This window comes from Enterobacter sp. Ag1, assembly GCA_000277545.1.
In the GTDB taxonomy this organism is placed as follows: domain Bacteria; phylum Pseudomonadota; class Gammaproteobacteria; order Enterobacterales; family Enterobacteriaceae; genus Cedecea.
The window spans coordinates 1-57,671 of record AKXM01000016.1 but is presented as its reverse complement, the minus strand read 5'-3'; the positions used below and the strand labels follow the sequence as shown (position 1 = coordinate 57,671).

Sequence of the window (57,671 nt, the reverse complement as noted above, 5' to 3'; positions counted from 1 at the left end):
TCGACGAATCGGCGGGCGGCGACAACGGGCTATCTATAGGGTTATTACGGGTTAATGAAGGTCTGCTTCACTCGCTTCGAACGCTTCAAATAAGGCACCAGTAATGCCGCTGCAAGCAGAGAAGGCAGCAGCAGTTGAACCGCGACCTTGTCGCTGACCGGCGAAAATGCGAAGGATTTAATCGCCAGCAGCACGGTGAGCAGCAGCCACAAAATATAATGACGGACCACATTCTGGCGGCGTTTAAAGAACGCGATAGTCAGCCAGAGGGTATAGGCCCACATTGCCATCGCACAGGCGACGGACAGGCTGAACAACAGCGTTGTTTTTGCGTCTGCGCTGCCCAGCGCCTCGCGGGCTGCCGGGGACAGAATCATCATCAGGAAACTTAACAGCGCCACCGAGCTGCTAAGCAACGACATCAGCAGCCAGGCCAAAGGGGCAAGGAGCCAGCCGGCAATGCGCGGGGGTTGGGGCGTCGTCATGTGTCCTCCCGATTTTAAATAAGGTGAATAAAGCGGGGGGATTATAAGGGATTTTGCCGCTAATGCTACCGGCAGCGGCTATACAACGTAACGCCAGACCGTTTTCGGCACACATCCAAGGTCAAAAAGACGTCCGCCGGAGGCCAGTTCGGCCCTGCGGTGATCGGCCGCGCGGTACATATTCATGATTTCCTGGCTGTCGGTCAGGGTGTAATTCAAGTGATCAAAAAGCTTTTCCAGATTTTCCTGCGAGCTTATTTTGCGGAATTTCATCAGGTAGTCCAGGGCACTGAGAGGTGTTGCATTTTCCATGGCGGGTATCAATTAATCACGGTCGGCGGATTGAGAGGCGATGATAATCGCAAACTCGGTCGCGACTTAGCGCTATTATTACTCAACGGAACAATTAGGAGTTTTCTTTGCAAGATCCAGGAATATCGCGTCCTGGACTACATAAAAATCTTCTTAATTTTAATTTACCCTGGCCGTTCGGGCTAAATGAAGACAGTTATTTAAAGCCATAATAACTGTCTGGATGATTAGCAATAATGGCGGTCTTATGCCTGAGCAATGCGCAATCCAGAAACTTGCTGTTGTCGTCCACCGGGGGATAAGGTGAAATGCCGGAGTTCATTAAAGAGAGGAAAACACATGAGTGATACCATCCGCGTCGGGCTTATCGGTTACGGTTATGCCAGCAAGACTTTTCATGCACCGCTGATTTCCGGTACGCCAGGAATGATCCTCGCCGCAGTTTCCAGTAGCGATGCTGAAAAAGTGCACGCTGACTGGCCGGGGATGACGGTCGTGTCCGATCCTCAGCACCTGTTTAAAGATCCCGCCATCGATCTGATTGTCATTCCTACCCCGAATGACACCCACTTCCCGCTGGCTAAAGCTGCGCTGGAAGCCGGAAAACATGTCGTCGTTGATAAGCCTTTCACCGTCACGCTATCCCAGGCGCGGGAGCTGGATGCGCTGGCTAAAAAGCTCGGCCTGCTGCTGTCCGTGTTCCACAACCGCCGTTGGGATAGCGACTTCCTGACGGTGAAAAATTTGCTGGCGGAAGGGACGCTCGGCGAAGTGGCCTATTTTGAATCCCACTTTGACCGCTACCGCCCGCAGGTACGTAACCGCTGGCGTGAACAGGCGGGCGTCGGCAGCGGTATTTGGTACGATCTTGGGCCGCATCTGCTTGATCAGGCCATCACTCTGTTTGGGCTGCCAGTCAGCCTGACCGTGGACCTCGCGCAGCTTCGCGCCGGGGCGCAGGCGACCGACTACTTCCACGCCGTGCTGGCTTATCCGCAGCGTCGTGTCGTGCTGCATGGCACGCTGCTGGCGGCGGCGGAAACGGCGCGTTACATCGTGCACGGCACGCGTGGGAGCTACATTAAATACGGCCTTGATCCGCAGGAAGATCGCCTGAAAGCGGGCGAACGACTGCCACAGGAAGACTGGGGTTACGACATGCGCGACGGCGTGCTGACCCTGGCACAGGGCGAGATAATGGACGAGCAGACGCTACTGACCGTGCCGGGTAACTATCCGGCTTATTATGCGGGAGTGCGTGATGCTCTGGCCGGTAAAGGTGAGAACCCTGTCCCGGCAGCCCAGGCGATTCAGGTCATGGAACTGATTGAGCTGGGCATCGAGTCCGCGAAAAAGCGCGCGACGCTGAACCTTGTCTGAGAATGCCCCTCACCGCGCCCGGTGAGGGTTAACCGTTAATGCAGATTGTTAAAGTTGTAGGTGAAGGTCAGGCTGAAGCGGACATCGCGGCGGCTGCTGTCGCTGGGTAAATCAGCCAGTGGCCTCGCCGCCTCAACGGAGACAGTATAGTGGCGGCTGTCGCCCACCGTTACCCCGGTTGCAATCGAGGCCAGACGCTGATGACGGAAGCCCGGCTGATTGAACCAGGTCTGGGCAGTATCTGCCACGACATAGGGCTGCACCGTGTTAATCCACACGCCCTGATCGAGACTATGGAGATAGCGCATTTCAACCTGCCCGCCGTAGCCGTAATCTCCGCTGGCCTCGCCGTCAGGATATCCTCGGCCAAAACGCTGCGCCCCGAAGCTTACGCGCTCAGCTTCGGGCAAATTATTGTTTGACCAGTCCCCCTCCAGCGACGTACTCAATCGCCATTTAGGCGCGACCAGCCAGGCGGCATCGACGTTGCCCTTCCAGCGCGTAAAGTTGAGATTAGTGTTTAATCCCGGCGTGACGCTGGCCCCAAAGGCATCAATACCCTTGCGCAGGGTCAGGCGTGCGCTCCAGTTGGCGGTGTCGTACTCGCGGTAGCCCCAGGCCGAAAACTCTGCCGCCGGGTAGCGAGCGCGCTGGCTGACGCCGGGCAAATCAATGGTATTGCCGAAGCCGCTGGCGCGCAGCGCATAATCGTCGCGCTTATCGACATAATCCAGCCCGCCGCTGACCGAAAACTGCTTCTTGCGCTCAAGCAGCAGCGGGTAGCTGAAGGCTATTCCCCCGGTGTACTGGGTGGTTTTTTCCTTTGCGTCGATAGAAATGTTCTGCGGCAAATAAAGCAGCGGCGTGTAGTCGCTGGGGTTTTCACGATAGAAGCTGCCTTTCAACTGCATCAGCAGGCCGTTATCGGTGAGGTATTGCTGATAGTTGGCCCCAAAGTAGGTTTTTTTCGTGCTGCTATCCAGCGGCACCAGCGTGGCAAGCCCCAGCTGATCGCCGTGGCTGGTGAGGTTGCTGAGCGTGCCGTTAATCAGCGCCAAGTTTGAGCCTTTGCGCGTGTCTATCGTGGAGGAAATATCCCAGATATGCGGCTGCGTGGCGTCGACTTTCATATCCGCCGCGCCATAAATGTTGTTAGGTAGCGCGGCATTGGCCTCCACTTTTGTCGCCGGCGTGCGCTGCATCAGCAGGCTGTAGCGGTCAAATGTGGCCTGACTGAGGGGTTTTTCATTCATCATTAGCGCCGACAAACGGCTTAAGCGTTCGCCCGTATTAGCGTTATCGCTTTTGATGTTGCTGTGCGCAATATAGCCTTCAACCAGCACAATACGCACCGTGCCATCATGGAAATTGTCGCTCGGCAGGTAAGCGTAGGACAGCGGCAGGCCATCCTGCTGATAGCGCTGGGTAATGTTATTGGTCAACGTTATCAACTGGGCCAGCGGGACTGTTTTGCCGACCAGCGGCATAAACGGCTGAACCAGCGAGTCGAGTTTATAGCGCGTGCCGCCAATAAACTGCAGATGTTTCACCGTAATCGGCGTCTGCGGGGTTAACTTCGGAACCGGCAGCGAGGTTTTTACTTCTGGCTGTTTTTGCGGGGCAGCAGGTATGGCAAGAGAACGAGCAGCTTTTGCGGGGTTATTAGGGTCGATAAGCGTGGGGGACATATCGGCATAGCTGATACTCAGCGTAGCGCCATAAAGCAACACGATACCCAGACGAGTGTCCATAGTGATCTCCCTTAACTGCGCAGCGAAAAAGATGCTGTGAAAAAAGTGCTCCCGCCGTTACCACGGGAGCACATGTGCCATAGTGAGCACTATTTGGTTTTCAAAAGACCGCTGACCGCGCCGGTAAGCCCGACTTGCTGGCCTGAACTTGTGCTACTGCCTGTCGCACTGGCGTTGACATTGGTGGTTAGCGAAGAGGTCAGGCCGCTCACTGTGGTGCCAAGGCCGGTCACCAGGCCATTGCCCCCCACGCCGAGCGAGCCAGAAGCCCCCGCTGAAACGGAGCCTGAGCTGCTGCCGGTTTGCACTGGTTTCACCAGCGCTCCGCTGTCAGTCACCACCTGCCCGGTATTCTGGACAACCTGCCCCACGCCGCTGAGAGAAGGGTTGCTGCCGCTTATATTGGTCCCCAGACCGCTGACGGCTCCCCCTGTGGTGGTCAGCAGGTTACTGACTGGCGTACCCAGCCCGGTAGCCCCGCCCACGGCCTGAGTGGCTTTCTGCGTATCTGAAAGGGTGGTGTTAACCAGCCCCGTAGCGCCAGTTGTCAGGTTGGACACGCCAGGGCTTTGTACAGTTTGAGTCAGGGCATTCCCTGTACCGGTCACGACTTGCCCCGCAGTATTGACCAGTCCACCTGCGGCACCAGTTACCCCGCCGACTGGCGTATTGGCTGTGGAGCTTGCGAGATTAGTCCCGAGTGCTGAAACGGTTGTCCCAAGGCCAGACACGGCATTGGTCGCACCGGTCACGGTGGTGCCCACCCCGTTAGGATTGTTAGCATTGCCAAGGCCATTCACTACGCCGTTGCCGACGGTTGAAATGGCGCTGCCGGTGCCGTCCACGGCCACGGCAACCGTGGAGGTGACAGGATTATTCACCGGTAACTGAGAACCTACGCCGCTGACGGTACTGCCAACGCCGCTTACGACGCCGCCGGCATCGCCGATAATGTTATTACCTGCACTATTAGCGACGGTTGTTCCGCCTCCTGTGCCTCCACCAGTACCGCCACCGGTTCCACCTCCGCCCGAACCGCCACCTGTTCCAGTACCTGTACCAGTACCAGTACCTGTTCCAGTACCTGTACCAGTACCAGTACCAGTACCTGTTCCAGTACCTGCACCTGTTCCAGTACTGCCATCCGAACCGGTTCCTCCACCGGAACCGCTACTCCCCGAGCCGCTACCGCCATTGCTTGCGGTGTCTGTGCCCGTGGTGCCGGCAGACCCGGCTGTTTTCGCCGTATTGTGCGAACTCCCGCCGCCGCCGCTACAGGCCGACAGGGAGAAGGCAAGAAGTACCGCCATCGCAATAGCGCTGAGGCGGCCAAAGTTATTTGAGCGCATAGCAATACTCCACTATTAGCACGCCGGACGGCGTATTAATAAGTGTATGGCGTATTTGAATCACTGCCACATCACGGCTCATATAATATGAATTTAAATTTCCAAATGAGATTTTTGTCGTATTTCTGCATTTTGAAATTGAATGGTTCTGATATTAAATTTTTAATTATCATTAGGTTATATTTTTACCAAAAGGTAAAAAAAATTTTATGACAATTGCCTTGATTTACGATGAAATGTCTTCTTTAAATAGCTATAAAATTAAGCCGTGCTGTATTCATATTTTAGTTTCAGTTTCGCTTAATCGATGACGTTTCGCTTTAAGATAAAGCGACATGAACCCACTGTGCATTTTTTGGAAGTTTGCAGAATTGTTAACTCGCCAGCGCGGCCGATTTGTTGCAAAGTAACAGCCAAAATGATGTCTGGCAGGTAGAGGAACAGGATGGGTTGGCTACAAAAACTAAAAATTGATAATTTTTTACTGATAATGATTGGCGTGGTGATCGTGGCATCGCTGTTCCCGTGCGAGGGGATAGTGAAAACCGGGTTTGAATACCTGACGACGTTTGCCATCGCGCTGCTCTTCTTTATGCATGGAGCAAAACTCTCCCGCGATGCCATTGTGGCGGGCATGGGGCACTGGAAACTTCATTTAGTGGTGTTTCTCAGTACCTTTGCGCTGTTCCCGCTGCTGGGGCTGGCGATGGGCTTTCTCTCTCCGGCTATTCTGAGTCAGCCGCTGTATATGGGCTTCCTCTATCTTTGTGCGCTGCCCGCCACGGTGCAGTCAGCCATCGCCTTTACTTCGGTTGCCGGGGGTAACGTGGCGGCGGCGGTGTGTAGCGCTTCTGCATCCAGCATCCTGGGGATCTTCCTCTCGCCCGTTCTGGTCGGGGCGCTGATGCAGACTCAGGAAGGGGCAACCGACACGCTGCATGCCATTGGCAAAATCATTATGCAGCTGATGGTGCCGTTTGTTATCGGGCATCTTTCCCGGCCGCTGATTGGCAAATGGGTGGATCGTCATAAAAAGCTGATTGGCCTGACCGACCGATCGTCCATTTTGCTGGTCGTCTATGTGGCGTTTAGCGAAGCGGTAGTCGAAGGCATTTGGCATCAGGTCAACGGTTTCTCGCTGCTGATGGTGCTGGCCTGCTCGCTGGTGCTGCTGGCGATTGTGCTGGTGGTGAATACGCTGGCGGCGCGCCTGCTGGGCTTTAATACGGCTGACGAGATTACTATCGTGTTTTGCGGGTCGAAGAAAAGTCTGGCCAACGGCGTGCCGATGGCCAATGTGCTGTTCCCGGCAAGTGCGGTGGGGATGATGGTGCTGCCGCTGATGATTTTCCACCAAATCCAACTGATGGTTTGCGCCGTTCTGGCTCAGCGCTATGCCCGCAAAACGGCCGAACAAAAACGGCAGCTGGAATCCGCGTCCTGACGCCAGCCGCCGGTATTTTTACGCCGCCTTAACCTTAGCGATAAGCGCCTGTTTTTCGGCTTCGCTCAGGAACGCAATCTTCAGTCCATTCTCCTGCGCGGTGCGAATGTGCGCCGCGCTGAGGCCGGCCTGAGGTGCCGCGACGTTATACTCATGAATAATATCGATGCCCTGAACCGCCGGGTCATCGGTATTGATCGTGGCCAAAACGCCGCGATCGAGGAAGGCGATCAGCGGGTGTTTGTCCAGGGCCGCAACGGTGCTGGTCTGAATATTCGACGTCAGGCAGGACTCAATCCCGATTTTATGTTCCGCCAGGAAATCCATCAGCGCCGGATCTTCAACTGCTTTTACGCCGTGGCCAATACGCTCCGCGCCCAGCTCTCGGATAGCCTGCCAGATGCTCTCCGGCCCGGCAGCTTCGCCGGCATGCACGGTGATCCGCCAGCCAGCATCCCGCGCACGATTAAAGTGATTCAGGAACAGGCTGCCCGGGAAGCCAAGTTCGTCTCCGGCTAAGTCCAGCGCGGTAATGCTGTCGCGGTGGGCGAGCAGGGCGTTCAGTTCCGCTTCACAGGCGGCTTCACCAAAGGTTCGGCTCATAATGCCGATCAGGCGGGCTTCAACGCCAAAGTCGCGGCAACCCTGGCGTACACCTTCAATTACGGCTTCAACCACGCCGGCCACCGGCAGGTTATGGCTCATCGCCATATAGCCTGGGGAGAAACGCAGCTCCACGTAGTGCAGGCCGTTGCGAGCGGCATCTTCAATATTTTCCCAGGCGACGCGGCGGCAGGCCTCGAGATCGCCCAGCACTTTCACGCCCCAGTCCAGTTTCTGCAGGAAACTGACCAGGTCCGGTGCAGTCTCAACGACCTGAACGTGTGGACGCAGGGTTTCGAGGGTGTTGGCAGGCAAAGATAAATTAAACTGGCGGCCGAGATCGAGGATCGTTTGCGCACGAATATTGCCATCAAGGTGGCGGTGCAAATCGGTTAACGGCAGGGTGGTATCAATCATGGTCGCACTCTTTTTTTGATTAAAGTGCGGCGTATTATAAAAAGAAATGGGGGGAAATTGCTACGGCTGTCAGCATTTTGTTGCGCAAACGTCCCTGTCGCGCTTTTGCCGAGAAAAATTATTGCAGCGTTAGCTTGTAGCCAAGATGGCTGGCCTCAAAACCAAGGTTGTCATAAAAGCGGTGCGCATCCGTCCGTGTTTTGTCCGTAGTGAGCTGTACGAGGTGACAGCCTCTTTCTTTGCACTGCTGGACGGCCCAATCCACCATCTGTTTGCCAAACCCCGTCCCTCTCTGTGAACGCGCAATGCGTACCGCTTCAATCTGGCCGCGCCACGCGCCTTTGCGCGCTAAGCCCTGAATAAAGGTCAGCTGTAACGTCCCGATGACCTCATCTCCGGATACGGCTACGGCAAGTAGCTGGTTTGGGTCGGCATCGATGGTATGAAAAGCCTCAATGTAGCGCTGATCTAAGGGAAGGCTGGGATCTTCTCTCAGGCGGCCCAGAATGTCGTCGGCTAACAGCGTGATAATGGCGGGAACATCGGCAAGCTGTGCTTTACGAAAAAGTATCTCGTTCATTGGCTGGTTTCCATCAGGGGAAAGAAGGCTTGTGCCGGCAAATGTTAGCACAGCCAGCTTTAGGGGCTGGCTGTTTTTGGGTTTTATAAAAAGTTGTTTGTAAGCATATTTAAATAAAAAAGATCTTTTTATTCGCCTGTTTCACTGACGGCTGCCAACCCATATTTAATCGCGCAGGTAGCTATAAACGTCGGCATAAACTGGTCAATCAAGAAACGCGGGTTGGGCTGCTTATCTTCATAAAAACCGGCCAGTGCGAAACCCGCCTCAAGCTGTCCGCCGATCTGCTCTTCCAGTGAATGGCCGAAGACGAACGCTTCTCCCCGAGCCTGTTTCGCGGCCAGCTCGTCGGCCGTAAGATCATTGACGTCAGAATAGGGCAGGCTGAATCTTGGACGGATAACGCCTTGTTCGGCATAGTTGGCTGCACGATCGCCGATGAAAACAACCGGATTAAAAAAGCTGGATAACAGCTTTCCGCCGCTCGCTAAAATCCGGTAACAGCCGTGCCAGATGGGGCGAATATCCGGCACGTACTGGTTAGATATCGGGTGGATAATGTAGTCAAAGCTTTTATCCGCGAAACGGGACAGATCGCGCATATCGCCCTGGACAAATGTCAGCTTCAGATTGTCCCGTTGCGCAACAAAGCGGTCTTTATTGAGCTGCTCCTGCGATAAATCATATACGGTGACTTCCGCCCCGGCGGCGGCGAGCACCGGTGCCTGCTGCCCCCCGGCAGACGCCAGGCAGAGAATGCGTTTTCCCTGCACGTTCGGTAGCCAGCTGGCAGGGAGCTTGCCTGGCGTTAAATGAATCTGCCACTCGCCGCGGCGGGCTTGTGCAATGATGTCGGCACCGACAGGCCGGGACCATTCGCACTGCTGGAGGGCAAGGGCATCCCATGCGGCGCGGTTGTGCTCGAGTAAGTCGGAAGAGTGGGTAAATGTATCAGGCATCTTATTTTCCTCTGGGGAGTGAAAAGCAGAGCCAGGGAATAGCGGCGAGATGTGCGGCATAAGCCGCAGCCGAAACTGCAATAATAAACAGCAATGCGTATTCACACTGGCATAAGTCAGGCGGAGCGCATTAGTTGTTCATTTCGTTGCAAACCTCGGGGAGAAAGAGTGGGCGATTAACTTTAGTTCCTGCCGGGAAGGGCGTCAACCGCCATATAAGGTAGTACAAAAAGCGCGGGTTCCCCCGCGCCCTGTGACTCAGGCCTGAGCCGTGTTTTTTTGCTCGATCAGGCGGCGCAGCAGCGGAATCAGCAGCAGTAAAATAACGGCGGTAGCAACGGAGCCCCAGCCCAGCTGGCTAAAGACTTTGCTGTAGCCCGGGTCGGTCAGTATCGGCGTGCTGCCGCTGTTTTGCGGCATGCGGCCGGAAACATAGCCCGCCAGCACGGAGGCCACGCCCGTGACCATCATCCAGCAGCCCATCATCAGGCCCTGCAGGTTGGCCGGGGCCAGTTTGCCGATCATCGAGTAGCCCACCGGAGAAATCAGCAGTTCGCCGATGCTTTGCAGAATGTAGCTCAGCACAATCCATTTCAGCGCCACCATGCCGTCCGCACCTGCCATGGCGATACCCAGCGGCAGCACCAGCATGCCAATGCCCATACAGAACAATGAAGAGGCAAACTGGGCGGGAATGTCGATGCGCACGCCGCGATCGCGCAGACGTTTGAACAGCCAGGCCATCAGCGGGCCGCCGATCACGATGACGACAGTGTTGATGTTTTGCAGCCACTGCGGAGAGACTTCCCAGCCAAAAGCGTTCAGGGTGACGTTATGCTCGGCGAACAGCGTCAGCCCCATGGGTGCCAGCTGGTACAGCGACCAAAACACCAGCGAACCGGCGGCCAGCAGCAGGTAAGCTGCCATGCGGCGACGCTCGTGCTTGCGAGGGTGGCGGGCGGTCATGACGCACAGTGCCAGGAAGACCAGCGCCCCCAGCACGATAACAAACGTGCTGCTGAATTCGGTATGGCCGAGCAGTAGGCGCAGGACAGGGACCAGAAGAATCAGGATCAGCAGCCCAAAAGCCATGCGCAGATAAAACCCTTTCCCCTTGATGTGCTGCAGCGGCGTGCTGATATCTGCCAGCACCGGCCAGCGGAGCAGGGTAATGACTACGGCGGCGACGTTTCCGAGGGTGGCAAACAGGAACAGCGCCCGGTAGCTTTCGGTCAACTGGTAGTAGCCCGCCACGGTAAAACCGATAAAGAAGCCCAGGTTCATCCCGGCGTAGTTCCACAGGAAGGCGGCTTCACGGCGATCGTCGTCCGGCGCAAAACGCTGGGTCAGCATCATGTTCAGGCAGGTGACGTTCAGCCCGCTGCCGCTCAGGAACATCGCCAGCCCCCACCACAGGCCCGTCAGGCCCGCGTCGGCAATCAGATAACAGCCCGCGACCTGCAGCAGCATCCCCAGCACAAACAGGTTCCGGTTGCTCAGATAGCGGCCCCCGAGGCAGCCGCCAAACAGGTGCAGCCCGTAGTTGAATGCCCCGAAGATCCCCATCATGGCATCGGCCTGGCCTTCGCTAAAGCCCAGTCGCTTGGTGACGTACAGCACCAGCGTGGAGTAAAGCACCGCAAAGCCCAGCGTGGCGAACATCTGAATAAAGAACAACGCGCCCGAGCCGGGAGGAATGGCCTGATGCGAGGCGTGGCCGGAAGATAAACTCATATTGTCTCTCTCAACAACAAAAAGACCCGGGAAGCGCGGCGTCACCGGGTCTTAACTTCTATGACTATGATGAGGGAGCATTTTCGTCGCTTTTAGCGGTTTTATGCAAAGCAGAACGACTAAATATTCACATTAAATAATTTCAAAATTTTACAAACCAAAAAGATAACCAGACGAAAGTGCTTAAAAATCACTCCGAATCGGTGCTGCGGGGAAATTCAAGGTGGCCGGTCACCTCGCCCCAGGTGGCGCCGACAGGCGAGAGAAACAGCGGATGCTGAGCGCAGTAAACCGGGTTGATCATGCCCTCCAGCGTGCCGTCCTCACGGCGGATATCCCAGCGAATCCACGCATGTTTTTTCATATCTGCGTGAATGTCTTGTGGCGTGTTTTCCAGGGGATATTCAGCCAGAATACCCGCTTCCGACACGACCTGGAGCGTGTAGCGCCGTTCGCTATCTTTTACCGCTACAGTCAATACGATCTGTTTGCCGTCAGCAGCGTCGCCCGGCAGCAGCGCGCCGTCATTCAGGCTGAACGTCAGGCCGCAGCGGCGCTCAAAGTAACAATGCCCGCTTTTGATGGCGGCAAGAATGGCCTCTCCGCTGAGCGCCTCGGCATAAACCCAGGTTGCCGGGTCGCCGTAAATAGACGGCTCTGTCGCCTGCGGATAGCGCTCGTGGGGCTGCATATGGCAGTCGCTGCCGCCGACGGCATAAATCCGGTGCCCCGCGTTCCACAGCGTGGTGAAGATCTCGACCACCTGCTCGTTCGCGGTGGTGGCGTTTTTCCAGGTTGGGTCGTTGAGCACTTCCAGTACGTCGATATCCGCCATCGGCATGTCGTTATAGAGCCAGCTCCACGGGTGCAGCATGGCGTGGTTTACGCTCAGTACGCTTTCTGGCCGCTTGAGCGCAATACCCTGAGTGAGCAGACCGCGGCTGCTGTAATCCGCATGGAACATATTCAGCGTGCCGGCGGGGCCGTGCACGTTCAGGTGGCCTTTGTCGGCGGTGACTTCAATGCTCGGCAGCAACAAAACGCTGTCGTGGCGTGGGAGACAGGCGTGGGACAAGTTGTGCTCGGTCAGGAAGAAGAAATCCAGCCCCTGCGAAGCCATGATATCCAGCGCTTCAGGCAGCGTGTTGTTGCCGTCGGACAGCGTGGTATGGCCGTGCAGGTCGCCGCGATACCAGCCGGGACGATCGCTGAGCATGCGCTGGTAGTCAAAAATGACCTGGTGATCCGGGCGTAAAACGTCTTGTTTTTCAAAATCAACGGAGGCGGCCAGTGCGTCGAAAGTCACATCCAGCCGATAGCTCATGGGCTGCGGCGAACGGCTTTCACCGATGACGTTATAGATATGCAATTGCCATTCTCCGGCGGGGAGTTCGCCGGGGAGAGCACCGATGGAAGCCCAGTCCGCGCAGACTGTCAGCACCTTTTCCGGTTTTTGCAGCATCACCGAGGCTCTTAGCTGCCGGCGGCTGTCGTAAAGGTAGCAGTAGAGGTGTCCGGTACGCAGCGTCGTGCCGGTCAGGCTAATCGCCGGGGCATTGTCTGCTACAGAGAAGGTGTGGACGGCATGACCGAAGGGAATTTCACCGGTAAAAACGTGCATGATTTGCTCCTGTTCTTAATTGTCACGAGCTTAAGGGGAGCGAGTGAAGATTGTGTGTCGATTGGGTGTCGGAAACATGACGAAGTGATGAATGCCGCAGGAGAGGAAGGGGAGCTGGCTCCCCTTTACGGGCTATAACAGCGAATGGATCCCGGCAATAAGCCGCTCAACGCCAGCCTCAAGTTTGACGCGCGGGCACCCGGCGTTCAGGCGCACAAAACCGTTGCCTTCAGGGCCGTAGGTGTAGCCCGGCATGATGGCGACTTTCTGCTCTTCAATAAGCACTTGCTGCAGCGCTCTGTCGTCCAGCCCCAGCGGGCGTAAATCAATCCATGCCAGGTAAGTGGACTGCGGTGGCTGCCAGTTAAGTTCAGGAAACGCCTGGTTCAGCCTGTCGGCCACGAACTGTAAATTGCCTTGCAGGTAGTCCCGCAGCGCGTCAAGCCAGGGTTGGCCCTCGCGGTAGGCGGCAATATGAGCCACAATCGCCAGCACGGCCGGAGAGGAGAGGCCATCCTGCCCTTTGAGCACGTTCAGGTATTTTTGGCGGTCGTCCGCATGATTAATCAGCCCGTAAGCGCCGGTAAGTGCCGGGATGTTGAAGCTTTTCGAGCCGGATGTGAGCAGCGCCCAGCCGCCGAGGCCAACTTCGCACCACGGAATGTGACGGTTATTGCCCCACACCATATCCATATGAATCTCATCGCTGATAACCTGCACGCCGTGGCGTGCGCAGAGTTCAGCCATGGTGGTCAGCTCTTCCCGTGTCCAGACTTTGCCCGTTGGGTTATGCGGGCTGCAGAGCAGCATGATTTTACATTCAGGCCGGGCGAGCAGGGTTTCCAGCTCCGTCATATCACAGTGCCAGCCTTCCGCTGTTTTATGCAGCGGCGCGCTCAGAACCTGACGCTGGTTGCCTTCAATTGCTTTGTAGAACGCATCGTACGCGGGGGTATGAATCAGCACGCCGTCGCCCGGCTGCGACCACTGGCGTACAAGCTGCGAAACCATGTAAATCACCGAAGGGCCGTAGACTACGCTCTCCGGGTCGATGCTGCTGCCGAAACGCTGCAGGTACCAGTGGGCGATGGCGGAGAGAAAATCGTCGTTCTTCCAGCGGCTGTAGCCGAGTACGCCGTGGGCCAATCTTTTTTGCAGGGCAGCAAGAATGCAGGGCGCGGTAGGGAAGTCCATATCGGAAATGGTGAAGGGCAGCAGGTCAGCGGCACCGAAGCGGTCGGCCACATAATCCCACTGGGTGCACCAGGTGCCGTGGCGGTCTACCGGAACAGAAAAATCAAACATAAAACCTCACAGCTTTTAACCACAAAGAGGGAAAACCGCGCTTTCCCTCTTTGCATGATAATGAAGAGCGCCGAAGCGCTCCTGAGTGAATTAAGCCTCGACGGTACGCATCAGGCCGACCATCTCATCTTTTACCGACTGAACCTGTGGCCCGATAACCACCTGCAGGTTGTGCTCGTTGAGCTTCACTACGCCGATGGCGCGGTTGGCCTTCAGCGCCGCGGTATCCACCAGCGACATATCTTTAACCGACAGGCGTAGGCGGGTGATGCAGTTATCCAGCGTCGAAATGTTATCGCTGCCGCCCAGCGCCGCCAGAATCGCTGGCACGTTGTAGCCAGATTTGCCCGTGTGGCCGCCAACCGGTTTTTCTGCAGTGGTGGTTTCAATATCACGCCCTGGGGTTTTGATATTGAAGCGGGTAATGGCGAAGCGGAAGATGGCATAGTAGCCAGCAAACCATACCGCGGCCACAACCGGGACCATATACCATTTGGTGGACAGGCCGTGCAGCACGCCGAAGACGAAGAAGTCGATAATGTTGCCGTCGGTGTTGCCGATAGTCACGCCCAGCACGGACATCATGGTGAAGCCAATCCCGGTCAGCACGGCGTGAATCAGGTACAGCACCGGCGCGACGAACAGAAACAGGAACTCGATAGGTTCGGTGGTGCCGCCCACGACGCAGGCAATCACGCCGGAGATCAACAGCCCTTTAATTTTATGGCGGTTTTCCGGGCGAGCACAGTGGTACATCGCCAGCGCTGCACCTGGCAGGCCGCCGAGGAACGCCGGCATTTTACCCTGAGACAGGAACTGCGTTGCGCTTTCAGAGAAGCCGTGGGTGGTCGGGCAGCTCAGCTGCGCCTGGAAGATAGTCAGGGCGCCGCTGACGGTATGACCGCACACGTCCATGGTGCCGCCCGCTTCGGTGAAGCGAATCAGGGCCACCAGAATATGCTGCAGGCCGAACGGCAGCAGCAGACGTTCCCCGGTACCGAAGATCATTGGCCCAAAGATACCTGCGCTGTGGATCATGTAGCCCAGGGCGTTGATCCCGGCGGCAAAAATTGGCCAGATCAGCGGGATAACCAGGCCAACCAGGCCCATCACCAGGGTGGTAATAATGGGCACAAAGCGGGTGCCGCCGAAGAACGCTAATGCGTCCGGCAGGCGGATATTGTGAAAACGCTCGTGCAGCAGATAAACGATAATCCCGGCAATGACCGCGCCGAGAATACCGGTATCAATTGACTGCACGCCGAGCACGCTTTGAATGTTATTGGCTTTGAGGATTGCCGCATCGGTCGTTGGCAGGATGCCTTTGGCGGTCAGCCAGAAGTTAACCGCGAGGTTCATCACCATATAGCCGACAAAGCCGGCGAAGGCGGCCACGCCTTTATTTTCACGCGCCAGGCCCAGCGGGATGGCGATACAGAACATCACTGGCAGGAAGCTGAACGCGAATGAGCCCATTTTGCTCATCCAGGTAAAGATCAGCTGTAAGACTGGGTTGCCCAGCCACGGGATCTCGGTAACAACGTCATGGCTGCTCAGCGAACTGCCAATCCCCAGCATGATGCCGCAGAACGACAGCAGCGCCACCGGCAACATAAAAGTTTTGCCGAGGTTCTGGAAAAACTCCCAAAGCGATTTTTTTTGTGGTGTATTAGCCGCCATCACGACTCCTTGACCCGGTTAAAATGAAGTGTTGTGTAAGTAAAGTTTGAAAATGATAAAACGTTTTACCCAATTTTATCGTGAGGACGATCGCAGAATTACCGCGCATAATGACGTTGAATATGCCAGCATAAGTAAAACGTTTTATCTTTATATTTATCGATTCACGGAGGATCTGACTTAACGATGTCGACGCTGACCAAAAGAATCACTATCAACGAGGTTGCCGAGGCTGCAGGTGTCTCGGTGACCACGGTATCGCTGGTGCTTAGCGGTAAGGGGAGGATCTCCACCGCCACCGGTCAGCGGGTGAATGAGGCTATCGAAAAGTTAGGCTTTGTGCGTAATCGCCAGGCCGCTTCGCTGCGCGGTGGCCAGAGCGGGGTGATTGGCCTGATTGTCCGCGACCTCTGTAATCCTTTTTATGCGGAGTTAACCGCCGGGTTAACGGAAGCGCTGGAGCAACAGGGCCAGCTTCTGTTTCTCACCCAGAGCGGTAGCCAGGGGCAGCATATGCAGCGCTGTTTCGACACGCTGGTGGCCCAGGGCGTGGACGGCATTATTATTGCCGGTGCGGCAGGTCAGGGCGCGGATCTGCGGGATATGGCAGTACAGAATAAGGTGCCGCTGGTGTTTGCCTCACGAGCAAGTTATCTGGACGAGGTTGATATCATCCGTCCGGATAATATGCAGGCGGCGCAACTGGTGACCGAGCATCTGATTAAGCGCGGGCACCAGCGTATTGCGTGGCTGGGCGGGCGTAGCTCGTCGTTAACACGCGCGGAGCGGCTGGGCGGCTTTTGCGCCACCCTGATGCAGCATGGGCTGCCTTTCCACAGCGACTGGATCCTTGAGTGCGAGCCGAGCCAGAAGCAGGCGGCGGATGCCATCACCGAACTGCTGCACAACTTCCCGACCATCAGCGCCGTGGTTTGCCACAACAGCACCGTGGCGATGGGGGCGTGGTTCGGCCTGACCCGCGCGGGTTGGCAGATGGGCGGCGGCAGCGTGGACAGTTATTACGACCGGCACATCGCGCTGGCAGGCTTTGCCGAAGTCACAGAAGATGATCTGGACGACGTGCCAATGACGTGGGTGACGACGCCTGCGAGAGAAATTGGCCGCAGCGCGGCACAGCGTATTCTCCAGCGAGCCCAGGAAAGCGACGTCGTGTTCAGCAATCAGATTATGCCCGCCCGGTTAATCACCATTAAAAACTAACTTTTTCAGGAATTACATGAGCGATTTTCCTACACTTACCGGCCAGCGTATCAAGCTCAGGCCCCTGGCGCTGAGCGATGCCCCGTTGCTGGTTGAGGCCGCCTCGGACGGTGAGCTGTGGAATTTGCCGTTTACCGTTGTGCCGTCCGCGCAGACGGTAAACGACTACATCCAGCATGCGCTCAATGGGCGGCAGGCAGGAACTATTTTGCCGTTCGTGACGACGGATATTGAGTCTGGACACGTGATTGGCTGCACGCGGTTTTGGAAAATAGATATGAAAAACCGCAAGCTTGAAATCGGCAGTACGTGGCTTGCCGCCCGCTGGCAGCGAACCTGGGCCAATACCGAAGCCAAATTTCTAATGCTGCAATATGCGTTTGAGACACTGGATTGTGTTCGGGTGCAGTTCACCACGGATGTGATTAACGAAAAGTCTCGCCGGGCTATTCTAAGATTAGGCGCGAAGCAGGAAGGGATAGTCAGGCACGAGCGAATCATGCCGGATGGCCGCAAGCGTGATTCGGTAAGATTTAGCATTATTGACGATGAATGGCCGGAGATTCGGGATTCACTTGCGGCGCTGCTGGCCGACAGAAACTAAAAAACCCGCCATCTGGCGGGTTTTTGTATGGCTTACTGCTGAGGTGCCGGGGCGGCGTCCGGAGATGCATCATCCCCCGGTGCTTCGTCCTGCGGCTGCGGCACGGCATCGCTGTCGTTATCCTGCAGCGCCGGGCCACCCATGCCTGCCGGCAGGGCGAACATGCTGAACAGCTCGCCCAGCGACATCTGCTCGCCGTTCAGGGAGGCTTTGCCATTGCCGTATTGCAGGCTGGTGGTGATGTTATCGCCGTCAACTTTGGTGACGCGGAACATCTGGCCCATGGCAGCGAGGCCCTTGATCTGCTGGCTGGCGAGTTTGTCTGACTCTTCCGGACTATAGCCTTCCAGCTGCGCCACCTGGGACATCAGCCCCGTAGCCATTGGCATAGGGATAACCAACTTCGCGTCGAGAGATTTCACGTAGCGATCCAGCTGTTCTTCCGCCGAATTGGCCGGGCCGGTTTCGCCCTGCGGATCCTTCATAAACAAGGACAGGTTAAAGGTCGATTCGCCTTTCGCGTTCTTCCAGCTCAGCGGGGCGACGGTAATGATTGGGTTGCCCTTCAGCAGCAGTGGCAGGCTAGCGCTAATCAGCTCCACGGATTTTTGCTGATAGAGCTCAGGGTTTTGCTGCAGCGCTGGATCGGCCATCAGCTGCTGTACGCCCGCGTTATATTTCTGGGTAAACTCGCGCAGCGCGGCGGCATCAATATTGCCGAGCTTGAGCGTCAGCTTGCCGCTGCCCATGTTCTGGTTCTGGACTTTCAGCGCATTAAGGCTGTAGTCGAACTGGCCGGTGAAGTGTTTTTTGTCGTCCTGCACGTCAGATTTTGCGTTCAGGTTAAAGCCTTCCACGACGGCAATCTCTTTGCCATCCACAACCATAGACAGCTTATCGATGGTCGCTTTCTGAGAGCCTACGCGCTGGTCAAACAGGCTGCGTTTGCTGTCGCCGTCGGTTTTGATCCCGTTGAAAGAGAGCTGCACGCGCTGGCCGTATTCGTTGACGGTGTTGACAAGGCCGCTGTCGGCCGAGCCGGACAGGGCGATTTCATTGCCCGCGCCATCAACGTCGGCGGTAAATTTGCCGCCGCTGAAGCTGAACTTGTCTTCACCCTCGGTGGCATCAATGGCCGCCAGGGCGATATCCGAAGACGTTGCCCCGCTGTAGCCCACGCGGGTTTCCACGCCGATAAGCGGCTTATCTTTGGTCAGCGTGAAGAGGTGTTTGGTGGTGTCGTTATTCACCAGTTCGGTGTGGATCGACGCCATGCTCGGGATCAGGTTGAATTTCTTCAGCTGTGCGAACGGGAAAGGACCATGGTCGATGGTTTCGTTGAATAACACGCTTTGGTCTGGCGTGAGCAGGGCGTTTTTCGTCCCGGCAGCCTGTTTAACCACCAGCTGTACCGAACTGTGGAAAAGCCCACGCTTGTAGTCCTGATAGCTGAGGACCAGCCCTGATTCCGGTGCTGAATTTTTGATTTCAGCATTGGCGTTATCAATCATTTCGGCCATACGGCCTTCGAGCTGTTTACCCGTAAACCAGGCCCCACCGGTCCATACCACGCCTAGCGCAACAATTACCCCAACCGCAACCAGAGATTTTTTCATCGTGTCATTATCCATGTCATGTATAGAAGCCGGCAGCCGTCCCCCACCGGGCGAAAGAAAAACGCCTGTTATCAGGCGTTTTCGTCAACATGCTTACTAGCTTAGCAATACGCGCTAAAAAGATCAGTAAGTTAAAGTTTATTAAACACTCGTGCTACCCGGCCAACGCCGCTGACGGCAATCGGGGATTCTGCGGCGCTAATAAAGGCTGACTCGCCCGGCTTCAGCACCAGGCGCTGGGCGTCTTTGGTTAGCACGGCTTCACCTTCAACGCAGAACACAATGGCAGCGCTTTGTTGTGCCAGCGCGGCTTCCTGCGTGCTCAGGTCGTGCAGGGAGAAGGCAAAGTCATCCACTGGAATAGGGAAGTCCAGTTCGCTGCCGTTTTTCTGCGGCTCGGTCAGCAGTTGATTGGCCGGTTTTGGCTCAAATTTGACGTTGGCCACCAGTTCAGGGATGTCGATGTACTTCGGCGTCAGCCCGGCACGCAGCACGTTGTCAGAGTTAGCCATCACTTCCAGCGCGACGCCGTTCAGATAGGCGTGTGGGGTTTCGGCGAACAGGAACATCGCTTCGCCCGGCTCAAGCTTAACCACGTTCAGCAGCAGCGGGGAGAAGAGGCCGCTGTCGTCCGGGTAGAACTCGGAAATCAGGCGAATGGTTTCCCACGGCTCGCCCTGCTGATTATTCAAGGCAGCTTTTAGTACGCCAAGGGCCAGGGCTTTTTCTTCGCCCTGCATATTTAGCAGACCGGCAAACAGCTGCGCCAGGGTTTCGGCCCCAGGCTGCTGGAGGAAATGCGCAATCAGCGGATGTGCGCCAGAAACCGGCTGCAGCAGCGACACAATGTCGGAGAATTCGCGGAAAGCGTTCATCGCGAGGAACGGCGTCAGGGCAAAAACCAGTTCAGGTTTGTGGTTAGGATCTTTGTAGTTACGCTCTGCGGCATCAAGCTGAATACCCGCTGCATTTTCTTTCGCAAAGCCGATTTCAGAGGCTTTTTTGTTCGGATGAACCTGAATGGAGAGAGGCTGGGCGGCGCAAAGGACTTTGAACAGGAAAGGCAGCTCGCCAAAACGCTCGGCAACGGCTTTCCCCAACAGCGCTTGCTTATCGGCGTCAATCACATCGCGCAATGCGTGCGGTTGCCCGTTGGCATCGAGCACTTTTGAACTACTCTTTGGGTGAGCGCCCATCCACAGTTCGGCCATGGGCTTATGCTGCGGGTTGGCGATGCCGTACAGTTCCGTTAGCGCCGTTTCACTTCCCCAGGCATAATTTTGTACCGCATTGATCAATTTTTGCATCTCAGGTCCCTGTCATCATTGAATCGAAGTTTCAGTTATTAAACCAATTATCCGCGGGGAAGTAACCAGGGCAACAAAAAGTCGTATTAGTCTCAGTTTCTGTTAAAAAATTGTGTAGCATGTTATGACTTGTTTTTGGAACGCAGCGTAAGATCCTGCGCTGAAATATAAAAATTAACGTTACTGTTGTCGCAAGTGAGAGAAATATGTCGAATAAACCCTTCCATTACCAGGAGCCTTTTCCGCTCCAGAAAGACCCGACCGAATATTACCTCCTGAGCTCCGACTATGTTTCCGTCGCCGAGTTTGACGGCCAGCAAATCCTCAAGGTTGATCCTCAGGCCCTGACGCTGCTGGCTCAGCATGCCTTCCACGACGCTTCGTTTATGCTGCGCCCGGCGCATCAGCAGCAGGTAGCGGACATTCTGAGCGACCCGGAAGCCAGCGAGAACGATAAGTACGTCGCGCTGCAGTTCCTGCGTAACTCAGACATTGCCGCCAAGGGCATTCTGCCGACCTGCCAGGACACAGGCACCGCTATCATCATGGGTAAAAAAGGCCAGCGCGTCTGGACCGGCGGTGGCGACGAAGAAGCGCTGTCTCGCGGCGTCTACAACACCTTTATTGAAGATAACCTGCGCTACTCTCAGAACGCCGCGCTGGATATGTACAAAGAGGTGAACACCGGCACCAACCTGCCAGCGCAGATCGATCTCTACAGCGTGGACGGCGACGAGTACAAATTCCTGTGCATCGCCAAAGGCGGCGGTTCGGCTAACAAAACCTATCTCTATCAGGAAACCAAAGCGCTGATCACCCCGGCGAAGCTGAAAGATTACCTGGTGGAGAAAATGCGCACCCTGGGCACCGCGGCCTGCCCGCCGTATCACGTGGCGTTTGTTATCGGCGGAACCTCTGCCGAAGCGACGCTGAAAACCGTGAAGCTGGCGTCAACCAAGTACTACGACGGCCTGCCAACCGAAGGCAACGAATACGGCCAGGCATTCCGCGACGTGCAGCTGGAAGAAGAGTTGCTGAAAGAAGCGCAGAATCTTGGCCTGGGCGCGCAGTTCGGCGGCAAATACTTTGCCCACGATATCCGCGTTGTTCGTCTGCCTCGCCACGGCGCATCCTGCCCGGTTGGCATGGGCGTGTCCTGCTCAGCCGACCGCAATATAAAAGCCAAAATTAACAAAGACGGCATCTGGCTTGAGAAGCTGGAGCACAATCCGGGCAAGTACATCCCGGAAGAGCTGCGTCAGGCGGGCGAGGGGGAAGCCGTTAAGGTCAACCTGAACCGTCCGATGAAAGAGATCCTCGCCCAGCTGTCCGACTTCCCGGTGTCCACCCGTCTGTCGTTAACCGGCACCATTATTGTGGCGCGTGACATCGCTCACGCTAAACTGAAAGAACGTCTCGATAACGGGGAAGATCTGCCGCAGTACGTGAAAGATCACCCGATTTATTACGCAGGCCCGGCCAAAACGCCGGACGGCTACGCATCCGGCTCCTTAGGGCCGACAACTGCGGGCCGTATGGACTCCTACGTGGATCAGCTGCAGGCCAACGGCGGCAGCATGATCATGCTGGCCAAAGGCAACCGCAGCCAGCAGGTGACCGACGCCTGTCACAAACACGGCGGATTCTACCTCGGCAGCATCGGTGGCCCGGCGGCGGTGCTGGCGCAAAATAGCATCAAGAGCCTGGAGTGTGTGGAGTACCCGGAACTGGGTATGGAAGCTATCTGGAAAATCGAAGTGGAAGACTTCCCGGCGTTCATCCTGGTGGATGACAAAGGCAACGACTTCTTCCAGAAAATTCAGGCCTCACAGTGCTCTCGATGCGTTAAGTAATACTCAAGCCGCCGCCTATAGTGGCGGCTTTTTTTATCGCAAAGGAGAAAGGCATGACATCCAGTCGCAGTGAAAAAGACTCAATGGGCCCGATCGACGTCCCGGCAGATAAGCTGTGGGGAGCGCAGACCCAGCGTTCACTTGAGCATTTCCGCATTTCTACCGAGAAAATGCCGACCGAGCTGATTCGAGCACTGGCGCTTACCAAGCGCGCGGCGGCGAAGGTCAACGTTGACCTCGGCCTGCTGCCTGCAGAGCGCGGTACGGCCATTATCGCGGCCGCAGATGAAGTGCTGGCAGGAAAGCACCCCGGTGAGTTCCCGCTGGCTATCTGGCAGACCGGCTCCGGCACCCAAAGCAACATGAACATGAATGAAGTGCTGGCGAACCGCGCCAGTGAAATTCTGGGTGGCGTACGTGGGATGGAGCGACTGGTGCACCCGAACGACGACGTGAACAAAAGTCAGAGTTCGAACGACGTTTTCCCGACCGCCATGCACGTGGCGGCCATTATCGCGGTTCGCGAGCACCTGCTGCCGCAGCTAAACGTGCTCAGGCAAACGCTGGCCAAAAAAGCCGATGCGTTTAAGGATATCGTCAAAATCGGCCGTACCCACCTGCAGGACGCCACGCCGCTGACGTTGGGGCAGGAGATCTCCGGCTGGGTGGCGATGCTTGAGCATAACCTGAAGCACATCGACCATAGCCTGCCGCATCTGGCGGAGCTGGCGCTGGGCGGTACGGCGGTGGGCACCGGGCTGAATACCCACCCTGAATATGCGGTGCGCGTGGCAAAAGAGTTGGCTGACTTCACGAAGCAGCCTTTCGTCACGGCGCCAAACAAGTTTGAAGCACTGGCCACCTGCGATGCCCTGGTTCATGCGCATGGCGCGCTGAAAGGGTTGGCCTCGTCGATGATGAAAATTGCCAACGACGTTCGCTGGCTGGCTTCCGGCCCGCGCTGCGGCATTGGCGAGCTGTCGATTCCTGAGAACGAACCGGGCAGCTCCATCATGCCGGGCAAAGTGAACCCGACCCAGTGCGAGGCCGTCACCATGCTGTGTTGCCAGGTGCTGGGGAACGACGTGGCGGTGAATATCGGCGGTGCGTCCGGTAACTTCGAGCTGAACGTTTATCGCCCGATGGTCATCCATAACTTCCTGCAGTCCGTTCGCCTGCTGGCCGACGGCATGGAAAGCTTCAACGAGCACTGCGCAGTGGGCATTGAGCCTAATCGCGATCGCATCAGCCAGTTGCTGAACGAGTCGCTGATGCTTGTGACCGCGCTCAATACCCATATTGGCTATGACAAGGCGGCAGAAATTGCCAAAAAGGCCCATAAAGAAGGGCTGACCCTTAAAGCATCGGCACTGAAGCTCGGTTATCTGACCGAGGATGAGTTTGACGCCTGGGTTCGCCCTGAGGATATGGTCGGCAGCATGAAGTCGTAAGTTTTACGTTTCGCAGTACAGATGCAGCCGCGGGATAATCAGTCTCAGCGGCTGCGCTTGAGGCTTATAGCGGTGCTGAATGTTTTCGGCATCGTAATTCAGCAGTTCGCCTAAATCGGGCGAGGTTTCACCACTTTCCTGCTTACACAACACAATCAGCGGAGAAGGGCAGGCATACTGCACCTGTTTCTGCTGCGCCTGATACCACACGCGGGCCACGGGCTGAACCTTCACCGGGCGCTTGATTTTCAGCCGTGCGTTTTCCGGCAGCCTTTGCACTTCATCCATTTCCTGCCTCACGCGCTCGGCCCACTGTTCCTTCGTCCACGGCGGCACGGCTCGACCGGCATTCAGGCTTTTTTCCAGCATCTCCAGCACCTGCTGGCGGCTAAGGTTTTTGACAATCTGTTTATTCGCCCAGCCAAAACGCACGGTGTCCGGCGTTTCAAGCAGGGTAATGGCGCGGTATGCGTTCAGGGTAAGCAGGCCGGGAATATGGCGGTGAACCCATTCAAAACGCTGGGCGGAGGGAAGCGTCGACTCGACGCTGATAATCTGCTCCAGAGCGTGTTTCAACTGATTGATGTTTTCCAGGAGCCCCGAAGTTTGCTGGTATTGCTCTTCGCTGACCGAATAACAGAGCGCGCCGGGTAGGCGCACGGCGGCCTTGGTGCTGATTTTTTCCGACTGCTGCTGGATAAACAGCCGCGTAAAGTGGGCGACGGCGGCGTGATGCGCCTCCAGCCCGACGCGCTGGGTGACTTCAATCTTAGAGAGCGGATCGTGCTCTTTGCTTTTTTCTATCTCCGGCAGCGTAAAGACCCGCCCGCTGAGCAGTCGAAGCTGACCGAGCTGTGCCCTGAGCACAGCCAGGTGCTGCTCCAGCTCCCGGCAGGTGGACGTTAAACGTTCAATAAGATCGTAGCGTGGCATGGCGATTCACATTAGTTACAACATACTTATGAACTGTAGCAACGGGAGACCGCATCAGCAACTGTGAACGTGGCGCTTAACAGGGAAAAATCGCCCGATAGGGGTTACCGGGCTGGTGAATTCAGGATTCAGGAAAGGTACGTGGTATTGACCGGCCATGAAAAGCGGAAGCTGGCACCGCCCAAAGAGCTGCTTTCAATGGTGACGTGTCCACCCATCGCCACGGCAATAGAATGGACTATCGCCAGGCCAAGCCCGCAGCCGCCGGTTGCCCTGTCCCGGCTGGGGTCGAGGCGAACAAAAGGCTCGAATACGCGGGCGCGCTCTTCCTCAGGAATGCCCGGGCCGTCATCTTCTACCTGCAAATGGGCGATATCATCTTCACGCCACAGGCTGACGCGCAGCTGTTGCTCACTGTAGCGCAGGGCGTTATTGATCAGGTTGTCCGTGACGCGTTCCATGAGGCGCAGATCCAGCGCGCCATAGTCAATGGCGGTGAGGGTATCTGTCTCCAGGCTAATCCGGCGCTGACGGTGAATGAGCTGTACGTCGGCAATATGCGTTTCCATCCAACTGGCAAATTTGACGTGCGCCAGATGAAGCTCGGTCTGCGGGCGGTCGAGGCGTGCGTAGGTCAGCAGCTCGTCAATCAGCGCTTCTAGCTGGCCAATATCCCGATTGAGCGCCAGAGATTCCTCTTCGCTGAGGTTGTCGCTCATTTCAAGACGGTAACGCAGGCGAACGAGCGGGGTACGCAGCTCGTGGGCAATGCCGTCAATCAGCTGCTTCTTGCTGGCAATCAGGGCGTTGATGTTATCGGCCATTTGGTTAAAGGCGATGCCCAACCGTTCAAAGCTTGAGGCATTATCAAAATGGATGTGCTCATCCAGATGCCCTTTACCAAATCGCTGGGCGGCGCTTTCGAGTTTGAGCATGTCCTGCCAGTGCGGGCGCATCCAGATGAACACCGGGAAGGCGAGCGAAATGGCGATAAATGCGATCAGGCCAATATCCAGCAGCCGCATCTGATGCAGATAAAAGAGATACGGAATTGGGCCGACGGCCAGAACGTAGTGGCTGCGTGGAATGCGCTGGATGAATGTATATTCTTCGTCCAGCGCCACAATCTCGCCTTCTCGCAGGTGGCGAGCGGCAACGTCATCGAGTTTGAACTTGCTCATCGGCTCAATATTGAGCTTGAAGGAGAGGTTCAGGTCGAGATCGTTGATCGTTTTATTCCAGTCCCGCGGCGGAATTTCACGTAGCTCGCTGCGCATCAGGTACAGCGAACTTTTCATTAAGTCATCGAGCGACTGTCGTCCCGCCCGCTCGGCGGTGAACTTATACACCAGCCCGACCAGCATGGTCATCACCAGGAAGCAGACAAACAACAAAAGATAAAACTGTACAAACAGCTTTTTCATTGAGCGTTACCGTCAAATCCGTATTTCATTAAGCTTCGCTTTCCCAGGCGTGAGGAGCAAATAAATAGCCTTTGTTGCGCACGGTTTTGATACGGAAGGGCTCAGTCGCATTATCCAGCAGCTTTTTACGCAGGCGGGAGATGGCCACATCCACGCTGCGATCCATGCCGTCATAGGTCACACCACGCAGATTTTTTAATAAGGCATCACGATCCATTATCTGACCGGCGTGCGTGGCAAGTTCCCACAGCAGATCGAAATCCGCAGTCGACAACACGACGTTTTCATCCCCAAGCGTGACCTGGCGGTTCAGCGGGTCAATACACAGCGTGCCAAAACGTATAGCTTTATGCGGTTTGAGGTTGCTGGCCGTTGTGTCTGCCGTTTGTTGGGCTGAAACACGTTGACGGAGGTGTAACCGTAAACGCGCCAACAGCACCGCAGGCGGCGTTGTTTTTAAAATGTAGTCATTTGCCCCCATTTCCAGCGACAGAATATGGTTCATGTCACTGTCTAATGATGTCAGCAGAACAATCGGGCCGTCCCACTGTGGGCGAAGGTCGCGGCATAGCGTCATCCCGTCTTTCCCTGGCAGCATAATATCCAGCAAAACCAAATCCGGCTGCTGTTGCTGGATAACCGCTTCGGCGCGGTCACCGCGGGTTTCAACGATAACGTCAATGTCATGTTTCCCGAGATAGGCGGCTATCAGGCCGCCAACTTCCGGGTCGTCTTCCACGTAAACTATTTTGCTCATAATCCGCCGCGTCGGCTTTTAAAATTTGAACATACAATGATGCAATAGATTACACCATTAATGGTTGGTAAACAGTGTTAGCGTAGGTGCCGGCCACCGTCTACGGCATGGCTTCTGCCGGTGACATAGCGGCTGGCCAACAGATACTCAACCAGACGCACAATTTCCTGTTCACCCGGGGCGATTTTCATCAGCGATTTGTTAAGCGAGCGCTGGCGGTAGTCGGCATCGTCGTCGGTGTTAAACATGATCAGGGCAGGCGCGATGGCGTTGACCTTGACTTCCGGGGCCAGTTTAAGCGCAAAAGAGAGCGTCATATTTTCCAGTGCCGCTTTACTGGCGGCGTAAGCGATATGTTTGTCGCTGCCGCGCTCCGCCACGTAATCGGTCAGATGGATGATATCGCTGCCCGCCTGACCGTGTCCTCTCAGCAAGCTCTCCAGCTCATGGTTAAGTAAGTAGGGCGCGGCAACATGAACCTGCATCATTGCCTGTAGCGTATCGCACAGGGCCGTGTCGCGGGTTTCTGGCTTCCATTCGCTGGCATTATGAATGATGGCGCGCAGCGCGGGCGTGAGTGACTTCACCCGTTCAGCGAATTCAAGGATGCCTTCATTCGTTGAAAAGTCGGCGTACAGGCAAGTGACACCGGCCTGTTCGAGTTTGTCGACAGCGGGATGGCGAGTGCGATAGCTGACAATTACCGGCTGAGATTTAGCCAGAAAATGCTGAGCCAGTGCCAGGCCAATACGCTGGCCTGCACCGGTGATAAGAATAGGTCGGTTAATAGCTTGGCTCCCCTCATCCAGAATAGTTGCCGGGGAAAGGATTCGTTACCCCACCAGCATCCACGTTGCCGGAAATGCTGCCAGCAGCATCAGGCAAATCATCGTTCTTTCTTTTAAATTTAGCGACTTTTCGTGCGTATGGGTACGACGCGCGTAAATAAAGACTAATAATCCAGGCGCATACAATACGACCGAAAGCAGCAGATGCATCGGGCCTGACGCATAAAGCAACCACAAACCGTAGAGGCAGGCTCCAAAACCAATCGCCTTGTGTAGAGGGCGGGTCGCGATTTTTAGCAGGTATGCACCCACCAGGAAATAAGGCACCAGAATCATTTCTGAGGCGATGGTTAGCAGCGTGTTGTAGTCCGACCCGGTCAGCCAGATCAGCACGAGGCACACCTGCACGCTAATATTCGTCAGCCAAAGAGAAGCCGACGGTGCGTTGTTTTTGTTCTGACGGGCAAACATTTTGGGGAAAGCTTTATGGGTTGCCGCCAGCAATGGCACTTCTGCAGCCATAATTGTCCAGCTCAGGTACGCGCCGCACACGGAAACAATCAATCCGGCAGCAATAATCACTTCCCCCCACGGGCCCATCATTTCGACCATCAGGCCAGCCATCGACGGATTGCGCATTGCAGCAAGCTCAGGGCGAGCAACTACGCCGAGTGAAAGTAGCGTGACCAGCAGGTAGACGCTGAGTGCGGCAATGACAGCCAGAAGCGTTGCTCTGCCAACGTCTTTTTTATTTCTTGCTCGTGCGGATACCACCACGGCCCCTTCCACGCCGATAAAGACCCAAAGGGTAATCAGCATGGTGTTTTTCACCTGTTCCCAGACGGGAACGCCGAGTTTAATACCGGTAAAATCGAGAGAGAAGGTAGATAGCTTAAAAGCAACTGCCGCCAGTACCACAAACATCCCCAAAGGCAGCAGCTTCGCAAGCGTTGCGACCAGGTTGATGCTGGCCGCCGTTTGTACGCCTCGCAGCACCAGCCAGTGCACCATCCATAACAGAACGGATGCGCCAACAATGGATTGCCAGGTATTGCCGTCGCCGAACAGACGCAGCTCAGGCGTGTCGGTAAAGAAGCTAAGGGCGGAGAAAACAATGACCAGGTAAGAAACGTTGGCGATCACCGCGCACAGCCAGTAACCCCAGGCCGAGAAAAAGCCGATAAGCTCCCCAAAGCCCTCACGCGCGTAGGTGAATATTCCGCCGTCCAGGTCGGGGCGGAGTCGGGTAAGCACCAGCATCGCCAAAGCCAGCAGGAGAATACCTACGCCAGTGATCGCCCAGCCGATCAGCAACGCAGCCGGACTCGCAACGCTTGCCATATTTTGCGGCAAGCTAAACACGCCTGCGCCGAGCATGGAGCTTAATACCAGCGCGGTGAGCGCTGCGAGGCCAAGTTTCTTTTCCATACGCATCCTGTTGAGGTCAGAAGTGTTCCAGCATAATTATTATGCTTTTTCGCATATAAATGGAGGATCACGCTAAGGCGCGGGATTTTACGGAGTGTGCACACTGCTTGCAATGCGTGTGGTGCGATAAAATGATTTGAGTGCAAAAAAAAGGGCAGCGGAAGCTGCCCTTTGATTGATGGTGTATCTTATTTAAACAGGTCTGCGCTGACGGTTAAGTTGTTACCTTGTTCCTGCCACTGGCGAGTGATGTGGTAGAACTTAGCCCCTTTATCAGCTGCACGCTTCGCAACCTGGTAGGAAACTTCGGTCATGCTGCTGAAGTTACCGGTGAACTTAATGCTGTCAAATGGCACCATTTGAGCAGCCGTTATCTTGTTGACTTCCTGTACTTTGGTGCCGTTTGGTAGCGTTACGGTATAACGTGAGCCCTGAGATGACTGGGTTTCAAAGAAACGGCCAACGTCGGAAGACGGCGTTTCTGAAGAAGCAACACCTGGAATTTCCACATTTTTGGCAGCAGCGCCGCCCGCGGCGAGCGCGGCTTTACCTGCTTCGGAGTTTGCTGGCAGCAGGTCCGGACTTTGCACAACGCGTTTTTTAGCGTCAGCTTTATAGATAAACGCCGTTACGCGCTGGTTGCCGCCCTGGTTGGTATCGACCTGGCGCACGATAAAGAAGGAGGCAGCCCCTTTTTCGCGTGCAGCTTTAGTAATGGCATCATTAACGTCCGGTTGGGTACGGAAGAAACCCTGAACGGTGACGGTATCAAAGGGTTCCAGTCGATAAGCCTGGTCTTTCGGCAGCTCCATCACGCCATTGATGACGCGGTTCTTAGGCGCATCGGCTTTAGGTGCATCATTCTTATAAACATCAGCCACGACGCGGGAGTTGCCGCTTTCACCCATTGCGCTGGTGTCCAGCACGTAGAAAGAAGCGGCCCCGATAGCATCTGCGCGGCGAGATACGGCGGCCACGGCATCGCCGATAGCATTAAAGCGGCCTGTGATAGTGATTCGATCGTACGGCTTAAGTGCGGCCGCCTGCTCTGGTGTCAGTTCGGTCGCCGCCTGAGCGGACAGCGAGGTGACGGAAATAAGAGCTGACGCCAGAAGGGTGTTCTTGAGATTCATAAAAATAATCCTTCGCCTTGCGCAAAATGAATACAGGTACTTCTCTGATTAGGACCGATTAGATGCCGATTATGGCTGGAAATAACGTCCTTGTCTGCGGCATTTTTCGCGCCTTGTGCCTTCCCGGCGATGAATAACCGCGACAAACGTTATTAAGTTAAAAAAAGAGGCGTTCACCGCTAAAACTGATAAAGCTTATGACTTATTTGGTTAAAATGTTGTTAAAATTGGTTTTTGTTGCGGCGTAGAATCATGTCTTACCGTCTCGGTTAAGCGTATTATCAGGCCTCGGCGTGTAAATAAAGATTAAAACAACTGTCTGAGCGCCTGATGACTGAATTTTTGCGATAAAAATAGAAATACCAGGATGCGGATGTAGATCACAGTCGTTATTTTCAGTAGGTTATAAAAAGTTTGTTACAGATGTATTTTTTGTTGAAGTGGTAATGGAACAGATATCTGCCTGCGCGTGCGGGCGGATGCTTGCGTCTGGCCATGGCAAGGTCTGGCAAACCATCATCAAAAACAGATGGAAGGGAATACTATGCGTATTGGTGTACCAACAGAGCGGTTGGCCAATGAAACCCGTGTAGCCGCCACGCCGAAAACGGTAGAGCAGCTGATTAAACTGGGATTCACTGTCGCCGTTGAAAGCGATGCGGGGAAACTGGCAAGTTTTGACGACGAAGCGTTTGAGCGCGCGGGGGCGATCGTTGCCAGCGGCACGGATGTCTGGCAGTCGGACATTATCCTTAAAGTGAACGCCCCGCTGGATAACGAAATTGGGCTTGCTCGTGAAGGTTCGACGCTGGTCAGCTTTATCTGGCCGGCGCAAAACCCGGAGCTGCTTGAAAAACTGGCGGCGCGGAACATCACCGTTATGGCGATGGACTCAGTGCCGCGTATTTCACGTGCGCAGTCGCTGGACGCGCTTAGCTCCATGGCTAACATCGCCGGTTACCGCGCGATTGTCGAAGCCGCACATGAGTTTGGCAGGTTCTTCACCGGGCAAATCACCGCCGCCGGTAAAGTCCCGCCAGCTAAAGTGATGGTTATCGGCGCGGGTGTTGCGGGCCTGGCGGCGATTGGCGCGGCCAACAGCCTCGGGGCAATTGTTCGTGCGTTTGATACCCGGCCTGAAGTGAAAGAGCAGGTGCAAAGCATGGGCGCCGAATTCCTGGAGCTGGACTTCAAAGAAGAAGCCGGCAGCGGGGATGGCTATGCGAAGGTGATGTCCGAAGCCTTTATCAAAGCCGAAATGGCGCTGTTTTCGGCTCAGGCGAAAGAGGTGGATATCATCGTCACTACGGCGCTGATTCCGGGCAAACCTGCACCGAAGCTGATTACCCGTGAAATGGTGGATTCCATGCAGCCGGGCAGCGTGATTGTCGATCTGGCGGCACAAAACGGCGGCAACTGCGAATACACCGTTGCGAACCAGGTCACCGTGACGCCTAACGGGGTGAAGGTCATTGGTTATACCGATCTGCCGGGTCGTTTGCCGACCCAGTCCTCCCAGCTTTACGGCACTAACCTCGTCAACCTGGTCAAGCTGCTGTGTAAGGAAAAAGACGGCAATATCACCGTTGATTTTGATGATGTGGTTGTGCGCGGCGTGACCGTTATTCGCGAAGGTGAAGTCACCTGGCCTGCGCCGCCGATTCAGGTTTCCGCTCAGCCGCAGGCCGCTGCAAAACCAGCTGCTGAGCCGGTCGAAGAGAAAAAACCAACGTCTCCGTGGTTTAAATATGGCCTGATGGCGCTGGCAATTATTCTGTTTGGCTGGTTCGCAAGCGTGGCGCCAAAAGAGTTCCTTGGTCACTTCACCGTCTTTGCGCTGGCCTGCGTGGTGGGCTACTACGTGGTATGGAACGTCTCCCATGCTTTGCATACGCCGCTCATGTCGGTGACGAATGCTATTTCAGGGATAATCGTGGTAGGTGCGCTGCTGCAGATTGGCCACGGTGGCTGGGTCAGCTTCCTGAGCTTCATTGCGGTACTGATCGCCAGTATCAATATTTTTGGTGGTTTCACCGTCACTCAGCGCATGCTGAAAATGTTCCGGAAGAACTAAGGGGTAACACATGTCTGGTGGATTAGTTACAGCTGCATACATTGTTGCCGCGATCCTGTTTATTTTTAGCCTGGCTGGCCTGTCGAAACACGAAACCTCAAAGCAGGGTAACCTGTTTGGTATCGCCGGGATGGCGATTGCGCTGGTGGCGACCATTTTTGGCCCGGAAACTGGCAATGTCGTGTGGATTATCATCGCGATGGTTATCGGCGGGGCGATTGGTATTCACCTGGCGAAGAAAGTCGAAATGACCGAAATGCCGGAGCTGGTTGCCGTGCTGCACAGCTTTGTGGGCCTGGCGGCGGTGCTGGTTGGCTTTAACAGCTACCTCGATCACGGTCCGGGCCTTGAGCCGATCATGGAGAATATCCACTTAACGGAAGTCTTCATTGGGATCTTCATCGGGGCAGTGACCTTTACCGGCTCTATTGTCGCCTTTGGCAAGCTGCGCGGTAAAATTTCGTCTAAACCGCTGATGCTGCCAAATCGTCATAAGCTCAATCTGGCGGCGCTGGTGGTTTCCTTCGCGCTGCTGCTGGTATTTGTGCGTACCGAAAGCGTTGGTATGCAGGTTCTGGCCGTGCTGGTGATGACTATCATTGCGCTGGCGTTTGGCTGGCACCTGGTGGCGTCCATCGGCGGGGCAGACATGCCGGTTGTGGTGTCGATGCTTAACTCTTACTCCGGCTGGGCCGCAGCGGCTGCGGGCTTTATGCTCAGCAATGACCTGCTTATTGTCACTGGTGCGCTGGTGGGGTCTTCTGGTGCCATCCTCTCCTACATTATGTGTAAGGCGATGAACCGCTCGTTTATCAGCGTGATTGCCGGCGGTTTTGGAACCGACGGTTCTTCAACCGGTGAAACGGAAGAAGCGGGTGAACACCGTGAAATCAGCGCGGAAGAAACGGCTGAAATGCTGAAGAACTCCACGTCGGTGATCATCACCCCAGGCTACGGCATGGCGGTAGCCCAGGCGCAGTATCCGGTGGCGGAAATTACCGAGAAGCTGCGTGCACGCGGAGTCAAAGTTCGTTTTGGTATTCACCCTGTCGCGGGGCGTTTGCCTGGGCACATGAACGTTTTGCTGGCTGAAGCGCGAGTGCCCTACGACGTCGTGCTGGAAATGGACGAGATCAATGACGACTTCGCCGACACCGACACCGTGCTGGTTATCGGGGCGAACGACACCGTTAACCCGGCTGCTCAGGACGATCCGCGCAGCCCAATCGCCGGTATGCCGGTGCTGGAAGTGTGGAAAGCGCAGAACGTGATTGTGTTTAAGCGCTCAATGAATACCGGTTACGCAGGCGTGCAGAACCCGCTGTTCTTTAAAGAGAACACCCAGATGCTGTTTGGTGATGCCAAAGCCAGCGTCGAAGCGATTCTGAAAGCGCTGTAAGCGTTAGCCGTCTTGTGAATGCCGTCCAAATGGGCGGCTTTTTTTTGGGGTACGGGACAGGAACGAAAACGCAGGTTCAGGCGCAATCAGAGCGAAGCCGCAGCGTGTGATATTTTACAAAACAAACAGATCTGGAGGACGAAGGTATTGAGAGGATCTCAAGAAGATATTTTTAGTTTTAGAAATAAACAATCACGCCATTTGTCATCATCCTGTAAAAATATTGATTTCAGCGAATTGGGTTATCATCGGGAAAAATTGTCTGTATATCCTGAAAGCCACTAAGTTTATTCAGGCCTTTCTACGAGGCTGTTAAACATCCCATAGCTGTAGATGTGAAAGTACGCAAGAAATGATTTGAGCATTTCTGTTAACGCCATCTGATCCAGCATGGTCTATATTGGAGAGTGGTATACGATAGAGGTGATTCAACATTTCATTTTGAATATAAATTGTCTGTTTTTATTGAAAATAAAATCGCACAATCCCGGAGGTTACTATGGATATTCGCAGTGAAAGGATAATATCGCTAAAGGCGTTAATTGTTCATAATTCTGCCTGTCATGTTAGCGTAGTCAATGATTCTATTTCTAATCTTATTAATGCGTTAAACAGTAAGGATGTCGCCACTGTTTATGCCGATTCTGCTGATGACGCCGCCGCGGTTTTAAATAATGATGAAACTATTGAGCTCGTACTCCTCGATTGGGTAATGAGTGACAGTGAGCAGAATAATGAATCGGCAAAGAGAGTAATACAATCTCTTCGACGTAAAAATCAGTCCATCCCTTTATTTCTATTATTAGATAATCGACAGACTGAGAATTTAAATCATGAAATAATGCGTGAAACTGATGAGTTAATTTGGGTTCAAGAAGATACGCCTTTTTTCCTGGCAGGTAGAATTCATTCGTCTATTTTAGCTTATCGGGATAAAATTGTTCCGCCGCTCACTCGTGCAATTTTTGAGTTTGCGGAAAAATATGAATATTCATGGCATACCCCAGGCCATGCCGGGGGGACGGCATTCATGAAATCGGCCGTTGGCCGGGCATTCCATGATTATTTTGGGGAAAATCTTTTGCGCTCCGATCTTTCTATTTCCGTCGGAGAATTAGGGTCTCTGCTGGATCATAGCGGTCCGATTGGTGATAGCGAAAAATTCTGTGCCCGGGTATTTGGCGCGGACAGGGCTTATACCGTTACCAATGGTTCTTCTATGTCCAACAGGGTCATTATGATGTCTTCCGTAGCCCGTGACGACTATGCCCTGTGCGACCGCAACGCCCATAAATCTACGGAACAGGCCCTGACGATGACGGGGGTCATCCCAACGTATTTAATGCCTTCGAGAAACTACCTCGGCATTATTGGGCCGGTATATGCCCGTCAACTGAGTGGTGATGCAGTGAAAGAAGCTATCGCCTCAAACCCTCTCGCCACAGATAAGAATAAAAAACCGCTGCACAGCATTATCACAAATTCGACCTATGATGGCCTGACCTACCATGTGCCTACGGTTATTAAGCAGCTCAATAGCAGCGTCGATCGTATTCATTTTGATGAGGCATGGTACGGCTATGCGCGATTTAACCCCCTCTACGCAGAACGTTTTGGCATGTATGGAGAACCCGAAGATTATCCAAGGGATCTGCCGACAATTTTCACTACAACCTCAACGCACAAGCTGTTAGCTGCACTTTCGCAGGCATCGCTGATTGGGGTGCGGGATGGACGAAATTCGGTTCCTCATGAACGCTTCAACGAAGCTTATATGATGCATGCCTCGACGTCGCCGCTGTATCCGATAATTATGGCTAACGAAGTTTCGGCTGAAATGATGCGGGGGCAAAGTGGTCAGCACCTTACCACAGAATCAATTACTGAAGCGGTTCGTTTTCGCCAGGCCGTCAGGCGTATTCGAAGAGAACTTCAGGAAAATGATGACTGGTTTTTCTCCACCTGGAATGCAGACTTTGTCCCCGACCCGGAGTCCGGAAAGAAAATTTCTTTTGAAGATGCGCCCCTGTCTCTTTTAGTTACCGACCCTCGTTGCTGGGAATTGCGAGAGGGTGATATATGGCACGGTTTTAAGGGAATCGAAGACAGCTACTGTATGCTGGATCCGATAAAAGTGTCCGTCGTGATGCCCGGCGTGGCGACGGATGGCTCACTTGAGAACGCCGGCATTCCTGCTGCACTGGTGACGGCTTTTCTTAGCCAGAAAGGCATTCAAGTTGAAAAGACCACTGATTTTACCATTCTGTTTCTTTTCTCCCTTGGTATTACCAAAGGGAAATACGGAACATTGATCAATGCATTACTCAAATTTAAAGATGCATACGATAACAATATTCCGGTCAAACACCTCCTTTATGCACATGAAAACGAATGCCCTGAGGCGTTCAAAAATAAAGGATTGAAAGATCTTGCTAATGAAATGTTCCTCTTTTTCAAAGAAACAGATCTCATAAAGGTTCAGGAGAAAGCCTTCACCATATTACCGAAACCGGTACTCACTCCAGCCGAGGCTTATATCAGGCTCGTACACAACGATATTGAAACAGTTAGCATGGATGATCTTTACAACCGCACTCTCGCGACCGGTGTTGTTCCTTATCCGCCTGGAATTCCAATGATCATGCCAGGCGAGAACGCGGGAGATAAAGATAGCCCATACATCAAATATTTGCAGATTCTGCAATTATGGGATCGGCGATTCCCAGGTTTTGGCCATGATATCCATGGTGTAGAGAATAAAAATGGGGTTTATTACGTTCAATGCCTAAAAGAAAGCATCTAACGGTAACCCAGTTAGCTGCAGGAGAGTGAATATGGCAATTAAGAAAATGAGTGTCACTCAGCTAACAATGTTGACTGCCATCAACATGTTAGGATCGGGAATAATATTACTACCCACTAAGCTGGCTCAAGTCGGGAATATTTCGATAGTATCCTGGGTGATTACTGCCGTGGGTTCAATGGCGCTGGCCTGGGCTTTTGCCTGCTGCGGTACGATGAGTAATAAGCTTGGTGGCATGGGCGGTTACGCTGAGTATGCCTTTGGTAAGGCGGGGAATTACATTGCAAACTACACCTATGGCGTTGCGATCGTCATTGGTAACGTCGCGATCTCCATCACTGCCGTGGGTTATATTATTGGGCTATTCAATATTAATCCTAATCCTCTGCAAATTGGATTAATGACGATAGGACTTTTATGGTTAACCACGTTTGCTAATTTTGGTGGAGCCAGCATAACCGGTAAAATTGGTGGCGTCACTGTTTGGGGGGTGATCGCGCCGGTCGTGGTGGTATCGACGGTGGGATGGTTCTGGTTTAAACCCGAAATATATGCCGCAGGCTGGAACCCTCATAACAGCACGCTACTTGATGCCGCAGGCTCTTCCGTAGCAATCACGCTGTGGGCCTTTCTTGGGCTCGAATCAGCCTGCGCGAACAGTGATGCGGTGGATAATCCTAAAAAGAATGTACCCATCGCCGTGCTCTTCGGGACATTGGGCTCTGCGGTTATCTATATCGTGTCGACCAACGTCATTGGCGGAATTATTCCAAACGCTGAACTTGCCAGTTCAAACGCGCCGTTTGGCCTGGTATTCGCCACGATGTTTACTCCCATGGTAGGGAATATCATCACGGGCCTGATGATTATCGCCTGCATCGGTTCCTTACTGGGCTGGCAGTTCACTACTGCACAAGTCTTCAAGAGTTCTGCGGAAGTGGGCTATTTTGTACGAATTTTCGCTAAATGTAATAAGAGTGGAACCCCCATCGCAGGAATGCTGATTCTGTTAGGGATTCAAACCATTCTGGGGTGGTTTTCAATTCCCGCCAGCCCTGACGGGACTCGCTACGGCTGGATTCATCATGTAGCCACCGGTAATCTGGGTGTCTCTGACCAATTTTCAACCGTAGTTGACCTGTCGGTCGTCACGAATCTTATTCCCTACATCCTGTCTATGGCAGCTCTGGTAACAATTCAGGAAATCAACCGGGTACCCAGCCATAAGGCTCTGTTGAATAACGCAATCGCAGGGGTTGGGGCTGCGTACAGCTACTTTGCGTTAGTGAATTCTGGTGATAAGGCTTTGATGTACGGGGGCGTAGCCACCATTCTTGGCTTTACATTGTTTGGCGCCGTCAGTGCCAGATTTGTGAAGGGGGAACAACTCGTACATCCTGACCGGGTTATCACTGGGGAAGAGGATGTGCCGGCTATCCCGTACCGGGATAAGTAAAAGGCCCGTGCTCGGGCAGAATAGCTGGAACGTATTCGGCTCCAGCCACTGACCAATAAAAACCCCGCAGGTAAATGGGCTGCGGGGTTTTTTGCCTGAATGGATGGCCACATCAGTCGTCTTCCGGGTCGTCCATCTCAACCGGCGTCTGGTAATCGTCCGGTTTTATCACCAATAAATCACAGCGCAAATGGTCGATAACCTGTTCCGCGGTGTTGCCCAGAAACGCTGCGGAAAGTCCCGTTCGCCCGACGGTGCCGAGTACCACAATCCCGGCCTGAAGATGCTCGGCCAGGTCAGGGATCACCTCTTCCGGCAGGCCTTTCTCGACGTGCGTCATCTTTTCATCAATGCCGTATTTCTGACGCAGCGCCTTCATGGCCACCAGATGCTGGCCGCGAATGGCGTCGTTATACACGCTCGGATCAAAATCAGGCAGCTCAATGGCAATGTTGATGGGGGTAACCGGATACGCGCCAATCAGGTGAACTTCGGTATGGTTGACATCATCCGCCAGCTTCAGCGTCTCTCTCACCAGTTTTTCATTCAGCGCGTTGTGGTAAAGCTCTTCGCTGGCAAGGTTCACCGCCACCAGCGCCTTGCCGCCTTCCGGCCACGGCTGGTCTTTGACCATCCACACCGGGCAGGGGCATTTACGCAGCAAATGCCAGTCGGTTGGAGTGAAAATCACGGCTTCCAGTTTGTCATGCTGGTGCGCCATTTTTAGCAGCAGATCGTGCCCGCCGGCGATCACTTCCTGGATAATGGCTTCGAACGGGCGGTTATGCCACACCACCTTGATATCAATAGGAATACCGGCTTCGATATAGTACTGCGCCTGTTGCTTAATCCAGGCCGTGCGCTGGCTGATAACCCCTTTGCGCATTGCGGTGCGTTCATCGGGGGACAGAAGCGTGGTCATTTCGTAGGAAAAATCATAGATAGGCAGGAAGGCTTTGATCCTGCCGCCAATCCGTTGATGCAAATAAACAGCGCGCCGCAGGGCAGGCTGATCGTCCTGATTAGGATCAATCGCGACTAGCATGTTTTGGTAGTTTGCCATACAGGTCTCCTTACAACTGCTTAACCACAGTCTGTGAAGTAAGATTAACCCATAAGAAAGGAATGAAACAGGTGAAGAGCCCTTGCCGGATCAATAAAAGGGATAAAAGCCGATCCGGCAAAGGGGAGGGTTATCAGGCAACGCTGCGCGACTGGCCCGCGAGGTCGGATAACAGATCGATATTCTCAATAGTGATGTACTTGCCTTTCACCGCCAGCATACCGTTTTTCTGGAAGCGGCCCAGCAGGCGGCTGATGGTTTCTACCGTCAGGCCCAGGTAGTTACCGATATCGCCACGGGTCATGGTCAGGCGGAACTCACGCGGTGAGAAGCCACGCTGCGCAAAGCGGCGAGAAAGATTGTATATAAACGCCGCCAGGCGCTCTTCGGCATTCTTTTTGGACAGCAGCAAAATCATGTCCTGATCGCCTTTAATTTCGCCGCTCATCAGGCGCATCATCTGCTGGCGCAGGCTCGGCATTTTACCGGACAAATCGTCGAGCGTTTCAAACGGGATTTCACAAACCATCGACGTTTCGAGTGCCTGAGCAAAGCTCGGATGATGGCCAGTGCCGATGGCGTCGAAGCCGACCAGGTCGCCCGCGAGGTGGAAACCGGTGATTTGCTCATCGCCTTGCTCGGTAATGGTGTAGCTTTTGATGGTGCCAGAGCGAATAGCGTACAGCGATTTCAGTTCATCACCTGCTTTAAACAGGGTTTGACCCTTTTGAATCGGCTTTTTACGCTCGATGATATTATCAAGCTGATCGAGTTCATGCTCATTAAGCGTGAAGGGGATGCATAATTGACTGATGCTGCAATCCTGACAATGGATAGCACAACCGCCAGACTGAATTCGTCGAATAATACGCTTTTCAGGGATCATAGATATGCTCGGACCGTAATTGATATTGGTCAATTTTAACATCTTTTTCGCGATCAGGTAAGTCTGGCAGAACGTTATTCGGACAATAATAAAGGGAGGGGGTTAAAAAAGGGTCTTCATCTTGTTGCATTCCCTGAAACATTAAAATGCAGCTACTCTTTTTTGGAATAAATAGCCGCACTTTTGGCACCATCACAGTAATAAATAACCTTCATGGCGCAGCAGCCACTCTTTCCGCGCCACGCCGCCTGCATACCCGGTCATCGTGCCGTTTCGACCAATGACGCGATGGCACGGCACCACAATGCTCACCGGGTTTGAGCCGTTCGCGGCGCCGACAGCGCGAGCGGCCCCGGCGCGGCCTAGCTGTTCTGCCAGTTCGCCATAATGCATCACTCGTCCACAGGGGATATCGCGCAAAGCCTGCCAAACCTGACGCTGGAAATCCGTGCCAGCCGTCGCCGTGGGCAGAGTATCGATCACCGCCAGATCGCCAGAAAAATAGTCACGCAGCTTGTCACTAAGGCCCCCAGGGTTACGGCTGCTGACGCGTTGAAACCCTTGTTTCCCATAGTGAATATTCAACAGCTGCTCCATGCTGTCGCTGTGTTCTTCCCATTCCACGGCCCGAAGCCTGAATTGTTCGTCGCACAAGATCCACAGCGGCCCAAGCGGGGTGTCAATCTTATCTTCCAGTATTGTCAGCACGGTATTACTCCGTTTTTTGTCAGGCCTGAACGAATGCGCGGCCCATTTTGAGGCTGAAAAGATAACATGCCCCCAGCGGCGTCAGCCAGACCTCAAAAGGATTATCACCGCATCTAAATTTCCAGGCGAAGACGGAAAATAATGGCCGGAAGTAGAAAAAAAAGTTTGATAACTTCCCTGACTTATCGCCCGAAATAGTTAGCGACTGACCGTCTGATTGCGGCGGTGATTATTTCCCCGGTGAAGGGAATAATAATTTCTTTTACGGTTATTTGATTTACCTTTTTTTAACGTAAATGCAAACTTTATATTTTAATTTTAAAGATCCGGTGACATAAATAATTTGCCAACTATTCTGGAATATCTCCCACGGCTGTCCCGTTGAGCCTCAGGCAGGGCGGGGTTATAGTAGCGGCAGCTAACTCAGGAGGATTGACCGTGAACCTTGACGACAAATCGCTGTTTCTTGACGCCATGGAGGATGTCAAACCGCTGAAAAACTGTGCGGACAGCCAGTGGATCAAACCTCAGAAAGAGCACATTGGCGTGAAGCCAGACCCCATCCAACTGGACAACTTTCTCACCACCGACTTTTTGGACATCATTCCCCTCGACACGCCGCTGGAGTACAAGCGAGAGGGTCTGCAGAGCGGCGTCCTGGACAAGCTCCGGCTCGGAAAATACGGCCAGCAGGCAAGTCTTAATCTGCTCCGCCAGCCCGTAGAGCGCTGCCGGCAGATGTTGTTTGCCTACATTATGCAGGCTAAGCAGGATGGCCTGCGTAATGTGCTCATCGTGCACGGCAAAGGACGAGAAGATAAATCCCATGCCAACGTGGTGCGTAGCTTCCTTGGGCGCTGGCTGGCCGAGTTTGACGAAGTGCAGGCTTTTTGCGTGGCGATGCCGCACCACGGTGGAAGCGGGGCCTGCTATGTTGCTTTAAAAAAATCAGAACAGGCCAAACTGGAAACCTGGGAGAAACACGCCAAAAGAAGCCGCTGAGCGGCGGGATGGCGGCGAGCTCCCTCAGGACGGCATTGATTTACGAATCGACGACAGCAGAATTTGCGCAGCCGTTGAGAGCTGAGTGTCCACCCGCGTAAGGATCCCGATAGGTTCCCCGACGCCCGGAATCGGGACAGGAAGCGCGGCCAGCGTGCCCTGGCGCAAATCGTCCTTCACCGCGCCGGAAGGCACAAACCAGACATAGTTGTAGTCGACGGTCAGCTGGCGGGAGAGCGAAGCCGACAGCGTTTCGATGCAGGTTGAAGGCAGCTTGCAGCCCTGTGACGCGAGCAGAGATTCCGCGTTATCGCGCGGCACCGTGCCCTGAGGGGAGACCACCGCGGGCCATTCCATCACCCGGCTAAGGGTAATATTTTCATGCAGCAGCGGATGGTTAGGGCGAACAACCAGCTTGAGAGACTCCAGGAACAGCAGTTCATAATTCAGGCCCGTCATTAGCTCAGGATCGGACATGCGCCCGATGCCTAAATCCAGTTCCCCGGACTTCAATCCCGCCAGCAGCATGGTGTTATTCATGGTGCCAACCTGCAGGGTGACGTCGCTCTGCTGCCTATGAAACTCGCCGATCACCGCCGGTAAAATACCCAGCGCGGCGGTAGGCAGCGCGCCAATACGTATCACATCAGAAGGCCGGTCTTCCCGGCGTACAAACGACTGCCCGGCATGATTCAGGGCATCAAGCACTTTTACCGCATGGGTTAAAAACTGCTCGCCGGTGAGCGTTAGCTGAGCGCCTAACCGCCCGCGTTCGAACAGACGTGTGCCGGTAAGCTGCTCCAGCTCATTGAGGGTTTTGGAGAGCGCCGGCTGGCTCAGGTTTAGAGTTTCAGCCGCGCGACCCAGTGTTCCCTGCTGAGCGACGGCCACGAAAGTATGTAAATGGCGCAAGCGAATGCGCTGACTGAAGAGACCATTTTTTTCCATAAGCAATGTTAAAAACAGTCCGGCTTAGCTGACAAGCCTCGGTGTTGAATTTTGATAACTTCATTGCAAAATATTATTAACATTTTGTTATGACCAGGCACATAACCACTTTAAATAAGAGAAGATTTTTTCGACAAAAGGGCGCTATTTTGCTGAAAAGTGATGCCGGTCTGCAGATTTTAACGCGGCCTGTTTTAGTTAATTTTTTGTTAATTTATACTCTTTGTGGTAGGCATTCTGCATAACGCTGCGTTATGTAATATGCTGAAAAAATTACTTTTTAGGTGCTGCAAAGCAGATCACAAAATGGAAATTCTTCCTGATAAGTGATCCACCAGGTTCTACGCTTTCAGCACTATCCACTGGAGGCATGACATCATGGCGAACACCCTCACGGCCGATGAGATTCGGGACAAATTTTCGCAAGCTATGTCGGCGATGTACCAGCAAGAAGTTCCGCAGTACGGCACGCTGTTAGAACTGGTGGCGGATGTAAACCTGGCCGTGCTGGAACACGATCCTGAGCTGCACCAGCAGCTCGAAAATGCTGACGAGCTGGCAAGGTTAAACGTAGAGCGCCACGGCGCGATTCGCGTAGGTAAGGCCGAAGAGCTGGCGGTGCTGAAGCGAATTTTCGCGGTAATGGGCATGCATCCGGTGGGTTACTACGATCTTTCCCAGGCCGGGGTACCGGTACATTCCACCGCTTTCCGCCCGATTGACGACCAGGCGCTGGCGCGTAATCCCTTCCGCGTGTTTACCTCTTTATTGCGTCTGGAGCTTATCGACAACCCGACGCTAAGGGCTCGCGCTGCCGCAATCCTCGATAAACGCGACATTTTCACTCCCCGCTGCCGCGAAATGCTCGATCTCCACGACAGGCAGGGCGGATTCAGCGAGGCAGAGGCGAACACCTTTGTGGCCGAAGCGCTGGAAACCTTCCGCTGGCATCAGCATGCCACGGTTGACGCCGACACTTACCGCGCCCTGCACGACGAGCATCGCCTGATTGCCGATGTGGTTTGCTTCCGTGGCTGCCACATTAACCATCTCACGCCGCGCACGCTGGATATCGACCGCGTTCAGGCGATGATGCCGGAGCGGGGCATCTCGCCCAAAGCCATTATTGAAGGCCCACCTCGCCGTGAACGCCCCATTTTGCTGCGTCAGACCAGTTTTAAAGCGCTGGAAGAGCCTATTTTGTTTGCCGGTGAGCACCACGGCACGCACACCGCCCGATTTGGTGAGATTGAGCAGCGCGGCGTGGCGCTGACGCCTAAAGGCCGCGCGCTGTATGATGAATTATTGCTCGAAGCGGGAAACGGCACGGACAACCTAAGCCATCAGCAGCATTTGCAGGAGGTGTTCAGCCGCTTCCCGGACAGCGACGCACTGCTTCGTCGCCAGGGGCTGGCCTATTTTCGCTACCGCCTGACGCCGGTGGGCGACATGCATCGCCAGTCCATCAAACCAGGCGACGATCCGCAGTTGTTGATTGAGCGCGGCTGGCTCATCGCCCAGCCTATCATCTATGAAGATTTCCTGCCGGTTAGCGCCGCGGGCATCTTCCAGTCAAATTTAGGCAGCGACGGTGGCCAGCGACAGCACGGGCACTCCAGCCGCAGCGAGTTCGAAATGGCGCTGGGTGCGGCGGTGGCCGATGAATTCAGCCTTTATCAACAGGCGGAGGATCGCAGCAAACGCCGTTGCGGTTTATTGTAAACGCGTTACCCTGCTGGGATGTCAGCTACAAGGAACAGCAGATGGAACACGTTGTTAACGTCGCTCAGGGTCAACTGAGCGGCGTCCTTCAGGGGGATATTGCGGTGTATCGCGGTATTCCCTTTGCCATGCCTCCCACTGGAAACCTGCGCTGGCGAGCGCCTCAGCCGCCAGAAAACTGGCAAGGTATTCGCGTCGCCGATACCTTCGCTCAGGCCTGTTGGCAAAGCCTGGAATACTGCAAAGCCGTCGGCGGCGGCGATCCGGGCCAGTTTTCAGAAGACTGCCTTTACCTCAATATCTGGACTCCCGCCCGGCGAACGGGCAAACCCTTGCCGGTGATGGTCTGGCTGCACGGGGGCGGCTACACCATTGGAGCCGGTTCTTTACCTCCATATGATGGCGCCGCGCTGGCCTCGCGGGGCGTGGTGTTAGTGACGGTGAACTACCGGCTTGGGCATCTGGGCTTTTTTGCTCATCCCGCATTGGATGAAGAAAATCCGGCTGGGCCGATCCACAACTTTGCCTTGCTCGATCAGATTGCCGCGCTGAAGTGGGTGCAGGCCAACATCGCTGCTTTTGGCGGAGACGCCAGCAACGTCACGCTGTTTGGCGAGTCAGCAGGCGCCCGCAGCGTGCTTTCTCTGCTGGCATCGCCTTTAGCCAGCGGCCTGTTCCACAAGGGGATTATACAAAGCGCCTACACGCTGCCGGATGTCGATCGCCGTAAAGCGTTGAAGCGCGGCGTGGCGGTGGCAGAACATTTTGGGCTGAAGAATGCGAACGCTGAAGCGCTGCGTTCCCTTCCCGCCAGTGAATTATGGGCGCTGGAAGCCCCGCTAAACATCGGGCCGACGCCCATCAGCGGCGATATTGTTTTGCCTGAACCCATGCTGGACACGTTTTTTGCCGCACGACAGCACCGGATGCCGCTGATGGTGGGCAGCAACAGCGATGAGGCGAGCGTGCTGAGCTACTTCGGGATAGATCCCGCCGGGCAGGTTGCGCTTCTGCGCCGGGAAAAGCGTCTCGGTCTGGGGCTTATCAAATTGCTGTATCCCGGCGTTAAGGGTGACGCTGAGCTGGGCCGTCAGGTGTGCCGGGACATGGCCTTTACCACGCTGGGGTTTGTGGTGATGCAGGCGCAGCAGCGCGCAGGCCAGCCCTGCTGGCGGTATTATTTTGACTACGTGGCGGAGGCCGAGCGTGAAACCTACGCCAACGGCACCTGGCACGGCAACGAAGTGGCTTATGTCTTTAACACGCTGCAGCTTTCCCCGCCTGCCAGTGAATATGTGACTGAACGCGACCTGCAGTTTGCCGCTCAGATTGGCGATTATTGGGTCAGCTTCGCCCGCAGCGCCAGGGCGCATAGCAAAGCGTTACCTGGGCCGTTAAGCTGGCCTGCCAGCACCAAAGGGCGGGACCGCACGCTGCGGCTGGGCGTTCATCTGCGGGCGCAGTTTAAAGTCGAAAATCGCTTTATGCGGCTGAGAATGCAGTTATTTAAGCGAGTGATGAAACACCACGTCAGCCTGGACTGAGTAACGCATTGCAAAAGGCCTCCAGCCCGGCGGCGCCTTCGCTGCCGGGCTTCACCGCCAGCCTGTAACTGGCCCCGGTTTTTACGCTCCCGGTAAAAGGCCGCACTAACCGCCCGGTACGAAGATCTTCGGCCACCAGCGTTTCGTCTGCGATGGCTATCCCAAACCCCTGAATAGCGGCGCTGATCGCCAGATCCATGGTGTCGAAATGCTGATTTTTCTGCATCGCCAGCCAAGGCGGTGAAGGGTTCTTTCCAAGCCATAATGACCAGTCGGTACGATCGCGAGTCGGGTGCAAAAAGGTCAGCCGCTCCCAGTTGCTCGTCTCCGGCGGAAGCAACGCCTGACAGATAACCGGCGTCAGACTCTCTTCAAACAGCAGCGCGCCGCTTTTGGCCTGCTGACCAAACACAATGGCGGCATCAAACGGCTCGTTTTTGAAATTGACGCCGTGCTCCACGGTCGTGGTTAACGCAACCTGGATCTCCGGCATACGCTGCTCAAGCTGAATCAGCTTCGGCACCAGCCAGCGCATGGCGCAGGTGGGGGCCTTAAGACGAATAATCTCAGGCTTATGGCAGGCCCGGTCGGCCACGTCCAGCAGCGTGTTAAAGGCGTTCTGGAGATCGGGCAGCAGGGCGCTGCCCTGGGGCGTGAGGCGTAATCCGCGTGCATGGCGCTCAAAAAGCGCGAACCCCAGCCACTGCTCCAGCGCCGCAATTTTACGGCTGACGGCGCCCTGGGTCAGGCAAAGCTCTTTTGCCGCCCGGGTGAGGTTCAGGTGCCTGGCCGTGACCAGAAAAGCATCGAGAGTATTTAGGGGGAAATTACGCCGGGTCATGATGCTCTCCGCTGAGCTATGCATTTTTTGCATGGCTATTATGACAACAATTCGATTGTCGTGGCAATGGCGGCGATATTGAATAGTTATGCAAATCGCATCACGTTCAGGAGCCGCTATGGCCATACAAACCCCGGTACAACAACGTTCAAAATTGCCGGACGTCGGAACCACGATTTTTACGGTGATCGGCCAGCTTTCCGCGCAGCACAAGGCGATAAATCTTTCTCAGGGGGCACCCAACTTCCCCTGCGACCCGAAACTGGTCGCTGGCGTCACCAAAGCCATGCAGGAAGGGCATAACCAGTACGCCCCGATGACCGGTCTGGCGTCCCTGAAACAGCTGATTGCCGACAAAGTGGCGAGCCTTTACGGGGCCGAGTATGACCCTGCAGAGGAGGTGCTGGTCACCGCTAGCGCCAGCGAAGGGCTTTATTCTGCGATCGGCGGTCTGGTACATCCCGGCGATGAAGTTATCTACTTTGAGCCTTCTTTCGACAGCTACGCGCCGATTGTCCGCCTGCAGGGCGCCAAACCGGTGGCGCTCAAGCTGAGCCTGCCTGATTTTACCGTTGACTGGGACGAAGTGCGGGCGGCGATTACGCCACGTACGCGGATGATCATCGTGAACACGCCGCATAACCCAAGCGGGCAGGTATTTAGCGCCCATGATCTGGAAATGCTGGCGGCGGTAACCCGCGACACCGACATTGTGATCCTGTCCGATGAAGTGTATGAACACATCGTCTTTGACGGCAAAAAGCACCACGGCATGGCGACGCACCCGCAGCTTGCCGAGCGCAGCGTGATTGTGTCGTCGTTCGGTAAAACCTTCCACGTCACGGGCTGGCGGGTTGGGTATTGCCTGGCCCCGGCGGCGCTGATGGATGAGATCTGCAAGGTGCATCAGTTCCTGATGTTCTCCGCCGACACGCCGATGCAGTATGCGTTCGCCGACTATATGAGCGATCCGCAAACTTATCTTTCACTGGCGGCGTTTTATCAGCGCAAGCGTGATTTAATGCAGTCTTTGCTGGCTGATTCGCCGTTTGAACTGCTGCCGAGCGGTGGGTCATTCTTCCTGCTGGCCCGCTTCGGGCACTTCAGCGATGAGTCCGACAGCGAGATGGTGAAGCGGTTAATCACTGATTACGGCGTGGCGACCATTCCGCTCTCCGCGTTTTATACCGACGGTACTGACAATAAAATTATCCGGCTCTCATTTGCCAAAGATGAAGCCACACTTCGGGCGGGCGCTGAAGCGCTGTGCCGGGTTAAGCCACGCTGATAAGGGGTCATGATGAAAAAAATGTATGCGTTAAGTTTGCTGCTCGGGCTGTGTTCTTCGTTTTTGCGCTGGCCGCCGGCGAGCTGCGCTATGGCCTCGAAGCGGAGTATCCCCCGTTTGAAAGCCGCAACAGCGCGGGCGAGCTGGAAGGGTTTGACGTCGAGCTGGGGAAAGCCATTTGCCAGGCGGCCAGCCTGAAATGTACCTGGGTAGAAACATCGTTTGATTCGCTGATCCCGGGGCTGGTGGCGAAGAAGTTTGACGCCATCAACTCGGCAATGAACATCACCGAGCAGCGTCGTAAAAGCATTGACTTTACCCAGCCAATCTACCGTATTCCGTCTCAGCTGGTGGGCAAAGAAGGCAGCGGCCTTGAAGCCACGGCGGAAGGGCTAAAAGGCAAAACCATCGGCGTGCTCCAGGGCTCCATTCAGGAAACCTATGCCAAAGAGCACTGGGAAAAGCAGGGCGTCAACGTCGTGTCGTATAAAGATCAGAATATGGCCTGGGCTGACCTGCTGAATGGCCGTATTGATGCCTCTCTGGTGATGTCCGCGGCAGGTCAGGCGGGCTTCCTCAGCACGCCGCAGGGCAAGGGCTTTGGCTTTATCGGCAAGCCGGTGACCGACGACACCATCCTCGGCAGCGGGATTGGCTTTGGTCTGCGTAAAGGTGACACTGTCACGAAAAAGGAGCTGGATGCGGCCATCGATAAGGTGAAAGCCGACGGCACCGTGACTAAGCTCGCGCAGAAGTTCTTCCCCGGCATCGACGTCAGCGTGAAGTAACGTTGACCAGGGCTCGTCGGCACACAGGCTGACGGGCCTTTAGCGTTTTTTTCGCCAGGCAATGGCGAATTTTTCGGTGATATCTGGTTTCCTGAAAAAAAACTTTCGTTCCTCCCCCAAACGCCTTCTCCGCCCATTGGATTCACTGTGAATTTTGTCTAGAGTGTGCGGTCGTACAGGTAGCAGTCTCTTGCCGCTGTTCTTCCCGTCGGGAGGAACAAAACACATCGACACATAAGGACGATTTCTCAGGCATGAATCGCAGACGTTTTATCCAGGCCTCTATGGCTCTCGCCGCTGCCTGCGGCACGCCAACCCTTGCCACGCTATTCTCCCGAAGCGCCTTTGCTGCCGAATCAGGCATCGCTGACGGGCACTCCACCGCCTTCGATTTTGCGGTGCTTCAGGGCATGGCGCACGACCTGTCGAAAAAACCATGGGGCGGGGCACCGCGCGCGCTGCCCAACACCCTGGCTAACCTGACGCCTCAGGCTTATAACGCCATTCAGTACGACGCCGATCATTCGCTGTGGAACAACATCGAAAACCGCCAGCTTGACGTGCAGTTCTTCCACGTCGGCATGGGGTTCCGCCGCCGCGTCAGAATGTTCTCGCTGGATTCCGCCACCCATCAGGCGCGCGAAATCCACTTCCGCCCGGAATTGTTTAACTACAACAATGCTGGCGTAGACACCAGGCAGCTCGAAGGCCAGACGGATCTCGGCTTTGCCGGCCTGAAAGTCTTCAAGGCACCGGAGCTGGCGCGCCGTGACGTCGTCTCCTTCCTCGGCGCTAGCTATTTCCGTGCCGTAGACAGCACGTACCAATATGGGCTGTCCGCCCGTGGCCTCGCGGTGGACACCTTCACCGACACGCCGGAAGAGTTCCCGGACTTCACCTCGTTCTGGTTTGAAACGCCGAAAGCCACCGACACGACTTTTGTGGTCTATGCCTTACTCGACAGCCCAAGCGTGACCGGCGCGTACAAATTTATTATCAGCTGTGAAGCCGAGCGCGTGGTGATGGAGGTGGACAATCACCTTTATGCCCGGAAAGACGTCAAGCAGCTGGGTATCGCGCCGATGACCAGCATGTTTGCCTGCGGCACCAACGAACGCCGGACCTGCGACACCATTCACCCGCAAATTCATGACTCCGACCGCCTGGCCATGTGGCGCGGTAACGGCGAGTGGATTTGCCGCCCGCTGAATAACCCGCAGAAACTTCAGTTCAACGCCTTTATGGACGAGAACCCGAAAGGCTTTGGCCTGCTGCAGCTGGATCACGACTTTGCCAGCTACCAGGACATCATGGGCTGGTACAACAAGCGTCCAAGCCTGTGGGTAGAGCCGCGTAACAAGTGGGGCAAAGGCACCGTTGGCCTGATGGAAATCCCGACCACCGGCGAAACGCTCGACAATATTGTCTGCTTCTGGCAGCCGGAAAAACCGGTCAAAGCCGGGGACGAATTCGAGTTCAAATATCGGCTCTACTGGAGCGGTTTGCCGCCGGTGACGACGGATCTGGCCCGCGTTTACGCCACCCGCACCGGGATGGGCAGCTTCCCGGAAGGCTGGGCGCCGGGTGAACACTTCCCGGAAAAATGGTCCCGCCGCTTTGCTATCGACTTTATCGGGGGCGATTTGAAAGCCGCCGCGCCGAAGGGGATTGAGCCGGTGATTACGCTCTCCAACGGCGAAGCGAAGCAGATTGAGATCCTCTACGTCGAACCGTTTGACGGCTACCGCATTCTGTTTGACTGGTATCCGACCAACGACGCCACCGACCCGGTCGAGATGCGCATGTTCCTGCGTTGCCAGGGCAAAGCGATCAGTGAAACCTGGCTGTACCAGTACTTCCCACCACCGCTGGACAAACGTAAATACGTTGACGACCGCGAAATGCGTTAATCATCCAGCCCCGCCGCGTAAAAGCCGCGGGGCTTTTTTATGCCCGTTTCACCATCTCGTCCTCTTATTGCATAAATACTCTTTCATAATGAATTTCTATATATTCACTTTTGGCGGTGTTTTAAATCTCGTGCGTTGCCACAAAAAAGTGACATAAGATAACTGTCACCTTCTAACAAAAGCAGGAGTCACGAGTGGAACAACAGCAGGCCTGGCAGGATGAAGTGATTGCGGTTAATGATGATATCGAACTGCATTCGGTGAACGAGCGGTTCGTGAAGGACGTTTTTGCCCTGGTGCAGCGCAATAAAAGCTGGCTGCAAAAGGCGATGAACTGGCCGCAGTATGTTGTTTCCGAGGACGACACCCGCAAAACGCTGCAGGGGAATTATGTTCTCCACCATAAAGGCTACGCGAAGATGTTTATGATCCTCTATCGCGGCGAGCTGGCGGGCGTCTTTTCCTTTAACCAGATAGTCCCGACCGACAAAACGGCCTACATCGGCTACTGGCTAAGCGAGGATCGGCAGGGCAAGGGGATCATTTCCGCCGTGATTGAGGCCGCGATCGGCAAGTACGCGGGGGAAGGGACGGTGCGCCGGTTTGTCATCAAATGCATCGTCACTAACCAGGCCAGCAACCGGGTGGCCCAACGCAACGGCTTTGCCCTTGAAGGTTGCCTGAGGCAAGCCGAGTTTCTGAACGACGAGTTCCACGATCAGAATATTTACGGGCGCATTGCTGATTAAAAAATGCCATGAAACGGCGTGCGGGTAATTCGCTGTGCGCCGTTAATATCCTTCATGCCGCGAAGATGAATCAGTTCGCTGCCAAAGCCTTCCACCGCCGCCTCATCATAAATCTGCACGTTGTTTTCGATGAGCACGTTACCCATCACTTTCGCCTCGCCATACACCTGTACATTGTTGTCCAGCAGAACCGGGCCGCCGATAAGCGCCGCATTACCGTAAACCTGGACGTGGTGCCTGAGCACGCAATCTCCTTCAATAAGGGCGTTGCCGTAGACTTTAGATGAGTAGCGGATGGTCGGGATCTGGCTGTCGCCGCTGCCGGCAATAATACGTGCGTTACCGGACACCTGCGCGCAATCACAAACCCAGACATTGTTCTCTGCATTGCCTTCAATAACGGCGTTATCAAAAATGGCTGAGCGGTGTTCGACAAAGGCGTTGTTCACGCGCGCGTGGCCGTAGATTTGTGCCTGATGGACGATGCGTGAGGCCAGCACCGTGGCGTTCCCGTAGATTTGCAGCCGCATTTCTGTATCTTCGGTCAGCCCCAGCACGGCAATCACCTGGCTCTGCTGCAACACGCGGGCCGAGCCCGAGATAAAGCATTCGCCGCTGATGCGGGAATCCTCGACCAGCACCTTGCCGCCCACTTTTGCGTGATGGCAAATTTCAGACTCGCCGAGGATTTTTGCGTCATCTTCAACCGTCGCACCGTTCCAGATCAGGGCGTCAGGCTCAAGCCAGCAGGTTGCCTCGTGGCTCAGGTTCGCTTCTTCCTCAATCCAGCCGCCGCCTTGCCCGGCCACGACGTTGCCAAAAGCGCGAAGCGCCTCAATTTGCCAGAGTCGAACTTGCCGCTGTTCGCCATCATGCTGATAATCATGAAGCCGCGAAACATCGGTGATCCGGTATTTTTTCATGGTGATTTCTCGCTGTGCACTGCTGATAAACGTAGCAGGTAATTCACCGGCGTAGCGTTTGGCGGCGTAATCGCATAAAATGCATTTAAAATACATTTTAAAAAATAAACAAAATGAATAAACCAATCCCCGGTAGCTTTATCAATCTCCCCGCAGGCTACTTTGGCATGGTGCTGGGCACCATCGGCATGGGGTTTGCCTGGCGCTATGCCGCCACGATTTGGCCGGTGCCGTCGGTTGTTGGTGAGGTTCTTGTGGCGCTTGCCGCCGGCATCTGGCTGCTGCTGGCGTTAGCGTTCCTGACGCGGCTGGTGCGCTACCCGCACAGCGTGATTGCAGAGATTTATCACCCTTTAATGAGCAGCTTCGTGAGTCTGTTCCCGGCGACAACCATGCTGGTGGCCATCGGCGTGGCCCCTTATCTGCGCCCGCTCGCTGCAGTGATGTTTGGCTTTGGCGCCGTGGTGCAGCTTTGTTATGCCGCCTGGCAGTCCGCCGGATTATGGCGGGGTACGCACCCGCAGGATGCCACGACGCCGGGGCTGTATTTGCCCACCGTCGCCAATAATTTTATCAGCGCAATGGCCTGCGGCGCGTTGGGTTATCACGACCTGGGGATCTTGTTCCTTGGGGCCGGCGTTTTTTCCTGGCTCAGCCTGGAACCGGCGATTTTGCACCGTATGCGCAGCGCCGGGGAACTGCCCACGCCGGTACGCACCTCGCTGGGCATTCAGCTTGCCCCTGCGCTGGTAGCCTGTAGCGCTTACCTTGCCGTGAACGGCGGCGTGACGGATTTCTTTGCCAAAATGCTGTTTGGTTACGGCCTGCTGCAATTGCTCTTCATGCTGCGCTTAATGCCCTGGTACCTGGCGCAGCCGTTCAATGCCTCCTTCTGGAGTTTCTCTTTCGGTATTTCTGCGCTGGCAACCACGGCGCTCCATCTCAGCGCAGGCAGCGGGGACGGGCTGTTTCACGTCATCGCCGTGCCGCTGTTTATTTTTACTAATGTGATTATCGGCCTGCTGCTGGCACGTACTTTTATCCTGCTGATGCAGGGGAAATTGATTTTGCGCACCGCGCGGCCTGAAAATAAGGATCTGTCATGACCGAGAAGTCTGAAAGCTACTACAGCGAAAAATACGGCTTAACTGCCACACATTCTGACGTGCTGAACGCCGTGAAGTACGTTGCCCCCGGTAAAACGCTGGATCTTGGCTGCGGCGGCGGGCGCAACAGCCTGTACCTGAACCAGAAAGGGTTCGACGTCACCGCCTGGGATAAAAATCCGATGAGTATCGCCAGGCTGAATCAGATTATCGAGACGGAAGGGCTGAAAAATATTGTCACCGCTGAGGTTGACCTGAACCAGTTGAGCTTTGACGGCGAGTACGATTTTATTCTCTCCACCGTGGTGATGATGTTCCTCGAGCGCAGCACGATCCCAGGGCTTATCGCCAATATGCAGCGTTGCACCAAACCCGGCGGCTACAACCTGATTGTGGCGGCCATGGATACCGAGGATTTTCCCTGCACGGTCGGTTTCCCGTTTGCCTTTAAAGAGGGTGAACTGCGGAACTACTATGAAGGTTGGGAACTGATTAAATACAACGAAGATGTGGGGCAGTTGCACAAGACCGACGAGCACGGCAACCGCATCAAGCTGCGTTTTGCCACGATGCTGGCGCGTAAGAACTAAATGTAAAATTAACCCTCACCCCGGCGCTCTCCCTGAAAGGGAGAGCGGTAAATCAGAGCTATACAAGAAAATTGTGCTGTTTCTTTCACCGCAAATCGCGGGAGTGAAGCTAAGTGGGATTTCTGTCCTGATATCCTCTCCCTTAGGGGAGAGGATTAGGGTGAGGGGCAAACTACTTCGCCGCCAGCAGGCAAAGCTTCAGCGCCACATTGTAAGACGCCTCAAACGCCCGTAGCGGTAAAAACTCAAAGCGAGAATGGAAATTGTGCGCGCCGGTAAAGAAGTTCGGCGTCAGCAAACCTTTAGCCGACAGCGCCGCGCCATCCGTGCCGCCGCGCATGGGGATCACCTTCGGCTCAATCCCCAGCTCATCCAGAGCGGCAAAAATCAAATCAATGGCCCGGCGGTCATCGGTAATGGCGTTACTGATGTTGCTGTAGGTATCGCTGAGGCTGAACTCCACGCGTGCAGTCGGGTACTGCGCGGCAATCTTCTGCGCCACTTCGCCAATTTGCTGTTTGCGGCGTTCAAAGTTGGCCAAATCGAAGTCGCGAATATTGGCCTTCAGCAGCGCTTCGCTTTGTGAAGCCTGCATCCCGTTAAACCAGACATAGCCTTCGCGCCCTTCGGTGTGTTCAGGCGTTTGTTGGCGGTCAAAATGGCTAATGTAGTCCATCGCCATCAGCAGCGGGTTAACCAGTACGCCTTTGGAGGACATCGGATGGCTGGTCACGCCGGTGAATTTCAGCTCCGCGTGGGCGGCGTTGAAGTTTTCATACACCACCTCGCCCAGCTCGCAGCAGTCAATGGTCCACGCGAAGTCCACGTCAAAACGTGCCAAATCCAGCGCTTTGGCGCCACACAGGCCAATTTCTTCATCCGGGACGAAGGCCACCACGATGTCACCGTGCTGGTGCTCTGGCGTCAGGTTTTCCAGCAGCGTCATCACCACCGTGACGGCGGCTTTGTTGTCCGCGCCCAGCACGCTGGTGCCGTCGCTGAAGATAATCTCTTCGCCAGGATAGGCGTTGATTTCCGGGTGCTCCGCCGTGCGCAGCCAAATGTTCTCTTTGGCGTTCAGGCATAAATCTTCGCCGGTGAAGCGCAGGATCTGTGGATGAATGTCCGGGGAAAGGCCAACGTCAACGGTATCAATGTGCGTAATAAACCCCACACGCGGTGCGCCAGCGACGTTGCCTTTCTTCACGGCGGTTACCGTGGCGTGCTCATCAATCACAATATTTTCAAGGCCCAGCGTGCGCAGTTCTTCCGCGAGCAGGCGGGCCATTTCGTGTTGTCCTGGGGTACTGGGCAGGCTGCTGACGCGCGGATCGCTTTGGCTGGTCACCGCCAGATAACGAAAGAAGCGCCGGGTGAGCTGCTCGCTGAGCGACGAAGACATAGTGTTTCCTTATTGTTCGATGTTGTTTGTTGGCAATGTAAATTTAATGTTATTTATTAAGGCGCTTTGCACAAGCTTTATTCATTCAGGGTCAGGACAAACACCACAGGAAGACAGCGATGAAAACAAAGATTACAACGCTTGCACTTGCCGTAGCGGCGCTCTCCATCAGTACCAGCGTGGCGGCCAGCACGCTGGTTTATTGCTCCGAAGGCTCACCGGAAAACTTCAACCCGCAGCTTTACACCTCGGGCACCAGCGTGGATGCCAGCGCGGTGCCGGTTTATAACCGGTTGGTGGATTTTAAAGTCGGCACCACGGAACTGCAGCCCAGCCTGGCGGAGAGCTGGGACGTCAGCGAAGACGGCAAAGTCTATACCTTCCATCTGCGTAAAGGCGTTAAGTTTCAGAGCAACAAATACTTTAAGCCCACCAGAGACTTCAACGCGGACGATGTCATTTTCTCGTTTATGCGCCAGAAAGATCCTAAGCATCCGTACCACAACGTTTCCAACGGCAATTACTCCAACTTTGAAAGCCTGGAGTTTGGCAAGCTGATCACAGCGATTGATAAAGTGGATGACAACACCGTGCGCTTCACGCTGGCGCACCCGGAAGCGCCGTTTGTCGCGGATTTAGGCTGGTATTTTGCCTCGATTCTCTCTGCCGAATACGCCGATGTCATGATGAAGGCCGGCACGCCGGAACGCGTCGATTCCGACCCCATCGGCACCGGGCCGTTTGAGCTGAAGCAGTACCAGAAAGATTCCCGCATTCTCTATACCGCTTTCCCTGATTACTGGCAGGGCAAATCAAAAATCGACCGTTTAGTGTTCTCGATCACGCCGGATGCGTCGATCCGCTACGCCAAACTTGAGAAAAATGAATGCCAGGTAATGCCGTTCCCGAACCCGGCGGATTTGCCGCGCATGAAGGAAAACAAAGACATCACGCTGATGCAAAAAGCGGGTCTAAATACTGGTTTTCTGGCATTTAACACCCAGAAACCGCCGCTCGATAACGTGAAAGTGCGCCAGGCGCTGGCAATGGCGATTAACAAACCGGCCATTATCGAAGCGGTGTTCCACGGCACGGGCATCGAGGCAAAAAACCTACTGCCGCCGGGCGTGTGGAGCGCGGACGATAAGCTCAAGGATTACGATTACGATCCTGAAAAAGCAAAGGCGCTGCTCAAAGAAGCCGGGTTTGCCAACGGCATGAGCATTGACCTGTGGGCAATGCCGGTTCAGCGTCCGTATAACCCGAACGCTAAACGTATGGCAGAGATGATTCAGGCCGACTGGGCGAAAGTTGGCGTGACGGCGAAAATTGTCACCTACGAATGGGGCGAATACCTCAAGCGAGTGAAGGGTGGTGAGCACCAGGCGGCGCTGATGGGCTGGACGACGGCCACCGGCGACCCGGACAACTTCTTCGGGCCGCTGTTTTCCTGCACGTCGGCCAACGGTGGGTCTAACTCATCCAAATGGTGCTATCAGCCGTTTGATAAGCTGATTCTCGAAGCCCGCGCCGAGGGGAACCACGATAAGCGAGTTGAGCTCTACAAAGAAGCGCAGCAAATGATGCACGACCAGATGCCTGCGGTGATGATTGCCCACTCCACGATTTTCGAGCCGGTGCGTAAAGAGGTGACCGGGTATGAAATTGATCCGTTCGGGAAGCATATCTTTTATCAGGTGGATGTGAAGAAGTAGCTGGCGCAGGGAGAGAGCAGGCGATCTGAGAATACATTCTCTGTAAGTTTGGATATTTTCCGTTCACATATTGATCTATTGTCCATGCAAGTTCAGAGACAGTGAACGTGTCAGGGGGCATTACGCTGTATGAACTGGCACATAGGTAACACTTTAAACCGGGCACATGGGTAACAGGTTATAACTGGTACGGTAAACTGAGTGAGGAGGTTTATCGTGCCCTGGCTTGAGACTGTTACCATGCAACGAATGCAATTTGTCATGGCATGCCTTGTAGACGGATTATCTGTCAGCGATGCCTGTCGCAGATTCAATATCAGCCGTAAAACGGGCTATAAGTGGTTAGCTCGTTTTTCAGGCGAAGATGTTAACTCTCTGGCTGACCGTTCCAGGGCACGCCATCATCAAAACACCATTCCTGAGTCGATGGTTCAGTTGCTGCTGAAAACTAAAAAGCAGTACATGCTGTGGGGGCCAGAAAAAATCAGGCAATATCTGCTCAATCTGGATACTCCCGGTGTCCCTGCCGCAAGCACTGTCGGCCAGATATTCAAGTCTCATGGATTGGTAAAAGCACGCCCCCCTGCTCGATTCAAGCCGACACAGCCCCATGTTCTGT

Annotated in this window: 47 protein-coding genes and 1 pseudogene; 21 read left to right on the top strand and 27 right to left on the bottom strand. The window is 54.8% G+C overall.

Features of this window, described 5'->3' with window-relative positions:
- Nucleotides 1-44: 44 nt before the first annotated feature.
- Both A936_RS07910 and ydgT read right to left on the bottom strand, forming a co-directional pair.
- A complete protein-coding gene (locus tag A936_RS07910; protein ID WP_008456421.1) occupies nucleotides 45-485 on the bottom strand; it encodes a DUF2569 family protein in 441 nt (146 codons plus the stop codon).
- Nucleotides 486-563: 78 nt separating this feature from the next.
- Nucleotides 564-797: a transcription modulator YdgT gene (gene ydgT / locus A936_RS07905; RefSeq protein WP_008456420.1), complete on the bottom strand. Its 234-nt coding sequence runs from the start codon at nucleotides 795-797 to the stop codon at nucleotides 564-566.
- A gap of 339 nt (nucleotides 798-1,136) precedes the next feature.
- Between ydgT and A936_RS07900 the strand changes: the two genes are divergently transcribed.
- Complete coding sequence (locus tag A936_RS07900) at nucleotides 1,137-2,177, top strand: oxidoreductase (RefSeq protein WP_008456419.1); 1,041 nt, start codon at nucleotides 1,137-1,139, stop codon at nucleotides 2,175-2,177.
- 35 nt (nucleotides 2,178-2,212) lie between these two features.
- Here A936_RS07900 and A936_RS07895 read toward each other — a convergent pair whose 3' ends face one another.
- The 3 genes from A936_RS07895 to A936_RS23585 form a co-directional block, all read right to left on the bottom strand.
- Nucleotides 2,213-3,928 (bottom strand): ShlB/FhaC/HecB family hemolysin secretion/activation protein, encoded by a 1,716-nt coding sequence (locus A936_RS07895; protein ID WP_008456418.1) that lies wholly within the window; start codon nucleotides 3,926-3,928, stop codon nucleotides 2,213-2,215.
- Nucleotides 3,929-4,017: 89 nt separating this feature from the next.
- Nucleotides 4,018-4,809 carry a collagen-like triple helix repeat-containing protein gene (locus A936_RS22690; protein ID WP_008456416.1) on the bottom strand — a complete coding sequence of 264 codons (792 nt, stop codon included), beginning with the start codon at nucleotides 4,807-4,809 and terminating at the stop codon, nucleotides 4,018-4,020.
- A 44-nt stretch (nucleotides 4,810-4,853) separates the two neighbouring features.
- Nucleotides 4,854-5,072, bottom strand: a complete 219-nt coding sequence (locus tag A936_RS23585) for a hypothetical protein (protein ID WP_008456414.1) — start codon at nucleotides 5,070-5,072, stop codon at nucleotides 4,854-4,856.
- A 650-nt stretch (nucleotides 5,073-5,722) separates the two neighbouring features.
- Between A936_RS23585 and A936_RS07885 the strand changes: the two genes are divergently transcribed.
- Nucleotides 5,723-6,721, top strand: coding sequence for a bile acid:sodium symporter family protein (locus A936_RS07885; protein ID WP_008456412.1), 999 nt, complete (start codon nucleotides 5,723-5,725; stop codon nucleotides 6,719-6,721).
- An 18-nt stretch (nucleotides 6,722-6,739) separates the two neighbouring features.
- On the opposite strand, the gene add is transcribed toward A936_RS07885, so the two are convergent.
- From add to malX, 7 genes are all read right to left on the bottom strand, one after another.
- Nucleotides 6,740-7,741: an adenosine deaminase gene (add, locus tag A936_RS07880; protein WP_008456411.1), complete on the bottom strand. Its 1,002-nt coding sequence runs from the start codon at nucleotides 7,739-7,741 to the stop codon at nucleotides 6,740-6,742.
- A gap of 118 nt (nucleotides 7,742-7,859) precedes the next feature.
- The gene (locus A936_RS07875; protein ID WP_008456409.1) at nucleotides 7,860-8,321 is read right to left on the bottom strand and encodes a GNAT family N-acetyltransferase; all 462 of its coding nucleotides are present in this window, start codon (nucleotides 8,319-8,321) and stop codon (nucleotides 7,860-7,862) included.
- 128 nt (nucleotides 8,322-8,449) lie between these two features.
- On the bottom strand, nucleotides 8,450-9,280 hold the full coding sequence (locus A936_RS07870; RefSeq protein WP_008456407.1) for a class I SAM-dependent methyltransferase: 831 nt from the start codon (nucleotides 9,278-9,280) through the stop codon (nucleotides 8,450-8,452).
- Nucleotides 9,281-9,538: 258 nt separating this feature from the next.
- Nucleotides 9,539-11,014 (bottom strand): peptide MFS transporter, encoded by a 1,476-nt coding sequence (locus tag A936_RS07865; RefSeq protein ID WP_008456405.1) that lies wholly within the window; start codon nucleotides 11,012-11,014, stop codon nucleotides 9,539-9,541.
- A 190-nt stretch (nucleotides 11,015-11,204) separates the two neighbouring features.
- Nucleotides 11,205-12,635: a CehA/McbA family metallohydrolase gene (locus A936_RS07860; protein ID WP_008456403.1), complete on the bottom strand. Its 1,431-nt coding sequence runs from the start codon at nucleotides 12,633-12,635 to the stop codon at nucleotides 11,205-11,207.
- Between the two features lie 132 nt (nucleotides 12,636-12,767).
- Complete coding sequence (locus A936_RS07855; RefSeq protein ID WP_008456402.1) at nucleotides 12,768-13,940, bottom strand: MalY/PatB family protein; 1,173 nt, start codon at nucleotides 13,938-13,940, stop codon at nucleotides 12,768-12,770.
- 90 nt (nucleotides 13,941-14,030) lie between these two features.
- Nucleotides 14,031-15,620 carry a maltose/glucose-specific PTS transporter subunit IIBC gene (malX, locus tag A936_RS07850; RefSeq protein WP_008456400.1) on the bottom strand — a complete coding sequence of 530 codons (1,590 nt, stop codon included), beginning with the start codon at nucleotides 15,618-15,620 and terminating at the stop codon, nucleotides 14,031-14,033.
- 186 nt (nucleotides 15,621-15,806) lie between these two features.
- Here malX and A936_RS07845 point away from each other — a divergent pair, with 186 nt between their 5' ends.
- Both A936_RS07845 and A936_RS07840 read left to right on the top strand, forming a co-directional pair.
- The gene (locus A936_RS07845) at nucleotides 15,807-16,841 is read left to right on the top strand and encodes a Mal regulon transcriptional regulator MalI (RefSeq protein ID WP_008456398.1); all 1,035 of its coding nucleotides are present in this window, start codon (nucleotides 15,807-15,809) and stop codon (nucleotides 16,839-16,841) included.
- A 16-nt stretch (nucleotides 16,842-16,857) separates the two neighbouring features.
- Nucleotides 16,858-17,445: a GNAT family N-acetyltransferase gene (locus tag A936_RS07840; protein ID WP_008456396.1), complete on the top strand. Its 588-nt coding sequence runs from the start codon at nucleotides 16,858-16,860 to the stop codon at nucleotides 17,443-17,445.
- Nucleotides 17,446-17,477: 32 nt separating this feature from the next.
- Here the strand turns inward: A936_RS07840 and A936_RS07835 are convergent, their stop codons facing one another.
- The gene (locus A936_RS07835) at nucleotides 17,478-19,061 is read right to left on the bottom strand and encodes a YdgA family protein (protein ID WP_008456393.1); all 1,584 of its coding nucleotides are present in this window, start codon (nucleotides 19,059-19,061) and stop codon (nucleotides 17,478-17,480) included.
- A gap of 131 nt (nucleotides 19,062-19,192) precedes the next feature.
- A complete protein-coding gene (gene manA / locus A936_RS07830; RefSeq protein ID WP_008456391.1) occupies nucleotides 19,193-20,368 on the bottom strand; it encodes a mannose-6-phosphate isomerase in 1,176 nt (391 codons plus the stop codon).
- A gap of 206 nt (nucleotides 20,369-20,574) precedes the next feature.
- On the opposite strand from manA, the gene fumA reads away from it, so the two are divergent.
- Entirely contained in the window at nucleotides 20,575-22,221 is a 1,647-nt protein-coding gene (gene fumA / locus A936_RS07825) for a class I fumarate hydratase FumA (protein WP_008456390.1), read from the top strand.
- Nucleotides 22,222-22,274: 53 nt separating this feature from the next.
- Entirely contained in the window at nucleotides 22,275-23,672 is a 1,398-nt protein-coding gene (gene fumC, locus A936_RS07820) for a class II fumarate hydratase (protein WP_008456388.1), read from the top strand.
- Nucleotides 23,673-23,675: 3 nt separating this feature from the next.
- Here fumC and tus read toward each other — a convergent pair whose 3' ends face one another.
- The 6 genes from tus to ydgH form a co-directional block, all read right to left on the bottom strand.
- A complete protein-coding gene (gene tus / locus A936_RS07815) occupies nucleotides 23,676-24,605 on the bottom strand; it encodes a DNA replication terminus site-binding protein (RefSeq protein WP_008456386.1) in 930 nt (309 codons plus the stop codon).
- 128 nt (nucleotides 24,606-24,733) lie between these two features.
- Nucleotides 24,734-26,029, bottom strand: coding sequence for a two-component system sensor histidine kinase RstB (gene rstB / locus A936_RS07810; protein WP_008456385.1), 1,296 nt, complete (start codon nucleotides 26,027-26,029; stop codon nucleotides 24,734-24,736).
- A gap of 28 nt (nucleotides 26,030-26,057) precedes the next feature.
- Nucleotides 26,058-26,786, bottom strand: coding sequence for a two-component system response regulator RstA (rstA, locus tag A936_RS07805; RefSeq protein WP_008456384.1), 729 nt, complete (start codon nucleotides 26,784-26,786; stop codon nucleotides 26,058-26,060).
- 77 nt (nucleotides 26,787-26,863) lie between these two features.
- The gene (folM, locus tag A936_RS07800) at nucleotides 26,864-27,595 is read right to left on the bottom strand and encodes a dihydromonapterin reductase (RefSeq protein WP_071530479.1); all 732 of its coding nucleotides are present in this window, start codon (nucleotides 27,593-27,595) and stop codon (nucleotides 26,864-26,866) included.
- A 24-nt stretch (nucleotides 27,596-27,619) separates the two neighbouring features.
- Nucleotides 27,620-29,002 (bottom strand): amino acid permease, encoded by a 1,383-nt coding sequence (locus A936_RS07795; protein ID WP_008456382.1) that lies wholly within the window; start codon nucleotides 29,000-29,002, stop codon nucleotides 27,620-27,622.
- 188 nt (nucleotides 29,003-29,190) lie between these two features.
- Nucleotides 29,191-30,135: a DUF1471 family protein YdgH gene (ydgH, locus tag A936_RS07790; RefSeq protein ID WP_008456381.1), complete on the bottom strand. Its 945-nt coding sequence runs from the start codon at nucleotides 30,133-30,135 to the stop codon at nucleotides 29,191-29,193.
- 544 nt (nucleotides 30,136-30,679) lie between these two features.
- Here ydgH and pntA point away from each other — a divergent pair.
- The 4 genes from pntA (at nucleotide 30,680) to potE (ending at nucleotide 37,867) form a co-directional block, all read left to right on the top strand.
- Entirely contained in the window at nucleotides 30,680-32,209 is a 1,530-nt protein-coding gene (pntA, locus tag A936_RS07785; RefSeq protein WP_008456380.1) for a Re/Si-specific NAD(P)(+) transhydrogenase subunit alpha, read from the top strand.
- Between the two features lie 10 nt (nucleotides 32,210-32,219).
- The gene (gene pntB, locus A936_RS07780) at nucleotides 32,220-33,608 is read left to right on the top strand and encodes a Re/Si-specific NAD(P)(+) transhydrogenase subunit beta (protein ID WP_008456379.1); all 1,389 of its coding nucleotides are present in this window, start codon (nucleotides 32,220-32,222) and stop codon (nucleotides 33,606-33,608) included.
- 499 nt (nucleotides 33,609-34,107) lie between these two features.
- Entirely contained in the window at nucleotides 34,108-36,411 is a 2,304-nt protein-coding gene (locus tag A936_RS07775) for an Orn/Lys/Arg family decarboxylase (protein ID WP_034808279.1), read from the top strand.
- 31 nt (nucleotides 36,412-36,442) lie between these two features.
- Nucleotides 36,443-37,867 (top strand): putrescine-ornithine antiporter, encoded by a 1,425-nt coding sequence (potE, locus tag A936_RS07770; RefSeq protein WP_008456377.1) that lies wholly within the window; start codon nucleotides 36,443-36,445, stop codon nucleotides 37,865-37,867.
- 112 nt (nucleotides 37,868-37,979) lie between these two features.
- Here potE and uspE read toward each other — a convergent pair whose 3' ends face one another.
- From uspE to ogt, 3 genes are all read right to left on the bottom strand, one after another.
- Nucleotides 37,980-38,930 (bottom strand): universal stress protein UspE, encoded by a 951-nt coding sequence (gene uspE, locus A936_RS07765; RefSeq protein WP_008456376.1) that lies wholly within the window; start codon nucleotides 38,928-38,930, stop codon nucleotides 37,980-37,982.
- A 133-nt stretch (nucleotides 38,931-39,063) separates the two neighbouring features.
- Nucleotides 39,064-39,816 (bottom strand): fumarate/nitrate reduction transcriptional regulator Fnr, encoded by a 753-nt coding sequence (gene fnr, locus A936_RS07760; RefSeq protein WP_008456375.1) that lies wholly within the window; start codon nucleotides 39,814-39,816, stop codon nucleotides 39,064-39,066.
- Between the two features lie 192 nt (nucleotides 39,817-40,008).
- Nucleotides 40,009-40,524, bottom strand: coding sequence for a methylated-DNA--[protein]-cysteine S-methyltransferase (gene ogt, locus A936_RS07755; protein WP_008456374.1), 516 nt, complete (start codon nucleotides 40,522-40,524; stop codon nucleotides 40,009-40,011).
- Nucleotides 40,525-40,962: 438 nt separating this feature from the next.
- Between ogt and smrA the strand changes: the two genes are divergently transcribed.
- Nucleotides 40,963-41,526, top strand: coding sequence for a DNA endonuclease SmrA (gene smrA / locus A936_RS07750; RefSeq protein WP_008456373.1), 564 nt, complete (start codon nucleotides 40,963-40,965; stop codon nucleotides 41,524-41,526).
- 24 nt (nucleotides 41,527-41,550) lie between these two features.
- Here the strand turns inward: smrA and A936_RS07745 are convergent, their stop codons facing one another.
- Complete coding sequence (locus A936_RS07745; RefSeq protein ID WP_008456372.1) at nucleotides 41,551-42,474, bottom strand: LysR substrate-binding domain-containing protein; 924 nt, start codon at nucleotides 42,472-42,474, stop codon at nucleotides 41,551-41,553.
- Nucleotides 42,475-42,852: 378 nt separating this feature from the next.
- On the opposite strand from A936_RS07745, the gene hglS reads away from it, so the two are divergent.
- On the top strand, nucleotides 42,853-44,196 hold the full coding sequence (gene hglS, locus A936_RS07740; protein ID WP_008456371.1) for a 2-oxoadipate dioxygenase/decarboxylase HglS: 1,344 nt from the start codon (nucleotides 42,853-42,855) through the stop codon (nucleotides 44,194-44,196).
- 41 nt (nucleotides 44,197-44,237) lie between these two features.
- Entirely contained in the window at nucleotides 44,238-45,740 is a 1,503-nt protein-coding gene (locus A936_RS07735; RefSeq protein ID WP_008456370.1) for a carboxylesterase/lipase family protein, read from the top strand.
- On the opposite strand, the gene A936_RS07730 is transcribed toward A936_RS07735, so the two are convergent.
- The gene (locus tag A936_RS07730; RefSeq protein WP_008456369.1) at nucleotides 45,727-46,581 is read right to left on the bottom strand and encodes a LysR family transcriptional regulator; all 855 of its coding nucleotides are present in this window, start codon (nucleotides 46,579-46,581) and stop codon (nucleotides 45,727-45,729) included. The genes A936_RS07735 and A936_RS07730 overlap by 14 nt on opposite strands.
- A gap of 118 nt (nucleotides 46,582-46,699) precedes the next feature.
- Here A936_RS07730 and A936_RS07725 point away from each other — a divergent pair, with 118 nt between their 5' ends.
- The 4 genes and pseudogenes from A936_RS07725 to rimL all read left to right on the top strand — a co-directional run bounded on the left by A936_RS07725 (nucleotide 46,700) and on the right by rimL (nucleotide 51,316).
- Nucleotides 46,700-47,869 (top strand): pyridoxal phosphate-dependent aminotransferase, encoded by a 1,170-nt coding sequence (locus A936_RS07725; protein WP_008456366.1) that lies wholly within the window; start codon nucleotides 46,700-46,702, stop codon nucleotides 47,867-47,869.
- Nucleotides 47,870-47,881: 12 nt separating this feature from the next.
- Nucleotides 47,882-48,657 (top strand): annotated as a pseudogene (locus A936_RS07720) (transporter substrate-binding domain-containing protein).
- A gap of 254 nt (nucleotides 48,658-48,911) precedes the next feature.
- Complete coding sequence (locus A936_RS07715) at nucleotides 48,912-50,567, top strand: glucan biosynthesis protein D (protein WP_008456364.1); 1,656 nt, start codon at nucleotides 48,912-48,914, stop codon at nucleotides 50,565-50,567.
- A gap of 194 nt (nucleotides 50,568-50,761) precedes the next feature.
- Nucleotides 50,762-51,316 (top strand): 50S ribosomal protein L7/L12-serine acetyltransferase, encoded by a 555-nt coding sequence (gene rimL / locus A936_RS07710; protein ID WP_008456362.1) that lies wholly within the window; start codon nucleotides 50,762-50,764, stop codon nucleotides 51,314-51,316.
- Here rimL and ydcK read toward each other — a convergent pair.
- Nucleotides 51,313-52,239, bottom strand: a complete 927-nt coding sequence (gene ydcK, locus A936_RS07705; RefSeq protein WP_034808431.1) for a YdcK family protein — start codon at nucleotides 52,237-52,239, stop codon at nucleotides 51,313-51,315. The two genes, rimL and ydcK, sit on opposite strands and share 4 nt — an antisense overlap.
- A 113-nt stretch (nucleotides 52,240-52,352) precedes the next feature.
- Here ydcK and tehA point away from each other — a divergent pair, with 113 nt between their 5' ends.
- Entirely contained in the window at nucleotides 52,353-53,345 is a 993-nt protein-coding gene (gene tehA, locus A936_RS07700) for a dicarboxylate transporter/tellurite-resistance protein TehA (RefSeq protein ID WP_034808269.1), read from the top strand.
- Nucleotides 53,342-53,935: a tellurite resistance methyltransferase TehB gene (gene tehB / locus A936_RS07695; RefSeq protein ID WP_008456357.1), complete on the top strand. Its 594-nt coding sequence runs from the start codon at nucleotides 53,342-53,344 to the stop codon at nucleotides 53,933-53,935. The genes tehA and tehB overlap by 4 nt, the downstream gene beginning before the upstream one ends.
- A gap of 172 nt (nucleotides 53,936-54,107) precedes the next feature.
- Here tehB and pepT read toward each other — a convergent pair whose 3' ends face one another.
- A complete protein-coding gene (gene pepT, locus A936_RS07690) occupies nucleotides 54,108-55,337 on the bottom strand; it encodes a peptidase T (protein WP_008456356.1) in 1,230 nt (409 codons plus the stop codon).
- A gap of 119 nt (nucleotides 55,338-55,456) precedes the next feature.
- Between pepT and A936_RS07685 the strand changes: the two genes are divergently transcribed.
- Entirely contained in the window at nucleotides 55,457-57,052 is a 1,596-nt protein-coding gene (locus A936_RS07685; RefSeq protein WP_008456354.1) for an ABC transporter substrate-binding protein, read from the top strand.
- 216 nt (nucleotides 57,053-57,268) lie between these two features.
- The coding region (locus A936_RS22685; protein ID WP_008456352.1) for a helix-turn-helix domain-containing protein at nucleotides 57,269-57,671 on the top strand (403 nt) is incomplete at its 3' end.

Excerpts from the sequence above, each read along its gene's own strand:
- A936_RS07910 (WP_008456421.1), bottom strand. The coding sequence starts at position 485 with ATGACGACGCCCCAACCCCCGCGCATTGCCGGCTGGCTCCTTGCCCCT.
- ydgT (WP_008456420.1), bottom strand. The coding sequence starts at position 797 with ATGGAAAATGCAACACCTCTCAGTGCCCTGGACTACCTGATGAAATTC.
- A936_RS07900 (WP_008456419.1), top strand. The coding sequence starts at position 1,137 with ATGAGTGATACCATCCGCGTCGGGCTTATCGGTTACGGTTATGCCAGC.
- A936_RS07895 (WP_008456418.1), bottom strand. The coding sequence starts at position 3,928 with ATGGACACTCGTCTGGGTATCGTGTTGCTTTATGGCGCTACGCTGAGT.
- A936_RS23585 (WP_008456414.1), bottom strand. The coding sequence starts at position 5,072 with ATGGCAGTACTGGAACAGGTGCAGGTACTGGAACAGGTACTGGTACTG.
- A936_RS07885 (WP_008456412.1), top strand. The coding sequence starts at position 5,723 with ATGGGTTGGCTACAAAAACTAAAAATTGATAATTTTTTACTGATAATG.
- add (WP_008456411.1), bottom strand. The coding sequence starts at position 7,741 with ATGATTGATACCACCCTGCCGTTAACCGATTTGCACCGCCACCTTGAT.
- A936_RS07875 (WP_008456409.1), bottom strand. The coding sequence starts at position 8,321 with ATGAACGAGATACTTTTTCGTAAAGCACAGCTTGCCGATGTTCCCGCC.
- A936_RS07870 (WP_008456407.1), bottom strand. The coding sequence starts at position 9,280 with ATGCCTGATACATTTACCCACTCTTCCGACTTACTCGAGCACAACCGC.
- A936_RS07865 (WP_008456405.1), bottom strand. The coding sequence starts at position 11,014 with ATGAGTTTATCTTCCGGCCACGCCTCGCATCAGGCCATTCCTCCCGGC.
- A936_RS07860 (WP_008456403.1), bottom strand. The coding sequence starts at position 12,635 with ATGCACGTTTTTACCGGTGAAATTCCCTTCGGTCATGCCGTCCACACC.
- A936_RS07855 (WP_008456402.1), bottom strand. The coding sequence starts at position 13,940 with ATGTTTGATTTTTCTGTTCCGGTAGACCGCCACGGCACCTGGTGCACC.
- malX (WP_008456400.1), bottom strand. The coding sequence starts at position 15,620 with ATGGCGGCTAATACACCACAAAAAAAATCGCTTTGGGAGTTTTTCCAG.
- A936_RS07845 (WP_008456398.1), top strand. The coding sequence starts at position 15,807 with ATGTCGACGCTGACCAAAAGAATCACTATCAACGAGGTTGCCGAGGCT.
- A936_RS07840 (WP_008456396.1), top strand. The coding sequence starts at position 16,858 with ATGAGCGATTTTCCTACACTTACCGGCCAGCGTATCAAGCTCAGGCCC.
- A936_RS07835 (WP_008456393.1), bottom strand. The coding sequence starts at position 19,061 with ATGAAAAAATCTCTGGTTGCGGTTGGGGTAATTGTTGCGCTAGGCGTG.
- manA (WP_008456391.1), bottom strand. The coding sequence starts at position 20,368 with ATGCAAAAATTGATCAATGCGGTACAAAATTATGCCTGGGGAAGTGAA.
- fumA (WP_008456390.1), top strand. The coding sequence starts at position 20,575 with ATGTCGAATAAACCCTTCCATTACCAGGAGCCTTTTCCGCTCCAGAAA.
- fumC (WP_008456388.1), top strand. The coding sequence starts at position 22,275 with ATGACATCCAGTCGCAGTGAAAAAGACTCAATGGGCCCGATCGACGTC.
- tus (WP_008456386.1), bottom strand. The coding sequence starts at position 24,605 with ATGCCACGCTACGATCTTATTGAACGTTTAACGTCCACCTGCCGGGAG.
- rstB (WP_008456385.1), bottom strand. The coding sequence starts at position 26,029 with ATGAAAAAGCTGTTTGTACAGTTTTATCTTTTGTTGTTTGTCTGCTTC.
- rstA (WP_008456384.1), bottom strand. The coding sequence starts at position 26,786 with ATGAGCAAAATAGTTTACGTGGAAGACGACCCGGAAGTTGGCGGCCTG.
- A936_RS07795 (WP_008456382.1), bottom strand. The coding sequence starts at position 29,002 with ATGGAAAAGAAACTTGGCCTCGCAGCGCTCACCGCGCTGGTATTAAGC.
- ydgH (WP_008456381.1), bottom strand. The coding sequence starts at position 30,135 with ATGAATCTCAAGAACACCCTTCTGGCGTCAGCTCTTATTTCCGTCACC.
- pntA (WP_008456380.1), top strand. The coding sequence starts at position 30,680 with ATGCGTATTGGTGTACCAACAGAGCGGTTGGCCAATGAAACCCGTGTA.
- pntB (WP_008456379.1), top strand. The coding sequence starts at position 32,220 with ATGTCTGGTGGATTAGTTACAGCTGCATACATTGTTGCCGCGATCCTG.
- A936_RS07775 (WP_034808279.1), top strand. The coding sequence starts at position 34,108 with ATGGATATTCGCAGTGAAAGGATAATATCGCTAAAGGCGTTAATTGTT.
- potE (WP_008456377.1), top strand. The coding sequence starts at position 36,443 with ATGGCAATTAAGAAAATGAGTGTCACTCAGCTAACAATGTTGACTGCC.
- uspE (WP_008456376.1), bottom strand. The coding sequence starts at position 38,930 with ATGGCAAACTACCAAAACATGCTAGTCGCGATTGATCCTAATCAGGAC.
- fnr (WP_008456375.1), bottom strand. The coding sequence starts at position 39,816 with ATGATCCCTGAAAAGCGTATTATTCGACGAATTCAGTCTGGCGGTTGT.
- A936_RS07745 (WP_008456372.1), bottom strand. The coding sequence starts at position 42,474 with ATGGAAAAAAATGGTCTCTTCAGTCAGCGCATTCGCTTGCGCCATTTA.
- hglS (WP_008456371.1), top strand. The coding sequence starts at position 42,853 with ATGGCGAACACCCTCACGGCCGATGAGATTCGGGACAAATTTTCGCAA.
- A936_RS07735 (WP_008456370.1), top strand. The coding sequence starts at position 44,238 with ATGGAACACGTTGTTAACGTCGCTCAGGGTCAACTGAGCGGCGTCCTT.
- A936_RS07730 (WP_008456369.1), bottom strand. The coding sequence starts at position 46,581 with ATGACCCGGCGTAATTTCCCCCTAAATACTCTCGATGCTTTTCTGGTC.
- A936_RS07725 (WP_008456366.1), top strand. The coding sequence starts at position 46,700 with ATGGCCATACAAACCCCGGTACAACAACGTTCAAAATTGCCGGACGTC.
- A936_RS07715 (WP_008456364.1), top strand. The coding sequence starts at position 48,912 with ATGAATCGCAGACGTTTTATCCAGGCCTCTATGGCTCTCGCCGCTGCC.
- ydcK (WP_034808431.1), bottom strand. The coding sequence starts at position 52,239 with ATGAAAAAATACCGGATCACCGATGTTTCGCGGCTTCATGATTATCAG.
- tehA (WP_034808269.1), top strand. The coding sequence starts at position 52,353 with ATGAATAAACCAATCCCCGGTAGCTTTATCAATCTCCCCGCAGGCTAC.
- tehB (WP_008456357.1), top strand. The coding sequence starts at position 53,342 with ATGACCGAGAAGTCTGAAAGCTACTACAGCGAAAAATACGGCTTAACT.
- pepT (WP_008456356.1), bottom strand. The coding sequence starts at position 55,337 with ATGTCTTCGTCGCTCAGCGAGCAGCTCACCCGGCGCTTCTTTCGTTAT.
- A936_RS07685 (WP_008456354.1), top strand. The coding sequence starts at position 55,457 with ATGAAAACAAAGATTACAACGCTTGCACTTGCCGTAGCGGCGCTCTCC.